The following is a 55,815-nucleotide window of genomic DNA, read 5'->3' as shown; positions in this document are numbered from 1 at the left end:
TGGCGTAGGTCGAATGCGTGTGCACCACGCCGCCGACCTCCGGCATGTGCCGGTAAACGTAGGCGTGCGCCGCGGTGTCCGAGGACGGTGACAGCGCGGGGTTGCTCCACTCGCCCTCCGCGGGCGTGCCGTAGAGGTCCGTGACAACCATGCTCCCGGGCGTGAGGTCCGCGTAGGAGACTCCGGACGGCTTGATGACCATCAGGTCATGGCCGGGGACGCGGGCGGAGACGTTGCCGGCCGTCCACACCACCAGTTCGTAGCGCGTGAGTTCGGCGTGCAGTTCGCAGACCTCGCGGCGGACCTCCGCGATGCTTTCCAGCAGGTTGCTCATGCGGACACTTCCTCTGCGACCGGGTCGGCGGGGACGGCGGGGACGGCGTTCTGCTGCGGAGCGCCCGTAGCGGCGGCAAACGAGGGCCTGGCCGCACGCTGGATCGCCTTGAGGCGGTGCATCACGCTGTTGCTGCCGCGGCCGAAATAGTCGTGCAGCGTCCGGTACTCCTGGAAGAGTTTTTCGTAGGCGGCAACATTTTCCGGAATGGGAATATAGATGCTGCCGGGCTCCGATCCCATGGCAACCGCAGCGGCACGGATATCCGCGTATTCACCTGCGGCCACGGCGGCGTGGATGGCCGACCCCAGGGCGGGCCCCTGGGTTGAGCCGATGGTGGAGAGCGGCAAGCCGGTGATATCCGCGTAGATCTGCATGAGCAGCTTGTTCTTCAGCAGGCCGCCGGCCACGATGAATTCCCTGACCGGCACTCCCGAGTCGCGGAAGGCGTCCACGATGGTGCGCGTGCCGAAGGCCGTGGCTTCCAGCAAGGCCCGGTAGGTGTCTTCGGGCCTGGTGGCGAGGGTCTGGCCCACCACTACGCCGGAGAGTTCGTGGTCCACCAGCACGGAACGGTTGCCGGAGTGCCAGTCCAGGGCAATGAGGCCGTGTTCGCCGATGGCTTGGCGGGAGGCCAGTTCCGTGAGGTATTCGTGGATGCCCAGGCCTGCCGCTTCCGCTGCCTGGTGGTACTCGGGCGGGACGCCGTTGTTCGTGAACCAGCCGAAGATGTCCCCCACTCCGCTTTGGCCAGCTTCGTAGCCCCAAAGCCCGTCGACGATTCCGGCGTCCACCACGCCGCACATGCCCGGGACTTCCCGCAGTTCGGCACCGTTCATAACGTGGCAGGTGGAGGTTCCCATGATGGCCACCAGCTGCCCGGGCTCAACTGCCTTCGCTGCGGGCGCCGTGACGTGGGCGTCCACGTTGCCCACTGCGACGGCGATGCCTTCCGGCAGTCCGGTCCAGGCGGCGGCCTCGGCCGTCAGATAGCCGGCTGCATCGCCGAGCCGGCCGATGGTGTGCGCCAGCTTGGCGCTGACGAAATCCTTGAAGTCCGGGTTCAGGGCGGACAGGAATTCCTTGGATGGGTAGCGGCCGTCCTGGTAGATCCCTTTGTAGCCGGCCGTGCAGGCGTTGCGGACGTAGTTACCGCACAGCTGCCAGACGATCCAGTCAGCCGCTTCCACCCAGCGGTCCATCGCGGCGTAGCTTTCCGGGTCCTCCTCCAGCAACTGCAGACCCTTGGCGAACTCCCATTCGGAGGAGATGAGTCCGCCGTAGCGCGGCAGCCAGTTTTCGCCGAGTTCCGCAGCCAGGGCGTTGATGCGGTCCGCCTGCGGCTGGGCGGCATGGTGGCGCCACAGCTTCACGTAGGCGTGCGGGCGGTTGGCGAATCCGGGAAGCTCGTTCAGCGGTGTGCCGTCGCCCTTGACGGGTACCATGGTGCAGGCCGTGAAGTCGGTGGCGATGCCCACCACGGCGGCCGGGTCGATCCCGGCGTCGGCGACGGCCGCGGGCACAGCCCGGCGGAGCACGTCGCGGTAGTCGTTGGGCACCTGCAGGGCCCATTCGCCCGGAAGCCGGATGCCGGCGACGCCAGCCGTGTCTTTCGGAAGCTCGCCGGTGACCACGGCATGCGGGTATTCAAAGACCCCGCTGCCCAGTTCCTTGCCGTCCCGGACCCGGACGACGACGGCCCGCCCGGAAAGCGTGCCGTAGTCCACGCCGATGACAAAGTTTTCGGTTCCGTCCACTGAGAAGTCCATCAAATCCTCCAATAGGTTCCGCAACATTGCGAACCCCCCTATTGTTAGCGCTAACAAACATGCTGTCAAGAAGCCTGGCACGTATTGCCGGAACGGAGGGCTTCGGCCCTTAGGAGAGACGGGGACGGGGTGCGGTGCTGGCGCGCACCACGAGCGCAGGTTTGACCACCAGGGCACCGCTGGCGGCATCGCCCTCGACCTGGGCGCGTATCAGGTCCATGCAGCGCTTTCCGAGTTCCTCGAAGTCCTGTCGCACGGTGGTCAGCGGCGGCATGAAGTAGGCGGATTCGGGCTGGTCGTCAAAGCCAACCACGGAGACGTCTTCCGGAACCCGGATGCCCTTCTCGCCAAACGCCCGCAGCAGCCCGAGCGCCATCTGGTCGTTGCTGACGAACACTGCGGTGGCGCTGCGCTGTTCTGCCAGCTGCTGCCCGATCCGGTACCCGCTGTCCGCACTCCAGTCCCCCTCGACCAGAAGCTCGTCGGAGAGGCCGGCTTCCGCCAACTCCTCGCGCCACCCGTCAACCCGGGCTTTGCCGTCCACCCAGTCGAGCGGTCCGGAGACATGGCCGATCCGCTCGTGGCCAAGGCTGATCAGATGGGCGACGGCCAGCCGCGCGCCGAGCTTCTGGTCGACCATCGCGCCGCTCAACCGCCCTGCTCCGGCTCCGCCGACGACGATCACCGGGAGATCCAGGTTCAGGTCCTCGAGCACCTGAAGTGTCCCGTCGTGCGGCACGATCACAATCAATCCGTCCGCGCCCTGGTCCGTCAGGTGCCGCACCGCATCGCAAATGGCCTTCGCCGCGGCCCCCTTGATCGCGGCAATGCTCACGAAATACCCTGCTTCCCTGGCGGCTTGCTGGACCCCCAGCAGGGTATTCGCCGGGCCGTATTGCCCGAGCTCGGAGGCGAGGACACCGATGGTCTGGGTGCGCCGGGTCACCAGGCTCCGGGCGGCCGTGTTGCGCCGGTAGCCGAGTTCGGCAATCGCCGCCTCGACCCGGGACTTTGTTCCCGTGCTGACATTCGGGTGGTTGTTGATCACGCGTGAGACGGTCTGGTGGGAAACCTTGGCCAGCGCTGCGACGTCTTCGAGCCGCGGCTGCCGCCGGTCATTGTTGTTCCCCATGCGAGGCCCCTTTCGCTCCGATGCCGTCCACCGGCTTGAATCAAATTGTGAAATCAAACGATAGGAGAGCACTGGGCGCCCGTTGGTCGCCCGTCCCCCGGCTCCTGTTAGCGCTAACGATAGTCCATTTGGACCCTGGTGTGACGCCCGCAGGGAACGACGCCGGGAACCGCAACGACGTGCGCGGCGGGGAGCTTACGTGGCCGGCTCGGCCGCTACCGGCGCGGCGGGCCCGGGCTCGGCCGCTACCGGCAGGGCGGGTACCGGGGCACAGCCGCAGGACGCGCGCAGGACCAGGTCCACGGGGAAGATCCTGTTCCGGGTGGGAGACACGCCGTCAAAGCCAATAAGCGCTTCGACGGCGGCCTCGGCCATGGCCTGGACGGGCTGCGCGACCGTGCTCAACGGCGGCCAGCTGAACTCCGCCTCAGCCGAGCCGTCGAAGGAGAAGACCGCCAGGTCCTCGGGGACCCGAAGCCCGGCCTCGGACACGGCGCGCAGCAGGCCGACGGCCTGCAGGTCGGAACTGACGAACACGGCGGTGGGTCGGTCCGCGGCCGCAAGCAGCCGCTGCCCGGCCCGGTAGCCGCCCTGCCGGTCGAAGTCACAGCGCAGGATGGGTCCTTCCGGGAGGCCGGCCTCCGCGAGCCCCTGCTGCCACCCGACCTCGCGGGCATCGAGATCATTGCCGGCGTTCATGCCCATGACCAGTGCGATGTTGCGGTGGCCGTGGCCCACCAGGTGCTCGACGGCACGCCGGGAGCCTTCCAGCAGCTCCACGCCGACCGAGTTGAAGCCCGGCACCTCGGTGCTGTGGTTGAGCAGCACGGCGGGGATCTCCGAATGCTCCAGCTCGGTCAGGTCGGGTTCGAACAGCACGCTGGAGAGGAAGACCCCGTCAACGCGGCGGCTCGCGAGGTTCCTGACCTGGCGGCGCTCATTGGCCGCCGATCCGCCCGAGTTCGCCAGCAGCAGGGCATAGCCGCGCGCCGCCGCGGCTTCCTCCACGGCACGGGCCAAAGTGGCGAAGAAGGGGTTGGTGGTGTCCGGGACCACCATGCCGAGCATCTCGCTGGAGCCAAGTTTCAGTGCCCTCGCCGCGGCGTTGGGACGGTACCCCAGGGCGCTGATGGCCTCGCGGACTTTCGCAGCAGTCACCGGGGAGACCCGCTTGGGGCCGCCGTTCACCACATAGCTGACGACGGCGGTGCTGACGCCCGCCAGCCTGGCCACGTCTTTTCGGGTGATCGTGGGCCTGGCGGAGGCGGGCGAGTGTGGCACAGTGACCATGCTACCGCCGGAGTTCCCCGGCAAAGCCTTCCTCATTGATTCCCTGCGCAGGCAGCCGGACGGGGGCGTCGCCGTGGTCCGGCACGGGCAACCGCTCCCCGCCGCGGAGGGCGGACTCGTGCGCCACGATCCCCGGCAGCGTGTAGCGGGCGGCTTCCCAGGCGTTGACGGGCGGGAGCGTTCCCGTGTCGACGGCCGTGGCGAAGTCGTCCACCAGGAAGTGGTGGCTGCCCTCGTGCCCGTTGTGAAGTCCGCGGAACTCGGCCGGAAGCCGGCCGGCGTCGTGCACGGCGGCCAGCCCGGAGCTGAAGGCGTCGCGCAGGGCCGGTGCGACGCCGGCCAGCGCCGGATCGTCCGCGGCGAGCGTGGCCCGGGTGGCCAGTTCGTCGCTGACATCGGTCACGGACTCCTTGTCCTGCCACACACTGACCAGGGCCAGCTGCTCGAAGCTGGCTTCGGTGCCGAAGAAACGGAAGCGGCTTTCGCGCAGGTGGGAGGGGTAGCCGACGCGGCGCATCTCATTGATGCGCATGGACCCGCCGGTTGAAAGCTCGAACAGCGCGGTGGCATTGGAGAAGTCGTTGCCGAACATGCTGACGTCCTTGTCGAACACACCGTCCCCGCGCTCGTCGGGGACGCCAATGCAGCTGACGCTGACGGCATGGCCGCCGATCGCGCCCAGCACCCCGCCGGTGGAGTGGGTCGGGTACAGCATGGGCGGGTAGCTGGCGGTGCTCTTCCAGTCCTCCCCGCCGCTGTACTGGTAGGCCTCGTAGAAGCCGAGATCCATGTCGTGGACATAGTCGCCCTCGGCGTAGAAGATGCGGCCAAAGGCGCCTTCAGCCTTGCGCTTGCGGGCATAGACGGTGGCGGGGTTGTAGTAGCTTGTCTCGCCCATCATGTAGGTCAGGCCCGTCTCCCGGACGGCCTCGATGATCCGGGCGATCTCGTCCTCGCTGATGGCCATCGGCACTGCCGAATACACATGCTTGCCCGCCCGGAGCGCCTGCAGCACCAGCGGGCCGTGCGTCCAGCGCTGGGTGAAGATCGCCACAGCGTCGAGGCCGCCGTCGAGCATGGCCTCAAAGCTGGGATAGGTCCCCGCCAGGCCGAGCCGCTTCCGGAGGGCCTCGGCCCGTTCCGGCAGGACGTCGGTGACATGGACTTCTGAAATCGCGGGATGGGCGTCGAAGAGTTTGGCGAAGGCGCCTGCGAACTGTCCGGCGCCGACGATGCCTAGTGAGAAAGTCATGCACGCAAGTTTCACACCAGTTTCTACTCGAGTCAATAGCAGACGATGAGCAGAAAGATTCCTCCCGGAAACATAAAAGAAACGCTTGCGCATAAGAAAGTTACTCGTGTAGATTCAAGCCTCAGTTGTAATCCACGTCACAGCATCCACGTAACTGCGGAGGAACCACCAATGACCACCACAACTGCCCGCGGAGCCGTTCCGGCCCGCAAGGCGCCCGGCACGGGAACGGGCAATGCTGCCCCCCGCGGCCGGCGCCGAACCCGCAGCGACCTGAGGGTCGCCCTTCTCTTCATCGCCCCGGCCTTGCTCGGCTTCGTTGCCTTCTACCTGGTGCCGAGCATCCGCGGCGTCTACCTCAGCTTCACCGAGTACAGCGTTTTGGGCGATCCCACCTGGATCGGCACCAAAAACTACACCGCGATCTTCGCGGACGATCTCTTCTGGAACGCCATGGCCGTGACGGTCCAGTACGTGGCACTGAACATCGGCTTCCAGACCGCCATCGCGCTCGGACTTGCCCTGCTGATGCACAACGTCGCCAAGTCCACGCTTATCCGCGGCGCCCTGCTGCTGCCCTTCCTGGTGGCGAACGTGATCGTCGCGCTGCTCTGGTTCTGGATGCTCGACTACCAGCTGGGCATCGTCAACGAGGTCATCAACTGGCTGGGCCTGCCGCGCATCGCCTTCTTCGGCAGCGAGCAATGGGCCATCCCCACCATCGCCGGCGTCAATGTCTGGCGGCACATGGGCTACACCGCCCTGCTGATCTTTGCCGGCCTGCAGTCCATCCCCAACCACGTGTACGAAGTCGCCTCGCTCGACGGCGCCTCCCCGACCCGGACCTTCTGGAGCATCACGATGCCGCTCCTGCGCCCGGTGCTGGTGTTGGTCCTGGTGGTCACCGTCATCGGCTCCTTCCAGGTCTTCGACACCGTGGCAGTGACCACGGGCGGCGGCCCGATCAATGCCTCCCGCGTCATCCAGATGTACATCTACCAGAAGGCCTTCGGTGAATCCGACTTCGGCTACGCCTCGGCCCTGTCCGTCATTCTCTTCGTCATTCTCGCTCTTGTGGCCTTCGTCCAGATGAAGTTCCTCAAGGGCAACGAATCGGATCTGGACTAAGGAACCCCAGCCATGACTACCCTCGCCCCTTCCCGCAAGAAGCCCGCCACCACCGCTCCCGCTCCCAGGAAGCCGGTCAACTGGCGCCGCGTCGGCGCCTGGACCCTCGTCGCCATTGCCGTCGCCGTGACGATCGCGCCATTCCTCTGGATGCTCCGCACCGCACTGTCCAGCAACGCCTCCCTGGCCTCGAACGCCAGCAACCTCCTGCCGGCCGATTTCAGCCTCGGCGCCTTCAAGCGGGTCCTGGGGCTGCAGAGCCCCGAGGAAGCAATCGCCGAGGGCGGCTCCGGCGCCGCCATCAACTTCTGGCTGTACCTGCGGAACTCCGTCATCTTCGCCACCGTCACCACCGCCGGGCAGGTCTTCTTCAGCGCGATGGCCGCCTACGCGTTCTCCCGGCTCCGCTGGCCGGGCCGGAACGTGGTGTTCGGCCTGTTCCTGGCCACCATGATGGTCCCGCCGATCTTCACCGCCCTGCCCAACTTCCTGATGATCAAGAACCTCGGCCTGCTCAATACCTTCGCCGGTCTGGCCCTGCCGTTCCTGTTCATGACCCCCTTCGCCATCTTCTTCCTGCGCCAGTTCTTCCTCTCCATGTCCCGCGAGGTGGAAGAGGCCGCCATGCTCGACGGCGCCAAGCACGTGCGGATCTTCTTCCAGATCGTGCTCCCGAACGCCGCTGCCCCCCTGGCCACCCTGGCGCTGCTGACCTTCATCGGCCAGTGGAACGAGTACTTCTGGCCGCTGCTGGTGGGCCAGGACGAAAGCGTCCGCGTCCTCACCGTGGGCCTGGGCGTCTTCAAGTCCCAGTCCCCGCAGGGCGCCCCCGACTGGTCCGGCCTGATGGCCGCCACCCTGATCGCGGCCCTGCCCGTCCTCCTGCTCTTCATCGCCTTCGGCAAGCGGGTGGTCAACTCCATCGGCTTCTCCGGCATCAAGTAACCCCGGCCCAACCCGCAGTGCCCTTCATACGCACCGCCCGTCAACAAACATTCCCCTCAAAGAAGCACTTCCATGAAAGGTCCACCATGAAGAAGACCCTCGGCGCCGTCGCTGCCGCTGCAGCCATCGCCATCTCCCTCTCCGCCTGCGGCGGGTCCGCCCCGGCCTCCACCGAGGCCAAGGGCGACATCAACTACTGGCTGTGGGACGCCAACCAGCTCCCGGCCTACCAGCAGTGCGCCGATGACTTCCACAAGGCCAACCCAGACATCAAGGTCAAGATCACCCAGCGCGGCTGGGATGACTACTGGACCACACTGACCAACGGCTTCGTCGCCGGCACCGCTCCCGACGTCTTCACCAACCACCTCTCGAAGTACCCCGAATACGCCGCGAAAAAGCAGCTGCTCTCCCTCGACGAGGCGGTGGCCAAGGACGGCATCAAGCTGGAGAGCTACACCAAGGGACTCGCCGAGCTCTGGGTGGGCCAGGACGGCAAGCGCTACGGACTGCCCAAGGACTGGGACACCGTGGGCCTCTTCTACAACACGGCCATGACGGACTCCGCCGGCCTTACCGCCGAGCAGATGGCCAACCTGGACTGGAACCCGCAGGACGGCGGCAGCTATGAGAAGGCAATCGCGCACCTGACCGTGGACAAAAACGGCGTGCGCGGCGACGAGGCAGGTTTCGACAAGAACAAGGTGGCCGTCTACGGACTCGGCCTGGCCGGCAGCGGCTCCGGGCAGGGCCAGACCGAGTGGAGCTTCCTCAGCGCCACCACCGGCTGGAGCGCCACGGACAAGAACCCCTGGGGCACCAAGTTCAACTACGACGACCCCAAGTTCCAGGAGACCATCGCCTGGTGGGCCGGACTGACCGAGAAGGGCTACATGCCCAAGCTCGAGACCACCGTCGGCGCCAGCCTGGCGGACAACTTCGGCGCCGGCAAGGCTGCCATCAACACCACGGGTGACTGGCTGATCGGCCAGTACAAGAGCTACAAGGGCGTGAAGACCGCGTTCGCCCCCACCCCGAAGGGCCCCGAAGGCAAACGCGCCAGCATGTTCAACGGCCTGGCCGATTCCGTCTGGGCCGGCACCAAGAACCCGGCAGCCTCGATCAAGTGGGTCGAATACCTCGCCTCCACCGCCTGCCAGGACGTCGTAGCCTCCAAGGGCGTCGTGTTCCCGGCTCTCACCAGCTCCTCCGACAAGGCAGCCGAAGCATTCAAGGCCAAGGGCACCGACGTCTCCGCCTTCACCACCCACGTCAAGGAAGGAACCACGTTCCTGTTCCCGATCGCGGATAAGGCAGCCAAGGTGGACGGCATCATGAAGCCGGCCATGGACGCCGTCCTCTCCGGCAAGAAGCCTGCCAGCTCCCTCACCGAAGCCAACAACCAGGTCAACGCCCTCTTCAACAAGTAAGCGTTCGAAGCCACAGCCGCCCGCCACGGCGGCGCCCGGTGCGCGGGATCCCCGAGCCGGAATCCCGCGCACCAGCACCTGACTTCCGCACTACCGAAAGCGAATCCCCATGCACCCCGTGCACCTGCGTTCTGCCGGCACCAGCGTCCTGCTGGCCTTCGACTCCGGCGAGGCCGAGATCGTCCACTGGGGCGCCGACCTCGGCGAACACCTCCCCGATCTGGCGATCCTCCGCGGGCCCGTCCCGCACTCCGCCCTCGACATCCCCGTCACCGCCGGACTGCTCCCGCAGGCCTCCTCCGGCTGGGCCGGGCGGCCGGGCCTGCGCGGGCACCGGAACGCCGACGGCGGCCCCGGCCTGGACTTCTCGCCGGCCCTGCGGGTGGTTGCCGCCCAGATGCAGGACGGCGGGCGCACGGTGGTGATCATCCACCGGGACTCCGAGGCCGGACTCGAGGTCAGTTCCGAACTCACCCTGCACCCCGGCGGCCTCCTGGAGTTGGCTCACACGCTGACCAACAGCGGCACGGCCGAATACCAGCTCGACGAACTCGCCACGGTGCTGCCGGTGCCGCGGGACGCCACAGAACTGCTCGATCTCACCGGCCGCTGGTGCCGCGAAAACCACCCGCAGCGGCACGCCGTCCAGCAGGGCACCTGGGTCCGCACCGGCCGGCACGGCCGGACCGGCCACGACTCGTCCCTGCTGGTGGCAGCCGGGACCGCCGGCTTCGCCAACCGCACAGGCCAGGTCTGGGCCACGCACCTGGGCTGGAGCGGCAACCACGAGCAGTACCTCGACAGCCTCGCGGACGGCCGGCGCATGCTCGGTGCCGCCGAGCTGCTCGGCTCCGCCGAAGTGGTGCTGCGCCCCGGCGGCAGCTACCGGACGCCGTCGCTCTATGCCGCTTACTCCGGCCGCGGCCTGGACGGCATCACCGAGGCCTTCTACCACTGGTTCCGTGCCCGGCCGCAGCATGTGGACACCACCTCCGGCCGGGTCCGCCCGGTGGTGCTGAACACCTGGGAGGCCGTCTACTTCGACCACAGCCTCGAGCCCCTGCTCGAACTCGCCGAAGCGGCCGCCGGGCTCGGCGTGGAACGCTTCGTCCTCGACGACGGCTGGTTCCGCGGCCGCCGCGACGATCACGCGGGCCTTGGCGACTGGTACGTCGACGAGGGCCTGTGGCCCGATGGCCTGACGCCGCTGATCGACGCGGTCACCGGCCACGGCATGGAATTCGGGCTCTGGGTCGAACCCGAAATGGTCAACCTGGACTCCGACGTCGCCCGCCAGCACCCGGACTGGATCGTGGGCCCGTCGCTGCTTTCCCACAAGGACGGCGGCCGGCTTCCGCACGCCTGGCGCCATCAGCACGTCCTGGACCTCGCCAACCCGGAGGCCTGGCAATACATCTACGGACGCCTCGATGCCCTGTTGCGCGAGAACAACATCGCCTACCTCAAATGGGACCAGAACCGCGACCTCACCGAGCACGGCCGCGGCGGCCGGCCGTCCGTCCACGAGCAGACGCTGGCCGCGTACCGTCTCTTCGACGCGCTCAAGGCAGCCCACCCGGACGTGGAGATTGAAAGCTGCTCCTCCGGCGGGGCCCGCGTGGACCTCGGCATCCTGCAGCGCACCGACCGGGTGTGGGCCTCGGACTGCAACGATGCCCTGGAGCGCCAGACAATCCAGCGCTGGACCCAGGCCGTCCTCCCACCCGAACTCGTCGGATCACATGTCGGCCCCACCACGAGCCACACCACGGCCCGCACCCACGACATCTCCTTCCGCGCCATCACCGCCCTCTTTGGCCATTTCGGCATGGAGTGGGACATCCGCGCAGCCACGGACGAGGAACGGGCCACGCTGCGCCGCGCCATCGCGCTCTACAAGCGCCACCGCGCACTGCTCCACTCCGGCAAGCGCGTCAACGCGGACACCGCCGAGCCCACCCTGAGCGTCCACGGTGTAGTTGCGCACGACGCCGGCGAGGCTCTGTTTGCTGCCGTGTCCCTGGCCTCCGCCCCGGCTGAGGTCCCCGGACTGGCCTCACTGCCGGGCCTTGACCCGAAGCGGAACTACCGCGTCCGGGCCGAACTGCCTACCCTTCTCGACGGTGACTACGCGCACACCTTCTCCCAGATCCGGCCGCCGGCCTGGCTGGACGACGGGGCCGTTGCCACCGGGGCCTTCCTGCAGCACGTCGGCCTGCCCCTGCCGGTCCTGAACCCGGAGCACGCCCTGCTCCTCCACGTCCAGGCCCTCTGACCGTCCGGTCCCGCCCCCTGCTTCCGGGCCGGGCACCGCACGTCCCCTCACTTTCGAAGGAACCCCATGACCAGCATCATCAGCCGCAGCGACGCCCCGGCGTCGGTGTCCGCGGTGACCAGTACGCGCCTCGCCGACGGGCGTGAACTCCTGTATTTCGACGATACTTCCCATCCCCTGCAGCGCCCGTCGAGGGACCGCCGCGACCTTCCCGAGCGTGGCCCGTCCGGGGAAATCCGGTACGACGCGCTGACCGGGGAATGGGTGGCGGTCGCCGCGCACCGGCAACACAGGACGCATCTTCCGCCGGCGGACGAGTGCCCGCTGTGCCCGAGCACCGACGCGCGGCCCTCGGAGATCCCGGCGGATTACGACGTCGCCGTGTTTGAAAACCGCTTCCCCTCGCTCGGTCCGGATCTCGCCGCCGCCCCGGCAGCGCCGGGCTGGGGTACCCGCGGGACCGCCGGCGGCCGGTGCGAGGTCGTAGCCTTCACGCCCGAGCACACCGGGACGTTCGCCGCACTCAGCACCCGGCGGGTGCGCACCGTGATCGACGCCTGGGCACACCGCACCGAGGCCCTGAGCGTGCTGCCCGGCGTCGCGCAGGTGTTCTGTTTCGAGAACCGCGGCCAGGACATCGGCGTGACACTGCACCATCCGCACGGCCAGATCTACGCCTACCCCTACGTCACACCGAGGAGCGCGGTGATGGCCGCGGCCGCCCGGCAGTTCCATGAGGCGGCGGGCGGGACGGCCACCCTGACCGGGGCGATTTTAGCGAGTGAACGTGCCGACGGCGCCCGGATGGTGCTCGAGGGCGAATTCTTCAGCGCCTACGTGCCCTTCGCGGCACGCTGGCCGCTGGAAATCCATCTGGTCCCGCACCGCCAGGTTCCGGACCTCGCCGCGCTGACCGGCGCCGAGCGTGATGAGCTCGCCGTCCTCTATCCGGACCTGCTGGGCCGCCTCGACAGGCTCTACGGCAGCCCGACGCCGTATATCAGCGCCTGGCACCAGGCCCCCCTTGACCCGGTGCTGCGCCGGTCCGGGTACCTGCACCTGCAGCTCACCTCCCCCCGGCGGGCCGCAGACAAACTCAAGTTCCTGGCCGGCTCCGAGGCCGCCATGGGCGCCTTCATCAACGACACCACTCCCGAAGAGGTCGCGGCCCGGCTCCGGGACGCCAGGACAGGAACGGCATGACCACCACCGACACCGCAGGAACGGCCCTGGCGGACACGCTGACCCGCGCCTTCGCCGGCCACTTCGGCCATGACGCCGACGGCGTGTGGCAGGCGCCGGGACGGGTCAACCTGATCGGCGAGCACACGGACTACAACGACGGCCTTGTCCTGCCGTTCGCCATCAACCGCTCCACCACCGTGGCCGTGTCGGCCCGGGCGGACCGCATGGTGCGGCTGGCCTCGGCGTTCGCGGCCGCCGACCCGGTCGAATTCGATCTCGATACCTTCGCCCCGGACCAGGCGGCCGGCTGGTCCGCGTACCCGGCCGGCGTGGCCTGGGAGCTGGAAAGGGCCGGCATCACGGTGCCGGGCTTTGACCTGTACGTGACCTCCGATGTCCCGGTCGGCGCCGGGCTGTCCTCCTCCGCCGCCCTGGAATGTGCCGTCGCGTTGGCCCTGTCCGACCTCACCGGAGCGGGCCTGGGCCGAGCCGAACTGGCGGACATCGGGCGGCGGGCCGAAAACAACGTCGTCGGCGCCCCCACCGGGATCATGGACCAGTCCGCGTCGATGCTCGGCACCCGGGATTGCGCCGTCTACCTGGACTGCCGCGACCTCAGCTCGCACCCGGTGCCGCTCGGCCTGGCGGAGTCCGGGCTTCTCTGCCTCGTGATCGACACCAAGGTCTCGCACGCCCATGCCACCGGCGGGTACGCCGAACGCCGGGCCTCCTGCGTCCGGGGCGCCCGGGTCCTGGGCGTCGGCGCCCTCCGCGACCTCGACGCCGCCGATCTGCCGCGGGCCGAGCGCATCCTCGACGACGTGACGTTCCGCCGCGTCCGGCACATCGTCACCGAGAACGAACGGGTCGCCCGGACCGCGGAACTGCTCACGACCCATGGGCCGCTGGCAATCGGAGACCTGCTGGACGCCAGCCACCGCTCCATGCGGGACGACTTCGAAATCTCCTGCCCGGAACTGAACCTGGCCGTTGACACCGCGCGCGCCAACGGGGCCATCGGGGCCCGGATGACCGGCGGCGGGTTCGGCGGCTCCGCCATCGCCCTGGTTCCAGTGGACGACGCCGATCAGGTCCGGTCCGCGGTCCTGGCCGGCTTCGCCGTCCGGGGGCTGCAGGCACCCGATGTCTTCGCTGTCCTGCCGGCAGAGGGAGCGCGCCGGCTGTGATCAGGCCGCCGGCCGGGTGGTCAGCGGCCGAAGCCGGGGCTGCGCGGCCCTCTGCTGGGTCCCGGCCATCAGTACTTCCTCAGATCCAGCGGGTCCTGGCCGTACCAGCGCTTGCGAACCAGGGCGGTGGCGGCTCCCAGAACACGCCGCAGTTCCTCCGTGCTGTTCGAGAGCGACCTCAGCACCAGCCCGGCCGTTCCCAGCACGGCGGTGGTGAGCGAGATGCCGGTATGGGCGCCGAGCCCGGCCGTGATCTCGTGGAGTTCGTCGGCAAGGGCTTGGTCCACCCGCGGGTCCACCACGATCAGCGACCCCAGATGGCTGAAGCCCTCCATGAACGCCAGGCCCGTCACATCGTCCAGGGGCGGCCGGATGAGCACGTTGTCCAGGGCCAGCAGCCCGCCCGCCTCCCCGACGGACGCCTCCGACTCGACCCGGATCTCGGTCCGCAACCGCAGCTCCTCGTACCGGAACGAGGCCCCGTCCGGCGACCACCCCGGGGTCACAATTTCGGCCATGATGAGGCTCGACGACGGCCGCACCGTCACGTGCGTATTCTGCCGGTAGCTGGCCTCCCGGTAGGCGATCACCTGATCCGGGGCGAGCTCCAGCCGAGCTCCCTCCCCGAGCCGCATCCGCATCCGCTGTTCGGCAAAGGATCCCGGAGTCCGGTAGATCTTGGTGGCCGACTGCGTGGCGAGCAGCAGCTTTGCCCCATCGGCCACCTCCACGTCAATCACGTACAGGTCAGCCCCCAGATACGCCCCGCCAGGATTGACGAGCACATAACAAACCTGCCCGCTGCCATCCAAGTAATGCGGCCGCAAAACCCTCAAAGCCCCCCGATGGAACTGGTGCGTGGCGACAGAACGTCGCCCACGCTCGGCCACCACGAGTTCGAGCTGACCCATCGGTTCCCGGGCGCTCTGGTTGGCTCCAGCGGCTTCGCCGGATTTGGGGCCGTGCCCGCTTCGCGGTGCCCGCCACGCCGCGGCCCCAAAATCCGGCCTCGCCGCCTCAGCGGTTAGCTCGCCGGGACTGACCCCGGGAGCACTCACGGCGCCAGGTCGAGCATCAGGACGTCCTGCCGCACCCAGTCGATGACGCGGTCCAGCCCTTCGTCGGTCTTGAGGTTCGTGAAGCAGAACGGCTTCTCGCCCCGGAATTCCTTGGAGTCCCGCTCCATGACGGCCAGATCCGCTCCCACGTGGGGGGCGAGGTCGGTCTTGTTGATGATGAACAGATCGGACTTGATCATGCCCTGGCCGGCCTTGCGCGGGATCTTCTCACCCTGGGCCACGTCGATGATGTAGATGGAAAAGTCCACCAGTTCGGGGCTGAACGTGGCGGAGAGATTGTCGCCGCCGGATTCCACAAAGATCACCTGCAGGTCAGGGTGCCGCTGCTTCAGTTCCTCGATGGCGGCGGTATTCATGGACGTGTCTTCGCGGATGGCGGTGTGCGGGCAGCCGCCGGTTTCGACGCCGATGATCCGGTCGACAGGCAGGATCCCGTTCGCGGCGAGAATCTTGGCGTCCTCGATGGTGTAGATGTCGTTGGTGATGGCCGCCATGGAGATCTCCCGGCTCATGTGACGGGTGAGCCGCTCCACGAGCTGGGTCTTGCCGGCGCCCACCGGGCCGCCGATGCCGATCTTGACGGGCTCAGACATATTCTTCTCCAGACATATTTCATGTGTAGCTCGGTTAACTCATGAACATGCGGGCGCGCTGGCGTTCGTGCCGCATTTGCGAAATTTCCAGCCCGGGGCTGACGGCCCCAAAGTCATCAGGCGTGAGGTGACTGACCCGCTCGATAGCGGCGGCGACGCCGTCGGCCGCCTTCCGCAGGATCCGCTGGCCGGCGTTCTGCCCCAGCGGGATCGCCCGGACGGCGTTCTGCGTCAACGACGTCGCCGCGGCGAACAGGTAAGCGGCGAGGGCCTCGGGGAGCGGTACGTTCAGGGACCGTGCGACGACGGCGAACGCCAGCGGCTGGTGCCCGGCGGCACGGCCGGAACCCACCAGCTCCCGGTACTCCGCCAGCTCTGCGGACGGAAAGATCTCGGCGCCGATCTCCAGCAGACGTCCGCCCATCTTGGTACTGGCCTCGCGCAACTGCCGGGGCAACAACTGGGCGGTCAACAACGCATCCAGTTCGGCAACCGGAACGTCCTCATAGAGGAACCGGATTGCCAGGGCGTCCGAGTACGTCAGCTGCTGCGAAATGAACGCCGCCAGCCACACCCCAAAGGACTCCTCATCGTGCACCAGCCCGCGCTCCACATACGTCTCAAACCCCAGCGAGTGAGCAAACGCCCCGGTAGGCAAAGCGGAATCCGTCAACTGCTGCAACGCCAACTGGTAATGCATCACTGGATGTCCCCAACGTCGAGGTCGCAAGCCCCGGAAGAGAAAACTAGTGCGAGTGTTCGGCATGGCGGAAGGGGACAGGCATCACGCGCTCCTGGCGGTCGTAGGGCACTCCGACGTGTTTGAGATAGTCCTCCACGGTGTGGTCGTACTGGCAGACCATCACCTCCGCCCCGTACTCCGAGGACGCGTCGAAGAACTGGGCCTGCAGGTGCCGGTTGCCCAGGGAGTGGGCCACCACCCCCATCTCGTGGATGGAGCGCGGGGCGATCACCAGGACGTCGGTGGGCAACACCGACACCACGATCATGTTGGTGGCGGCCACGTGCAGGATGTCGCCGTCACGCAGGTCCCCGGAACCGGCGGGGAGGCGGATGCCGAGTTCCTTCCCGTGGTCGGTGGTGACGCGCTGGATGCGTTTGACCAGCTGGGCGCTGGGCAGCACCACCTTTTCCCGGTGGAGCCCAAAGTAGGGGTCCGGACCGGGAGGGAGGTCGTGGGTATTGCCGAGGACCTTTTCGATGATCATGGTGGTCTCCTCTGGAAGCTTAGAAAAGGAAGTAGCGCTGCGCCATGGGCAGCACGTCTGAGGGCTCGCACGTGACGTCCTCGCCGTCGACGCTCACCTGATACGTTTCCGGGTCCACCTCGATATCAGGGGTGGCGCCGTTGTACTTGAGGTCCGCCTTGGTGAGGCTGCGGATTCCGGACACCGGCCGGATGACCTTCTCCAGTCCGAGCTCCGCCGGGACCCCGGCGTCGATGGCGGCCTGGGAGAGGAAGGTGATGGAGGACTGCTGCAGCGCCTTGCCATAGGCGGCGAACATCGGCCGCATGGTGCGCGGCTGCGGGGTGGGAATGGAGGCGTTGGCGTCACCCATGAGGGCGTAGGCGATCTGGCCGCCCTTGAGCACAAGGTCCGGCTTCACCCCGAAGAACGCGGGGTCCCAGAGCACCAGGTCGGCGAACTTGCCGACCTCCACGGAGCCGATGGAGTCGGCCATGCCCTGCGCGATGGCGGGGTTGATGGTGTATTTCGCCACGTAGCGCTTGAGCCGGAAGTTGTCGCTCTCCGCGCCGAGGCCGGAAGGGGCGCCGTGGCTGCCGGCTGCGCTATCCCCTGTGTCGTCCCTCTGGGGGTCTTTGAGGACGCCGCGCTGTTTCTTCATCTTGTCCGCCACCTGCCAGGTGCGGATGATCACCTCGCCCACCCGGCCCATGGCCTGGGAGTCCGAGGACGTGATCGCGAAGATGCCCAGGTCCTGCAGGACGTCCTCGGCGGCGATGGTCTCGGCGCGGATGCGGGAGTCCGCGAATGCCACATCCTCCGGGATGTCCGGGTTCAGATGGTGGCAGACCATGAGCATGTCCAGGTGCTCTTCGATGGTGTTGCGCGTGTACGGCAGGGTCGGGTTGGTGGACGCCGGCAGGACGTTGGGCAGCCCGGCGATCTTGATGATGTCCGGGGCGTGGCCGCCGCCGGCGCCTTCGGTGTGGAAGGTGTGGATCACGCGGCCGTCGATGGCCCGGATGGTGTCCTCCACGAAGCCGCACTCGTTCAGGGTGTCGGTGTGGATGGCCACCTGGACGTCGTACTGGTCCGCTACCTGCAGCGACATGTCGATCGAGGACGTGGTGGAGCCCCAGTCCTCATGGACTTTCAGCCCGATCGCGCCGGCGCGGATCTGCTCGGCCAGGGGTTCGACGGCCGACGCGTGGCCCTTGCCGAACAGGCCGATGTTGATGGGCAGCCCTTCGGCGGCCTGCAGCATCCGCTGGATGTGCCATTTTCCGGGGGTGACCGTGGTGGCCTTGGTGCCTTCGGCGGGACCGGAGCCGCCGCCGACCATCGTGGTCACGCCGCTGCACAGGGCGGCAGGGACCTGGTCCGGGGAGATGAAGTGGATGTGCGAGTCCACCCCGCCGGCAGTCAGGATTTTCCGCTCACCCGCAATGATCTCGGTGCTCGCCCCGATCACGATGTCCACGCCGTCGGTGATCTGCGGGTTGCCGGCCTTGCCGATCCGGAAGATGTGGCCGTCCCGGAGCGCGACGTCGGCCTTGTAGATGCCGGTGTAGTCCAGCACCACGACGTTGGTGATCACAGTGTCCGGGACTCCGCCGCCGGAACCGATACTGCCGGAACCGTCACCGTCCCGGGTCACCTGGCCGTTCTGGCCCATGCCGTCGCGGATCACCTTGCCGCCGCCGAACACCACTTCCTCGCCGTACACGGTAAGGTCCTTCTCGATCTCAAGAAACAGATCCGTGTCGGCCAGGCGGATGGCGTCGCCCGTCGTCGGGCCGTAGAGGTCCGCATACTGCCTGCGGGATAGCTCGAAACTCACTGTGCGTCACCTTCCCCTTCGGAAACGTGGTGTTCGGAAATAGGGAGTCCGGTCTTGCGGAGTGTGCCGTTGACGGCGTTGCTGAGGCCGTACACTTCCCGGCTGCCCGCGAGCTCGATCAGCCGGACAGTCCTGCTGTCCCCGGGTTCGAACCGCGCGGCCGTGCCGGCCGGGATGTCCAGCCGGCGCCCGTAGGCGGCCGTCCGGTCAAACTGCAGCGCGGAGTTGGCTTCGGCAAAGTGATAATGCGAGCCCACCTGGACGGGCCGGTCTCCGGTGTTGGTCACCGCGACGTCCACCGCCTCACGGCCGGCGTTGATGACCAGCGGCGCGGAACTGAGAACGTATTCTCCCGGAATCATCGAAGCTCCTAACGGATCGGGTCGTGAACTGTGACGAGCTTGGTGCCGTCCGGGAAGGTTGCTTCGATCTGGACGTCGTGGATCATTTCCGGCACGCCCTCCATCACGTCGTCGCGGCCAAGGATGGTGGTTCCGTAGCTCATGAGTTCCGGAACGGTCCGGCCGTCCCGGGCGCCCTCGATCAGTTCGTAGCTGATCACCGCGACGGCCTCGGGGAAGTTCAGCTTCAGTCCGCGTCCCTGGCGGCGGCGGGCGAGATCTGCCGCGACCACGATCATGAGCTTTTCCTGCTCACGGGGCAAGAGGTGCATGACGGTATCCCTTCAAGAACCGAACCGGCTGGCGGACCGCAGAAGCCGCGGTGTGACCAGAGTAGGCCGCGGAGATTTCCTGCAGGTTTCCGGGACCCGTCAGCATCTGAGGAGCTAGCCGCTGACGGCCCTATCCGGCGATCCGCCAGTGCGCCTGGAATTCGGGGTGGTCCGCATACGGCAGCGCAAGGGTGTGCAGAGAGAGCGTGGTCCATTCGATGACGTCCGGCACCCATCCGGCGTCGGCGGGTTCCTGGCTGACCAACGTGGCCAGCACGGACTGGCGTGCGGATTCAATGATGCCGATGAGCTGGCGCTTGGCCTCGCACTCACGGAGCAGGCGGCGTTCATACCACTCGCCGGAGACGGCAAGTGTGGGGTCGCCGAGCAGCTTCAGGGCGGCGGCTTCGTCTTCTCTTATGCGTGCGGTCAGGAACTCGACGATGTCCACTCACCGAGCCTATGCGCGCCGGTGCCCACAGGGCTACGGCCTGGCGTTTGCCCTTTTTCCTCAGGCCGGCACAAGCCGCGCTTGTTAGGGTGGGTGGATGAAACGACGTCTCGCCGCCCTTGCCGCTGCCGCCCTCTTGATCGGGCTTACCGGCTGTGGGCAAGTGCAGGATGCTACCGAAAAGGCCGTCAACGACGGGGCGTCACAGGCTGCGACGGCGGCCGGCAATGAAGTGAAGAAGCAGGCCTGCGCCATCGTGAAGAACGGCCTGGTCAGCGCCAAGGACAAGGAACTGCTGGGCGGTCTTGTCACCAGCGCGGAAGCCGCGGGTGCACCCGCTGAGATCACCACCCCGCTGCGCCAGATCGCCGACTCCGGCGACCAGGTTCCGGCCGAATCCGTCAAGGCCCTTCAGGACGCCTGCGCCAAGTAGCAGACCACGCTGGGAGCGGGTTGCGGCCCAGCGTGTGGAGTCCGGCGCTATGTGGCGGCGAACTGTGATCGCTCGAGCTCGCAGTTTCCGGCGGCAGGTGCCGTCTTGCATGGCATAGGTTTCGAGGCCACCACCGGGCGAACGGATAACTCGGACAATGACGGCTGAAACGGACTTGGCAAGGCGGGAACCTATTCGCGGGTTGGAAGTCCGGCCGTCAGAGCGTGGGCCAAAAGGGCCCGGGCCGTCCATCGCATGGAGTCGATGGCCTCTTCCCGACTGAGACCTCCAACGTCTGTCAGCCATGCCAGGGACTCGATCCCTATGGCACTTCGGATGGCAAGGGCCAGTTGATGAATGTCCTGATCCGTCATTTGTCCCTGCAGTGGCGCAAGCGCCTCAGCGATCCAAGCAATCGCCCGTCCCTGCCGGAGGGGAAGGCCACGTACTTCACCGCCTGCCTGCTCCAGCGAAAGCCGCAGCATGGTGCGCTGCTGGGCTTCGGTATCAACAATGATCCTGGTGAACTCGGCCACCACAGCGTCCAGCCGCTCTGCCGCACCCGGAGGCGGAGACTCCGGCAGCAGCGACATGCGTGCCGTTTCCGGGTGGGCGGCCGCCAGTAGCTCCCGCTGGCCGGGGAAATACCTGTAGGCAGTACTCCGCGCTATGCCCGCAGCCTGCGCCGCATCATCCACCGTCGGCGAAACGCCGGACGCGACCAAAGAGCGCGCCGCCCCGACCAAAGCGTCCAGCGTGCGGCGCTTCTGCCCGATCCGACCAACGTCCGCGTAAGCCCTTGACATGATCTTCATGATACATGAGTCTTGTTATGGGACAGGTGTCCCATAAGTCTTCCTACCACTCATCGAGGCGAGCACCATGGAGACGAATAAGACCGCATCAGCACTCGTCCTTCAACCCGGGGAAGGGGCCAGGCGCTGGTTCTTCGGTGGAGGGATACACACATGGAAGGCGACGGAAGACGAAACCGGCGGAGCGTTCCTCATGTTTGAGGACGAGATGGCTCTCGACAAGGTAACACCGATGCACACCCATCCGGACTCGGATGAAACCATGTACATCCTGGCCGGAGAGATCTTGATGAACATTGACGGAGAGGAGCACCGGGTCACTACGGGCGGGGTAACCATCGCACCACGCGGCGTCCCCCACGCGTTCAAAGTCCTTCAGGACGGGACCCGTGTTTTGTGCCTCCACACCCCCGGCAGCGCGCAGGCGTTCTACGACGGCGCCAGCGAACCCCTCGGCTCGAGCAATAAGCCGGGCGTTGTGGACTTTGAGCGCATTCGCGAATCAGGGCGGATAAACGGTGGCATCGAAATCGTCGGCCCTCCTCCGTTTCCCGAGAATCAGGACTGAGGACTCAATTCGCGTGCCGTGAGACATCCCCCACCGCGGCAGCCCGTCGTTCGCAGAACTCTCAGCCCTGCTGTTGATCCGAGAGGACTCGAATTCCTTCGAGATCCTCCGCCGGTGTAATTGAAGTTGCGAGATCCTCGGCAGCTCTCGAACGACTGCTCCGTCTGGCTATAAGGACCAGTGCGGCGGCACCTGTCAGCCCACAGGCCAGCCCCCGCGTCTAAGGATGGGGCCTGAGCCGTCGGACACTGTGCCTTGACTCATCGCGGAGCTGGTACGGAAGGTCAGGGGACAGCTCTGATTCACATCGACCTGATACCGGTTTAGGGCCGCCTCACATGGGGTGCCTGCCCCGGCAAACGAGGAGACAGAAAGTGGCCGCAAGCCGATCGTGCAGCGGGCGGTCAGGTCGGGTCAGCTGCAGAATTCGAGGCAAGGACGTCATTGCGGATTGCCCAACGCGCGATGGCTGCCGCTGCGCCAACGGTGGCCCAGGGAATCAGTAGCCAGGGCTGCCAGCCGAGGCCCAGGACGCTTCCCAGCAGCCAGAACACGAGGGTGGCGGGCACACCATAGCCTGCCGCCACCAGGAGAAGTAGCACGCCGACCCAGAGCGAGGTGGCGATGAGCCAACCCTTGATGAACGCGTAAGCATCGAGGACCACTCCGTGTGACCGAACTGTCGGCGGCTGCACCGCATCCCCTAATGCCATGGGTTTAGCCTACCGATGCGCAAAAAACTTTCCGGCCGTGTGCCGAGGGTGCGGCCGTCCGATAGGGGATCCTTCACCGGGCAGCTCAGTTGAATCGCGGACCGAAGGCTATGGCAACCAGATCATGGGCAGTTACGGTGGCTCCATGAGGGACAGGATGCTGCCGATCATATGCGGGACGACAGAGTTCAATGACGCCCCTCGACCACGACAAAACGGAAGGCTGGCGCCGTGCGAAAACTGATCTACGGCATGAATCTGACCCTGGACGGCTACATCGCCGCAGCCGGCGACGACATCGGCTGGAGCGCGCCGAGCGACGAACTGTTCCAGTGGTGGCTCGACCAGGAGCGGGCTAGCAGCCTGTCACTGTACGGCCGCAAGCTCTGGGAGACAATGAGCTCCTACTGGCCGACCGGCGACCAGCAGCCCAACGCCACCCCGGCGGAGATCGAGTTCGCGCGGAACTGGCGGGACACGCCAAAGGTGGTGTTCTCCTCGACGATCGACAACGTCGACTGGAACACCCGCCTGGTCACCGGCGACGCGATCGCCGAGATCACCCGGCTCAAGGCCGGCGACGGCGGCCCGATGAGCGTCGGCGGCGCAACGCTCGCCGGGGCGGCCATGCGGGCCGGGCTGATCGACGAATACGCGCTAGTCACCCATCCGGTCCTGGTGGGCGGCGGCACTCCGTTCTTCACCTCGCTGGACAGCTGGGTGAACCTGAACCTGGTGGAGACGCGGACGTTTCCCGGCGGCGTGGTCCTGACCAGGTACGAGACGAGGGGCTGAGCGCGATTCCTCCGCGCGGTCGGGGAAGTACATCCACCACCCGCGGTAGGCCGAATCTTGAATGGGACACCTCACCATTCCGAAAGCGGGCCCTGCTGCGAAGCTCCGGCTGGGCAGAAAACGAACACCAGCCGAGATGCCGTTAAGGCCGCGTTGTCGCATAGAGCAGCACGTCGCGCCGGGTGTTACCAATCTCCTGGTGGCTGCGGAGCAGGCCATCCCGCTGGAAACCAGACGCCTCGGCAACGCGAATTGAGTTGCTGTTCCACGGCTCGATGTACAGCTCGATCCGGTGCAGTGTGGGGACGGTCCAAGCGAACGCGGTCAGTGCCTTTACCGCGCTGCTGGCGATCCCGCGGCCCCGGTGCGCGGGGGCAACCGAGTAGCCGACCGAGCGGACTTTTCCACCCTCGGTCCGCTGGCCGGTGGTCCACCGACGGGTCGAGCTGAATGAACGGAACAACTCCCGGGTCCCTTGAGCGGAAAAGCCGACCCGCCAGCCCGCTATCTCGGTTGATCGCGAAGACGAGAACTGGATGTTTCTCTGCGCCCAACCAAGAACCACAGAACCGAGCCAAGTACCGGTACTGCAAGAACGATGAGGGCCCAAACGACAGTACCGCCAGTGGTATGAGTCCTATTGCGCGCAATGCTCACGAGCGCTGCAATGAACAAGATTGCGTTCAGGATCAGCAGGAATCCCATGATGCCCCAGGACGGCACCAGTGGATTTACTTCCGATGCAGAGAGCGCCAATATCATTTTTCCCCCAAGATGATGCGGCTACTGATGCTCAACCATATCGCCGGCCTTGGCACTATCTGGAAATACCAACAGCGCAACAGCCACGGCGCCGCGGCAGCCTTAAGCTCCTCGCCAACGTTCTGTAAGGGGCTCCTCAAGTGAGCTTGGAAGCGTCCCATTAGCCGGTCCCTCACCGGCCAGCTCGCTACTTACATGATTTCCTTCGAGAAAGCCGTTACGCAGGCACCTTCTGATTCCCATATGCCCTGCCCGCAAAACCGCCCGGTGAAGGTGCCCCGTGGAGACACCCAGCGATCACAGAACGCCGCCAGGAGCGTCCGACTCCACAGGCCTAGCGTTTGCCCTTTTTCCGGGATCCCTTGCCGCGGCCCTTGTCCGGGTTGGGTGCGTAGCGCTGCGCCACCTTGGGCTTCTTGGCGGCTCCTGTGCCGCGCCGGTCCGGCTTGGGCTCGCGTTTGGGTTTCTCCTGCTGCGCCGAGGGCTGGCGCGAGCTCGCCGCGGTGCGTCCGCGGACAATACCGATGAATTCCTCGATGACCTCGTCCGTGGCGTCGCTCGGCCAGGCCAGGGCGATCTCCGTGCCGGGCGCACCCGTGAGCTTCCGCGCCACGGTGTCCTTGACGTTGAAGTGCCGGGCCACGGACATCGGCAGGATCACCAGCCCGGCACCGGAGGCCACCACCTGCAGGGCCATCGCGGGTCCGCCGAGCTCCTGCACATCGAGAAACGTCTCGGCAGACAGGTCCGCCAGGTCCACTTCTTCAAATAAGGAGACCTCGTGCCCCTTCGGTGCCACCACCACCGGCTGCTCCTCGTAGAGCGGGATCACGCTGAGGCCCTCGCGTTCCACCGGGAGCCGGACGAAACTCAGGTCCGCGGTGCCGTCGCGGAGCACGGACAGCTGCGCGCCGTCGTCGGACATAAAGGAGTGCAGCGGAACATCGGGCATCCGTTCCTCCCAGCGGCGGATCCATTTGCCCGGTGTCACACCGGCCACGTACGCGAAGCGCAGCTCCCGCCCGACTGCGACGGCTGGGACGACGGCGGTTTCGTCGGGGGTCTGGGATGGTTCTTCTGCTGCGGACACATGTTCACAGTACCGCCCGGGCTGGCGCGGGGGTCCGCCGCGATGGCTGCACCGTGCTGATCCGGCGCTGATCCGGTGCTGGTGGGTACTGGATTGGTGCCCGGCGGTCATCCCTCCAGATACCCTTGGACTATGACCTCTGCAAACTCCCAGTCCATGAAACCGGCCACCGTTGCCAAGAAGCTTGGCATCTACCTGCCGGCAACACCCCAGGAGTTCCAGGATTCGACCATCACCCGCGCTGATTTTGCCGATCTCCAGGCCAACCCGCCGGAGTGGCTCGCGGAACTGCGCCGCAACGGCCCGCACCCGCGCCCCGTGGTGGCGCAGAAGCTCAACGTCTCCATCGCCGGCCTGGCCCGCGGTGGTGTTGAGGAAGCGCTGACGACGGCGGAAATCACCGCACTGCTCCAGGCTCCCCCGGCCTGGCTGGTGGCCGAGCGCGCCACCCACGCCGCCGTCCGCGCCGAGGCCCAGCGGGTCAAGGACGAGGCCGCCAAGAAGGACGCCAAGAAAGCCCGCGCCAAGGCCGAATAGCGGCACGCGCTTTCTCCCGGCCCCACTTTTCATCCCGCGGACACAGGACTACGCTCGCGGAATGGGTCGGGGCCGCCGGTCCGATCCCGTCCGTATCCCAATTCACCTGCCACCGGCGGCGTATCGGGAAGGAACAAGGCCATGGCCTTCAAGATCGGATATTTTGTCGGGAGCCTCTCGAGCAATTCCATCAACCGCACTTTGTCCAGGGCGCTGATCCGGCTTGCGCCTGCGGAACTGGAGTTCACGGAGATCCCCATCAGGGATCTGCCGTTGTACAGCCCGGATTTTGATGCCGCTTTCCCACCCGTTGGGCAGGCCCTCAAAGATGCCATCTCGGCTTCCGACGGCATCCTGTTCGTCTCGCCCGAATACAACCGGTCCATCCCCGGAGCGCTCAAAAACGCCATCGACTGGGGATCCCGGCCCTGGGGCACCAACTCCTTCGCCCGCAAGCCCACCGGGATCATCGGCGCCTCCCCCGGCGGCATTGGGACGGCCGTGATGCAGTCCTCGTTCCGCAGCGTTCTGAGCTTCCTCGACGCGCCGCAGCTGAATGCGCCGGAGGCCTACATCCGCTTCGTCCCGGAGGCGTACGGCAAGGACGGCGAGGTCAAGGACGAGGCTACGGCCGGGTTGCTTCGCCACTACATGGAGGAGTATGCCTCCTTCGTGGCGCGGGTCCTGGCCGCCAACGCGCCGGGCCATATCGGCGACGAGCACCCGGACAAGGACAAGACAAGCCGTTAGGCAGTGTCAGGGCGCGGTGGTCCGGCATCTAGTCCTGGTGCAGCTGCACGAAATTCCCGCAGCCGTCATCCAACACCACACTGGTCCCGCCGGGCCCCTCGGACGGTTCCCCCTGGAACATCACGCCCTTGGCCGCCAGACGGTCGTATTCGGCGCGCACGTCCGGCACGCCAAAGACGATCGCGGGAATCCCGGCGTCGTGCAGACCGTTCATGTAGGCCGCTCCGATCGGGTTGTCACTGGGTTCCAGCAGCAGTCCGGCGCCCCCGGCACCATCCGGATCCTTGATGATGAAGAGGTTGTGCTCCGGCATTGCCATCAGCGTTTCGAAGCCCAGCGTGCCGGTGTAGAACTCATGGGCCGAGGCTGGATCCTTGACGTGGATACTGCACATTTTCAGTCGCATGGCCCCTAGGCTACGCCGGGAGGCTCGGTGTAGGAACCGTGACGCGGCCTTCGCACCGGGGCCTGGCGCCTGGGTTTGCGTCCGCGCTGGCGCCGGGCGTTGCCCCGGCCCGGCAGGCATTGACGGCCCCGCCGCCAGGGATTCCAATGGAACTAGCGGAACAGCGCCCGCCCGGGACCGTTCCGGGGAGGTGTGCAATGACGCTTTCACTATCCGGCGCCCTCGCGGCCTGGCAGTTCCTGGCCCTCGCAATTTTGGTTGCCGGGGCAGCGTTCGCCTCGGTCTATTTTGCCCGCAAGCATCTGGCGGTCGACGACGGGCCTTCCGAAGGCGCGGACGGCGCGTTTTGGGACGCATTCGCCGGACTCGCCGTCATTGTGCCCGCCATCGTCCTGGCCTCCTCCACATGGCCCTGGGCCGGCCTGGCGCTCGGGATGTTGGCCGCGGGGGCTGCCCTGGCGGCCGTGGCTGCGGCACCCCGGCTGCTCCGCCGGCGTGAAGCCCGCCGGGCCAGCCGGGAAACCCTGCTCTTGAACGAGGCGGCCGCCGCACGGCACCGGAGCGCCCTCGCCCGGTGGCAGCGGTACGAACTGGACCCGGGGTTCTCGATCGACTATCCCGCGATGAGCGATACCCGGCAACCGGAAACCGCGGCACTGATCCGGGCGATCAAGGCCGCCGAGGGCCTCGGCGGCCGTACGGACCGCGCCTGCACCGATGCCGCCTACGCCCCGGCCGTGGAACGGCTGGAACATGCCCTGGCTGCCGCCGAACGCGCGGCCGGCGTCGGCGCCGCCGGGCCGCGTGGCCCGGACCGCGCGCACGGCTGATTCCCCGGAATTGCCGATCCGGCAGTTCGCGGCCACCTTGGAAAGGTTCCATCATGACTGACATTACGATCATCGGCAGCGGCAACATGGCACGGGCGATCGGGGCCCGGGCTGTCGCCGCCGGGCGCTCCGTCCAGATCCTGGACCGGACGCCGGAGAATGCCGCCAAGCTCGCTGCTGAACTTGGCGGCACCACCGGCTCCGGCGGCCTGAGTGAGGTTCCCGAGGGCGACATCGTCGTCCTCGCGCTGTACTTCGGCCCGGCCAAGGAAGTTGCCACGCATTTCGGCGACACGCTCAGCGGCAAGACGGTGGTGGACATCAGCAATCCGATTGACACCGAAACCTTCGACTCGCTGGTGGTCGCCCCGGGGACGTCGGCGGCGGAGGAAATCGCCGCACTTCTCCCGGGCGCACGGGTGGTGAAAGCCTTCAACACCACCTTCGCCGGCCCGCTCGGGTCCGGGGAAGCCGGTGGCCAGCCGATGGATGTCTTCATCGCCTCGGACTCCGAAGAGGCCCGCAACGAGGTTGCGGTCTTCGCCGAAGCCGCCGGGCTGCGTCCGCTCCAGGTGGGCGGACTGCGCCACGCCCGTGAACTCGAGGGCTTCATGCTGCTGGTCATGGCGCTGCAGGTTAGCCCCGCGTATCCAACCTTTAACTGGGGCACCGGCCTGAAAATTACCGACTAGGAGCAGTCCGGTCCCGACCGGCCGTCATCGGCCCTGAGCGGTGATATCTAGCGGCAATATCGACCGGTGATACCGGGCGGTGGCCCGGTTCAGCGCTACAGCTCGACCGTTCCGCTGTCGCCGACGCTCATCCGGCTGTTGGTCACCTTGGACTTGATCCACTGCAGCACGGTGGCCGCCGTGCCTCCCGGGCTGGTCCAGTACTCAGCGGAGTCCGAGTCGACGTGGAGCAGGACCACCTCAGGGGTGTCCGGCCCGTCCGGGAACCATGCCTCCACCACCTGATTCCACATGTCGTGGATCAGTTGCCGGTCAGTGACCACTTCAGCGGTCCCGGCCACCGAAACCCATTCGGTGCGCTTGCCGAAGGAGACGTTCACCGCCGGGTTGGCGTGGATGTGGGCCACCTGAGAGGTGGTCGCCGACGTGAAAAACCACATGTCGCCGTCGTCCTTGACCTCCTGGACGGCCAGCGGCCGGCTGACGAGCGCGCCTGCTTCGTTGATGGTGGTGAACATTCCGATGTGCGAATCGTTGATGATGTCCGTGACCTTGCTGATGCTTTCGGCATCCGACATGCTCTCACCTCGTTCTGGTTCCAACGGAGGAAGGTCCCCCTCCGGACAGCCTATTGGTAAGTGTGCTTACTTTCCAATGGCTGCCGGCCGGAGACCTTCCCGGGATCTTCCCTGAACCGGCAGTGGGCTCAGTGCCCGCGGGTCAGGACCTGGCCCCTGAAGAACTCGGGGCGGAGCTTGGCCATGACCAGCATGAGCACCACGCCCACCAGGATGACGCCCATGCCCAGGATGAAGACCAGCCCCACACCGCCGATCGACGACCCTGATCCGTACGCGGGATCCATGGAGTCGTAGGCGGTCTTGACGAACATGACCAGCAGGATGACGCCGCCCAGGAGTGGCGCGAGGAACTTGAAGAAGAAGGCCCTCGCTCCGCTGAACGCCTCGGCGCGGAAGAACCAGACACAGGCCAACGCGGTGATGCCGTAGTAGAAGCAGATCATCATGCCCAGGGCCGTGATGGTGTCCCACAGTGCGTTTTCCGACGTGGTCCGGGTGATGACATAGAACGCGGCGGCCGCGACGGCCGAGGCGATCGTGGCATAGCTCGGCGACTTGTATGTGGGGCTGATCTTGCCGAACTTCTGCGGCAGCGCCCGGTAATGGCCCATGGACAGCAGGGTGCGCGCCGGCGAGACAAATGTGGACTGCAGGGACGCGGCGGAACTGCTCAGGATGGCCAGGGACATCAGGATGGCGAACGGGCCCATCACCGGTCCCGCCAGGACGGCGAAGATACTGCCCTGGTTCTCCGGATTTCCGGCGCCCAGCCCCGTGTCGCCGACGCCGGCGTAGCTCAGCGTGGCCAGTGCAACCGTCATGTAGATGATCACTATGACCAGCACGGTGATGGTGGCGGCACGTCCCGGCGTTTTCTCCGGGTTCTTGGTCTCCTCGTTCATGGTCAGCGTGACGTCCCAGCCCCAGTAGATGAAGATGGACAGCGAAACGCCGGCGGCGAAGGCGGAGAAGGATCCCACGGCGAACGGGTTAAACCAGTCCGGGGAGATGGCCGTGGCGTCAAAGGCGGTTCCGTTGGCGACGTGGCTGAACGCTGAGATCGAGAACCAGGCGAGGACCAGCAACTGAAATCCCACGAGAACGTACTGGACGGTCTTGGTGGTTTCCATGCCGCGGTAGGAGATCCAGCACGCGAGGGCGATAAACACCAGCGTGGTCGCGATATTCAGCGGCAGGTTGGTGGTGAGGTCGGCGAGTTCGGGATTGCCGAAGATCTGCGCCAGCATGAGGTAGAAGAAGTCCACCGCGACGGCGGCCAGGTTCGAGAGCACGATGATGGTGGCGGCGATGAGTCCCCAGCCGCCCATCCAGCCAATCCAGGGTCCGAACGCCCGCGAGGCCCAGGTGAAGGAGGTCCCGGCGTCGGGCATGGCGTTGTTCAGCTCCCGGTAGCCGAAGGCCACCAGCAGCATGGGGACAAAGCCCACCAGGAAGATCGCCGGCAGTTGCACGCCGACCTCGGCCACGGTGGGACCCAGGGCGGCCGTGAGGGTGTATGCCGGGGCGATACAGGAAATGCCGATGACGACGGCGCCAATGAGCCCCACCGATCCGGCTTTCAGGCCCTTTTCACTCAGTCCGTGCTGCTGTTCGGTCTGCGATCCGGTGTGCTGTCCCGTCTGCGACGGCTTGGACATCGCATGGTCTGCGCTCATTGTTGTGCCTCTCGGGGGGTGTCACTCGACGCTGAATGATCGAGGTGCTTGAGTTCATAGTCGCTGGGGACCACGATCATCGGCACCGGCAGGGCGCGCAGAATGCGGCCCGCTGTGCTGCCGAGGAAGATGGACCGGCCCTTGGCAAGCCGGCTGGATCCGATCAACAGGACCTCGCCGTCTTCCCAGTCCAGGCGGTCCACGGCTTCCTCGATGCTGCGCCCGTGGGCGACGACGATTCCCGTCTTCGCCTCTACCTGGGCTTCCGTCTTGGCCTCCCCCGGGACGTCCGCTTTCGCATCCCCCGGGACGGCCGGCCCGCCGGCAGCCAGTGCGTCGGCAAGGCACTTGGCCGCATACTCCCGGGCTGCGTCGGCTGAATCGGCCGCATCGCCGTCGAGGGCCAGAAGCGACAGCACCCGCAGCGGCACGTCCCGGTTCGCCGCCATGCCCAGGGCGAATTCGAGCAGCTTCTCCGCGCCGGCCCGGGTTCCGAGCCCGCAGCTGATCCGGGTCAAGGCCTCCTGGCGGTGGTAGCCGTGCGGTGCCAGGGCCACCGGAACGGTCGAGGCGTGGAGCAGTGCACTGGCCACCGACCCGATCGTGAACCGTTTGAAGAGCCCGGTGCTGGTGGCCCCGATGATGAGCATGTCCGCGCCCAGTTCCTCGGCCGCCTCGATCAGTGCGTGCGCGTCGGAATCATGGCTGCGAATGTGGGCCTGCGCCGGGATACTGGATGGAACCAGCGCCAGGGCCTGGTCGAGCCACTCCTGGGCCTGCTCGGTGAGCAGATTTTCAAAGCCCGCCTTCGGTGCGAGGGCGTGCCCGGACTGCTGCACTTCGGGCACCACCAGCACAAGGTCCAGGCTCGCCCCCCGCCCGAGCGCCAGGGAGACGGCCAGATTGACCGCATCATGGCCCCTGGCATTGGCTGAATACCCCACTACGTAACGCATCTGGCCGCTCTCCTAACTGAACTGGACTGCATTCAACGGAAATGTTGGGATTTTCTACGAGGCGACGGACGCACGGTCCGCAGCAGCGACGATCCGGGCCGCCGTGAGCTGCCCCATCCGGACGGCGCCGTCAACATGCTGGTAGCCCTCGGCCGCAAGATCCGAGCAGGACCAGTAGATCGGCCCCACCGGCGTCAGCTGGTCCTTGCCGTAGCGGTGCAGTCCGCCCAGGTCGTAGCTGGCGGCGTAAGCCCCCCGGGTCCATTCCTCCGAACCCCAGTCGGACTCGTAGTAGACCTCGGGTTCCAGGGCCTTTTCGCCGAGGAAGGACGCAATCGACTCGAGGATGGCGCGGCGGCGGTCCTCCGCGCTGAGCTCGAACATGGCGTCGGCCTTCTCATCCGAGACAAAGCCCACCAGCGTGCCGCGCGGGTCCTCGTGGTTGGTGTTGTCGTAGACCTCCTGCACAACGGCGCCGGCGCCGAAGGCGGTTCCGGACAGGCCGTCTTCGCGCCAGAACGGGCTGCTGTAGACGGCATGGACCTTAATGACCAGGCCAAGTGACTGGTGCTGGTGCATCTGGTGCTGGCGGCGGGGCAACGGCGGGTTGAAGGACACCCGGGTGTAGAGGTTCGGCGGCACGGCCATGATGACGAAACGTGCGTTCACCGTGGCCCGGTCGGAGACAGCAGTGACACGGTAGCCACCGCTCGCGTCATCGGCCCAGTTAATGGTGCGGACCGGGCTGCCGAGGACGACGTCGTCGCCCAGTTCCGCGGCCTGCAGCAGCGAAACCTGCTGCATCCCACCGACAACCCGCTTGTCCAGGATGAAGTCCTCATCCGTGAGGTTGGTGAAGGACCCCGCCGAGGCAGCCATGAGGACGGCCTGCAGGGCGGAGAAGGCGTGGGCCGGTTTGGTCAGCATGCCGCCGGCGATGAACAGGCCGATGTTGCTGCAGGCTTCCTCATCTGTTGAGTTCTGCCGCAGCCAATGGTGGAAGGAAACGGTGTCCAGCTCGCGGGCCTTGGGGTGGGCCCACGGCTCCTCGGGAGCCATCTCCGCGGCCAGGGAGTCCAGCAGTGCCGTGAGCTTGTCCATTTCGACGGCGGTGGTTTCGCTGACCGGGAAGGAGTCACCGGTGTACAGGGTGCGCTTGCCGTCCGCGCCAATGTAGACGGATTCGCCGTCGCGGTAGCGGGAATAGGTCTGCAGTCCGAGCTCATCCAGGAGCCCCAGGAGCCCGGTCTGGTCCGGCGAGACCCACTGGCCGCCGATCTCGAGCATGGCCCCGTCAACCGTGTCGGTCCAGGTCCGGCCGCCCACGCGGTCCCGCGCCTCGAGCACCGCCACACTGAGTCCGGCCTTTTTCAGCTCGCGGGCGGCGGTCAAGCCTGACGGGCCGGCTCCTACGATGACGACGTCGCGGTCAAGTTCCAGCATGATGTTCCTCCCCGTGGCCGCTAGAGTGATGCGGACCACAAAATGAATGGCGTTCATTTAGATGATAGACCTTCCACACGCTTCGGGGAAGACCCTCCGCCTAATGAATTTCGCCCGTAAAGTAGGGGCAGAACGGACTCACCCCGAACCCGCCAGCCAAACTGAGAAGCCAAGCAGAGAAGAAAGGGCCGGAATGACGGCAGCAACCAGCGCCCCCGCCGATCCGCACGGCCCCGCCGCCGGGCCCCGCCGCCGCGCGGGACGGCCCGCCGCGGCCGTGCTGGACCAGCACGGCATCACCGTGGCGGCCCTGCAGCTGATTGGCAAGAGCGGCTACGACGGGTTCACCATGGCTGCCCTGGCGCGGACCCTCAACGTGGCTCCCTCGGCGCTGTACAACCATGTCTCGTCCAAACGGGACGTGCTGGTCCTCGTCCAGGACCACTTGACCTCGTTCGTGGACGTCACCGCCTTCGAGGCCGGGGACTGGGAACAGGCCGTGAGGGATTGGGCCTGGAGCTACCGCGACGTATTTTCCAAGCACACCCCGCTGATTCCCGTCATTGCCGTGCTGCCCGTGACCGATGCGCCCAAGACACTGGCCATGTATGAGGCCGTCAGTGCCGGTTTCAGCCGCGCAGGCTTTCCGCAGGAGCGCATTGTCCCGGCCATTGTCGCGATCGAATCGTTCATTTTTGGCTCCGCCTACGACGTCACGGCACCCGCGGACATCTTCGATTCCGGCACCATGGCCGCGTCGACACCGCATTTCACCGCCGCCGTCCAGCGCCTGGCCGAGGAAGGCCATGAGAAACCGGCCGACGTCGCTTTCCGGCTGGGACTTGAGGCACTTCTCGCCGGGCTCGGGGCGCTGCGGGCAGCCTAGCGGTCTTGCCGCGTGGTCCGCAGCTGCGGAGTTTCCCCACTTTTGACGGACCGGCGCCGCCCCACACCGGCGGGTCGGCGCAACACGCCAGAGGAAGCCTTCGAATGTGGGGAAACCGGAAAACCCCGACGCCGGCTGCCGCCGCGCGGGTTAAACAAAAGAACCCCGGTCCAAGACCGGGGTTCTTTCGATTGCGTGCGCGAGGGGGGATTTGAACCCCCACGCCCTTTCGGACACTGGCACCTGAAGCCAGCGCGTCTGCCGTTCCGCCACTCGCGCGCAACTTCTTCCACTCGGATAGGGCCGGTTTCCCGAACCGCCAACCTCGTAAAAGCAGCGAGATCAAGCATAACGGACAATTGCCGGAAAACACCAATCGAGCCCCAGAGCCCCCTGATTGGGGTCGTTTTCCGGCCACGTTTGCCCCGCCGCCGGGCGTCACGCGGGGACCCGCCGCGGCGGTCCCGGCGGCGGTGTCCGCGCACGTCAGGGCGCGGCGGGCACTCATTTTGACGTCGCCCCGGCGGCGTCCGTTGAGGCCATTCCCAGACACGCCCAGTAGTATCTGATGTAGGAGTGTCCGCTGAGCGCGGGCTCGCAAAAGTTGGAAACCGAGTTCCGGAACGAACGCTGCCCCGCAGCCACCAGGAAAGGAGAAGGACCATGGGATTGCTGGACAAAGTCGAGCGCGGCATCGAAAAGGCCGTCCGCGGAGTCTTCTCCACCGGTTCCCGCGCCCAGGTTGAGCCTGTCGAGATCGCGAGCCGCCTCCGCACCGAGGTGGACAACAAGGCCATCACGATCGCCGCGGGACGCACCCTGGCCCCTAACGTTTTTGACGTACTCCTCAGCAGCGATGACTTCCGGCGCGCCCAGGAATGGGGCACACCGCTCGCGGAGGAGCTGTGCGACGTCGTCATCAACCATGTCCGCAGCCAGGGCTACACCCTCCAGGGCCCGGTCCGGATCAGTTTCCGCCGCGATGAGGAGCACCGCGCCGGGAATTTCGACATCACCTCGCGGACCGAAAAAGCCTCCGCCCCTTCCGTCCCGGCTCAGCCGGGCATTCACGGCAACGTACCCGCGGCTCCGACACGCCAGCCTGCACAGCTTCAGCCTGTACTGGACATCGACGGCCAGCGCTATTCGCTGAACGCGCCCTCAATCGTCCTCGGACGGTCCTCCGAAGCAGACATCCTTATTGACGACACCGGCGTTTCGCGCCGCCACCTGGAAATCCGGACTGGGCCTGGTACGGCTCAGGCGATCGATCTCGGCTCCACGAACGGCAGCTACGTCAACGGCCAAAAGATCGTGGGCAGTTCGGATCTTGCTGACGGCGCCACGATCATGATGGGACGAACCAAAATCATCTTCCGCCTACTGCCCGCCCACCCAGGCGGCCGCGCATGAGCGAATTGACCATCACGGCCCTGCGTTTCGGGTTCCTCATCCTCCTGTGGGTGCTGATCTTCAGCATTGTCTCGGCCATGCGCCGCGATCTGATGATCGGCCGCAAGGCCGCCGCCGGCGCCCCCACGGCACGCCAGGTGCGCAAGAATCCTTCCCTTGCCGAACCGCCGCCGGCCCCCGTCAAACAGCAGGCCCGCCAGCTGATCGTGACCGAGGGACCGTTGAAGGGCACCACCATCGCCCTCGCGGCGAGCCCCATCCTCCTGGGCCGGGCACAGGAAGCCACCCTGGTCCTGGAGGACGACTACGCCTCGGGCCGCCATGCCCGCCTGTTCCCACAGGGCAGCCGCTGGTTCATCGAGGACCTCGGCTCCACTAATGGCACGTATCTGGCAGACCAGCAGCTGACCCGGGCACTCCCGGTGGAGCTGGGCGTCCCCGTGAGAATCGGCAAGACGGTCATCGAATTGAGGCCGTAGCCGTGGCTGCCCCGGAATTTCCCGCAGACAGGGCCGAAGGCAAGACGACTGCCCCGAAGCGGCCGCTCATCATGCGCTACGCCGCGCGGTCAGACGTCGGCCGCATCCGCGCCAAGAATGACGACTCCGCCTACGTCGGCCGGCACCTCGCCGTCGTTGCCGACGGCATGGGTGGCCATGCCGGCGGCGATGTTGCCTCCGCCGCGACCGTCCTGGACATGATCCACCTGGACCATGACGACTACGACGGCGACGCCGGCACCGTCCTCGCCGACGAAATCCAGACAGCCAACTCCCTGCTGTCCGAACTGGTCCACATGAATCCCAAGCTCGCCGGGATGGGCACCACGGTCACGGCCCTGCTCCTCGCCGAAGGAAAGCTCCACTTCGCCCACATCGGTGACTCCCGGGCCTACCGGCTGCGCGACGGCGAGTTCGAACAGGTCAGCGTCGACCACACCTTTGTGCAGCGGCTCATCGATGAGGGCAGGCTCCGCCCCGAAGAGGCCGAAACGCATCCGCACAAGAACGTCCTCATGCGCGTGCTGGGGGACGTCGATGCCAGCCCGGAGCTGGATCTTGACACACTGGCTGTCCAGGCCGGGGAACGATGGCTGCTCTGCTCGGACGGCCTGAACTATGTGGCCGGCCACGTCGTGGAGCGCACCGTCCGGGAGACGAAGGACCTGGGCGAATGCGCCGAACTGCTGGTTGAACTCACGCTGGAGGCCGGCGCCCCGGACAACGTGACCGTGGTGGTACTCGACATTGCCGAGCCGACCCGTGATGACGTCCGGACCGCCGCCGTCGACGTCGTGCCCGCGCCCGCAGCGGCCGCCGGGACGTCAGCGTCCGCGGCCCCGGCCGGAACCCTGGCCGGGCCCCCGGCCGGCAGCACCGTTGGTGCCGCCAAAACCCCCGGCGGGTCCGTAAAGAAGGACACCTCCGCCCAGGACACCGGGTCCGCCGCGCTGGCCGCCGCGGCAGGAGCCTCGGCGCCGCCGGCCGACCCGGCCCCAGGGTCCCCGGCCGACGGCACATCGCCGGCCGCCGCCGCACAGAAGGCCGCCGAGGGCAAGGAGCCCGAGACCACCACCGACCCGCATCTGGGCGAACACCTCTCGGCCGAAGTCCTGCGGGAAGAACTCTCCATGCGCCCGCATGAACTTGTCGGGGCCGCCGCCGCAGCAGCGGAATCAGGGTCCATTCCTTCCATCGCCGGACGCACCGTGGCCCGGCGCGCGGCCACGGTCCTCACGCACAAGTCCGAACAGGACCGCGAGGAGGCGGACGACTTCAGGCCCGCCGGACGGCCGCGCCGGTGGCTGACCGTATCCATTGCCGCCGCGATCGTCTCGCTGCTGGCCGTCGGACTCTGGCTCGGCTACGCCTGGACCCAGACGCGCTACTACATCGGCGAACACAATCAGCATGTGGCCATCTTCAACGGCGTCTCCCAGCGTCTCGGGCCCATCCAGCTTTCCACTCTCGAAGCGGTAACCGATATCAAGATGTCCGACCTTCCCGAATTTTCGCAGCAGCGGGTGCGCCAGACTGTGCCCGCCCGCGACCTCTACGACGCGCAGCGGATCGTCAAAAACCTGGAACGCACCGGCACGACCGCCCCGGCCGATGAATGCCTCACCCCGTCCCCCGCAGCGACGGCCGCCGGTGCCACCCCCTCCCCCGGCACCACGGCCAAGCCGGGCTCCACGGCCAAGCCGGGCTCCACGGCGTCGCCAAGTGCCACAGCCTCCACTGGAGCGGCCAAGCCGTCGCCATCCGCCACCCCGACTACGAATTGCGAGGGGGCCAAATGACACCCATCGACCCCGTGCCCAGGCCACGACGAAACGTGGAGCTTGTCCTCCTGGTCCTCGCCCTCGCCGTTGGGATTGGTGCCCAGGCACTCGTGGGAGTGGACCGGCAAAAAGCGTTCGACACCGACTTCTGGTTCCAGTCCGGACTCCTGGCGTTGGCCGCCCTCGCCTTCCATGTGGTGTTGCGGCTCCGCGCAAAATATGCCGACCCGGTAATACTTCCGCTCGTGGTCGCCCTTAACGGGCTGGGCCTGGCCATGATCCACCGGCTGGACAGGGTGGGCGAAGACACCGGCAACAACCAGCTGCGCTGGACCCTGGTGGCCATGGCGGTCGCGATCGCGGTCATTTGGTTCCTCAAGGACCACCGGATCCTGCGCCGCTTTACCTATATCTCCCTGGCCATCAGCGCCCTGCTCCTCATCCTGCCGCTGGTTCCCGGCATCTCCGCCGGAGAGGTCCTGGGTGCCAGCGTCTGGATCAAGATCGGTTCCATGACCTTCCAGCCGGGTGAAATCGCCAAGATCACGCTGGCCATCTTCTTTGCCGGCTACCTGTCGTCGAACCGGGACCTGATACTGCTGGCGGGCCGCAAGATCGGCCCGGTGCAGTTCCCGCGGTTCAAGGACATGGGCCCCATGATCACCGCCTGGCTCGTGAGCATCGGCGTGCTGGTCTTCCAGCGTGACCTCGGATCCTCGATCCTGTTCTTCGGCCTGTTCCTCGTCATGATCTACGTCGCCACGAGCCGCATCAGCTGGGTGATCATCGGCCTCGTGTTGATTGCCGTCGGCGGCTTCGTCGCTGCCCGCGTGTTCTCGCACGTGGCCCTGCGGATCGACGGCTGGCTCAACGCGTTCACCGATGAGGTCTACGGCCGGCAGTTCGGCGGCAGCCTCCAAATTGTCGAGGGCCTGTTCGGCATGGCCAACGGCGGCCTGGTCGGCACCGGCCTCGGCCAGGGCCGGCCCAACCTCGTCCCCTTCGCCAACAGCGACATGATCATCGCCTCCTTTGGCGAGGAACTGGGCCTGATCGGCGTCTTCGCGATCGTCCTGATGTACCTGCTGCTGTTCACCCGGGGCTTCCGCGCCGCGCTGGGCACCCGCGACGCGTTCGGCAAACTGCTCGCCACCGGGCTCTCCTTCGCGATCGCGCTGCAGTGCTTTGTGGTGATCGGCGGTGTGACGCGCCTGATCCCGCTGACCGGACTTACGACGCCGTTCCTCGCCGCCGGCGGGTCCTCGCTCCTGGCGAACTGGATCATTGTGGGTCTGCTGCTCATGATTTCGCACTCCGCGCGCGGCCCGGTGGATACAACGCCGCTGCCGCCCGGCCAGGAACCCGGTGCGCGCAAGAACTTCCCCGTGCTGCCTGCCAAACCGGCGCCGGATCCCCGAAACAGTCCCGACGCACCCACCGAGGCGGTGAAACAGCTGTGAACCAGGCCATCCGCAATTCATGGATTGCCGCCATCGCGATGTTCGTGCTGGTCTTCGGCGCACTGAGCTATGTGCAGGTGGTTGGCGCCGACGAGCTTAAGGCCAACGCCTGGAACAGGCGCGCCATCCTGCAGAACTACTGCAACGACCGCGGTGCGATCATTGTTGGGGGCACCCCGGTGGCAGAGTCAGTGCCCGCCACGGAGAGCTGCAAATTCCAGCGGACCTACTCCCAGCCCGAGCTCTACGCGGGCGTCACCGGCTACTTCTCCAAGAACTACGGCCTCACCGGACTCGAGAAGTCGATGAACGATGTCCTGGCCGGCAGTTCGGACCAGCAATTCCTGGACCGGGTGGGCCAGTTGTTCCTCGGCAACCAGCCCAAGGGCGCGTCCGTGGAGCTGACCCTGGACCCCAAGCTCCAGAAGCTGGCCTACGACCTCATCCCGGACGGCATTCGCGGGCACATCGTGGTCACCAACCCGAAAACCGGCGCGGTCCTGGCCATGGTGTCCAAACCGTCCTATGACCCCAACCTGATTGCCACCCAGGACCCGGCCGCCGAACAGGCCAATTACACCGAGCTGAACCAGGTCCCCGGGATCAACCTGAACCAGAACGTCTCTGGACCCACGGGCGAGCTGCTGGCACCGGGATCGGTATTCAAGCTCATTGACACCTCTGCGGCGCTGAAGTCGGGCAAGTACAACAAGGACAGCGACCTGCCCAACCCGGCCGAGATGTCCTTCCCGGGCATCGACTACAAGCTGCCCAACTACGCGGGCGGCAACTGCTACACGCGCACGACGGCGTCGTTCGCGTTTGCCCTGCAGCAGTCCTGCAACACACCGTTCGCCAGCATCGCCCTGGACCTGGGGCAGAAGGCCATCGGGGACGAGGCGGAGAAATTCGGCTTCGGCCAGGACTTCGGCGACCAGCTCAAGCTGGACAGCGCCCCAAGCTTCTTCCCGAGCGAACCGCTGGACGACGCCGGGCTGGCGCAGTCCTCAATCGGCCAGCGCGACGTCCGCGCCACACCGCTGCAGATCAACACCATGACGGCGGCGATCGCCAACGACGGAGTGCAGATGCAGCCGAACCTGATCAAGGCCGTACGCGCCCCTGACCTGCGCACGATCAGCGAACCGAAACCCCAGGCCCTGCGCACCGCCACGAGTCCGGAGATCGCACGGCAGGTCAATGAGTGGATGGTCAGCGTCGTCGACGACGGCATCGCACACCGTGCGGCCGTGCCCGGTGTCCAAGTGGCCGGCAAGACCGGTACCGCAGAACTCGGCAATGGCCTGAACAATTCTTGGTTTACCGGGTTTGCCCCGGCAAATGACCCGCAAGTGGCCGTCACCATCGTCATGGAAGGCGTAGACATCACCACTGGCGCAAATCTAACCAGTCCGAACGCGAAGAAGATTTTTGAGGCGGTGTTGAATAAGTGAGGCCTACTTCGGGAATCACCCTCGGCGGCAGATTCCAGCTGACCACGCGCATTGCGATCGGCGGCATGGGAGAAGTCTGGAAAGCCAAAGACCTGATCCTTGGCCGCATCGTCGCCATCAAGGTGCTCAAGGAGGAATACACGGGTGACCCCGGTTTCCTGCAGCGCTTCCGCGCCGAGGCACGCCATACCGCCCTCCTGAACCACGTGGGCATCGCCAACGTCTTCGATTACGGCGAGGAAGAGGGTTCCGCCTACCTGGTCATGGAACTGGTTCCGGGCCAGCCGCTGAGCAGCATCATCGAGCACGAACAGGTGCTGTCCCCGGACCGCACCCTGTCGATGATCGCCCAGACGGCGCGGGCCCTGGCCGTCGCCCACGCACAGGGCCTCGTGCACCGGGACGTCAAGCCCGGAAACCTGCTCATCACCCCCGACGGCCGGGTCAAGGTTACCGACTTCGGCATCGCCCGCCTGGCCGACCAGGTTCCGCTGACCCAGACCGGCCAGGTGATGGGCACCGCCCAGTACCTGGCACCCGAACAGGCCACGGGGCAGACTGCCACCGGAGCCTCGGACATCTACTCCCTCGGCGTGATCGGCTACGAGTGCCTCACGGGCCACCGGCCGTTCTCCGGGGAATCGCAGATCGCCATCGCGCTGGCCCAGGTCAACGATGCGCCTCCGCCGCTGCCGGACACACTGCCCAGGCCCGTCCGCGCGCTGCTGATGTCCATGCTGGCGAAGGATCCGAAGAACCGCCCGGCCGACGCCATCAAGCTGTCCGAGGCGGCCGAGGCCATCCGCAACGGTGATATCGCCGCCGCACACGCAGCCGTACCGGGCATGCTGCTTTTCGAGGCAGCCACCGGGCCCATCACGGCCCCCGTCGACGTCCCCACCGCGGCCACCAGCGTCATTGGCTCCAGCGCCGCAGAGGACAAGTCGACGTCGGCGACGTCCGCGCTGCCCGTCGTGGGCGCCGCCGGTGCAGGTGCAGCCGCGGGCCTGGCCGCAGGCGCTGCCGCAGCCAGCGGCTACGGCGCCCGCAACGCTCTCAACCGCGCCGATGCCCTGGCGGCCGAGCGAAGCTGGGTGCAGGAAGAGGAGGAAGAAGACTACGACCAGCCGGAGGAGGAGCCGAAGCGCCGCGGACGCAGCCCGTGGACGTGGCCGCTGATTGCGCTGATCCTGCTGGTGGTGTTCGCCCTGCTCGGTGTGGTCCTGAGCCAGGCCGGCAGTCTCTTCCCCTCGCAGGCTCCGGCCGCGAGCAGTGCCACGTCCAGCATCGCGAAACCGAGCAGTGCCACGCCGTCGGCGTCGTCGGCTTCCCCGACCGAGACCCCCACCCCCACGCCCAGCTCCGCGACACCCACCGAATCCACCCCGGCAGCGATCAACCTGATCCCGGATGCGTACCTGGGGCGGCCGTACAACGATGTCCGCAATGAGCTGATCGGCAAGGGGCTGCAAGTCACCGGCGTCGAGGTCGTCAACGACGCGACGCCCGGCACCGTCACCAACATCGATCCCTCCGGTGCGGTCCAGCCGGGCACCACCATCACCGTCAGCTACTCCAAGGGCCCGGAAATGGTCGAGGTCCCGTCCATCAAGGCGGGCGCCAGCGAGGCTGAAGCCCAGCAGGCCATCCAGGACGCCGGGCTGCGCTGGGCCAAGGGAGCCGACGTCGATCCCACGAACAAGAAGGAAGATCCGGGCACGTTCGTGAGCTCACAGCCTCCTTCCGGGTCCAAAGTGACCGCGGGAAGCGTCGTGACCTACCACCTCGCCAAGGCCACGGCCACATCCCCTTCACCTTCAGCTACCAAGTCCGGACCCTAAACGATCATGAGCAATACACCCCGCACTCCGTCGCACAGGGAGGAACGCCCGGCGAACACGCAGCGCGTCCTCAGCGGGCGCTATGAGCTGGGTGAGCTGATCGGCCGTGGCGGCATGGCGGATGTTTTCCGCGGCCTCGATACCCGGCTGGGACGCACCGTGGCCGTCAAGCTGCTGCGCCCGGACTTGGCCCGGGATCCGCAGTTCCAGGCCCGCTTCAAGCGCGAGGCACAGGCCGTCGCGGCACTCAACCACCCCTCGATCGTGGCTGTCTTCGACACCGGGGACCACGCGGTCCCCGGTGACCACGACGACAGCGTCCGGGTGCCCTACATCGTGATGGAGTTCGTTTCCGGTAAGACCATCCGCGACATGGTGCGGGCCAAGGACGTCACCATCGACCAGGCGATCGACTTCACCCTGGGTGTGCTGTCCGCGCTCGATTACAGCCACAAGGCCGGGATCGTGCACCGCGACATCAAGCCCGCCAACGTGATGTTTTGCCCCGATTCAAACAGCGTCAAGGTCATGGACTTCGGAATCGCCCGCGCCATTGCGGATTCGTCCGCCACCATGACACAGACGCAGGCCGTCGTCGGCACGGCGCAGTACCTGTCCCCGGAACAGGCCCGGGGCGAAGCAGTCGACGCGCGCAGCGACCTGTACTCCGCCGGTTGCCTTCTCTACGAGATGCTGACCGGCCGGCCGCCGTTCATCGGCGACAGCCCCGTCTCGGTGGCCTACCAGCACGTTCGTGAGATCCCCGAGCCCGCCAGCAGCCTCAATCCCGACGTCTCCGCCGCGCTGGACAGCGTGTTGATGAAGGCCCTGCAGAAGAACCGCGCCGACCGTTTCCAGGACGCCGCCGCCTTCCGCCGCGCCCTGCGGGCCGCGCGCAGCGGCGTTCCGGTCACGGCGCCTTCCGCCAGCGAGGCCCCCACCGACCCCACCAACGAGGTTCCCCGGCACGACCCCCTGGCGCCCACGGCAGCTTTTTCCCTGACCGGCGCCAAGTTCCTCGACGATTCCCCCGGCGGCCGGCTCCGTCCCGCCGAAGAAACACCCGACGACGAGGAAGTGCTGCAGCCGGCGGGCACCGAACTCTATGGCATTGCGGACACCGGCAGCCTGCCGCTGGCGCTGCCGGTCGAACGCGAGCACACCCCGCGCCAGAAGACGCGGCGCCGTACCTGGATCGCGACGCTCGTGGTTCTCACACTGCTGGTGCTGGCCGGCGGCGGCCTGTGGCTGTACAACCTCATGAATCAGGCCCCCCCGCAGGCGACCAAGGTTCTGGTTCCCACGGTGACGTCCCTGACGGAATCAGAGGCCCTGCAAAGGCTGTATAACGCAGGTTTCAAGCCACAGCTCCAACGGCTGCGGCACGAGAGCATTCCCAAAGGCACCGCGATTGGCACCGTGCCGACGTCGGGGAGTTCCATGGACGCCAACTCGGACATCATCCTCAACATCTCCGAGGGCCCCAGCGCGATCACCATCCCGACGGACCTGCCCGGCCGGACCGAGGCGGCAGCCCGCGATCTTCTCCACCAAACGGGGCTGGCTGGCGCCCTCACCACCAAGATGTCCAACAACCCTACGGTTCCGGTCGGCATTGTCATCACCACCAACCCGGCCCCGGGCCAGGTTGTGGCCGTGGCGGACGCGGTCGAAATCGTCGTCTCCACGGGCAAGGTGGCTGTGCCTCAGCTGATCGGGCTGCCGCTGGCGGAGGCGGAGGCGAAACTGAAGGAACAGGGCCTGGTGCTCAAGGCCACCGAAGTGGAGAACTCCCAGGTGGCTCCGGGCAAGGTGACAGGCCAGGCCGACGCCGCGGATTCGCTCGTCGAACAGGGCAAGACCATCACCGTGACCGTGGCGAAGGCACCGGCGCCGCCGCCGCCCCCGCCGTCGCCCACGCCGACGCCGACGCCGACCAAGAGCGCTGCCAAAGAGGACGCGGCCCTGGGCGGACTGTTCCCCTAACCCGGTCGGGAAAGACCGAAGGTACCGGTTACCGCCGCGCCGGAGCTTTCGGGGCCTGCCGGGTCAGTGTTTGATGAGCGGGCTCAGGTCCGCTGCCCGTTCGGCAGCACCAGCCATGCCCAGTGACTCCAGCCAGTTGCCGAGCATCTGGTAGCCGCCTTCGGTCAGGACGGATTCCGGGTGGAACTGCACGCCGCATAGTGGGGCGGTGCGGTGCTGCAGGCCCATCACCACACCGGTGCCCGTTTCCGCGGTGATCTCCAGGACCTCCGGGATGCTCTCGCGGACAGCGGCCAGCGAATGGTAGCGGGTGGCCGTGAGGGGCGAGGGGAGCCCCGCAAAGACGCTGGTTCCATGGTGTTCGACGAGGGAAGTCTTGCCGTGCATCAGTTCGGGAGCGTGCGTCACGGTTCCGCCGTAGGCCTCCGCCAGCGCCTGGTGCCCCAGGCAGACACCCAGCATGGGCTTGTCGTGGCTGCCGCACCACTTGATCAGCTCAATGCAGACACCGGCCCCGGCTGGATTCCCCGGACCGGGAGAGATAAGGACCCCGTCCCGCGCCTCGGCCATTTCGATCGCCTCGGCGAGCGTGACGTCGTCGTTGCGGACTACGGTGGTCTCCGCACCGAGCTCCTGGAGATAGCCGACCAGGGTGTAGACAAAGCTGTCGTAGTTGTCTACGACCAGGATCTTGGTTGTGCTCATGGGTGCCTTGCTGAACCAATCGTTGAATCTGTTAACTGGGTGAATTGCGCCAGCCAGGGAAAAAGGAACTGAACCATCAATACCAGTGCTCCGGCCGCCAGCACCAGCGCGGTCGCAATCCTGAGCCACAAGGGCCCGGGAAGGCGGCGGAAAAGCCAGCCATACATTCGTCAGCCTTCCCCGGCCGCGCGGGCCGCCCGGGAAATTTCAGCCGGCGGTCCAGCCGAAAGGGACTTCCACCGCTCCAGCAGGGCGTAGGCCACAAAGCGTTGGTCGGAGCCAAACCGCGGGTTGCAGCTCGTCATGATCAGGTAGCTCTCCGTGGGCGCGGCGCCCGGCCGCATCGGCACCGGCAACAGCACATCGGTCCGCGAGGGGAGGACTGTCTGGCTGTTCCGGAACACGTAGACATAGTAGCCCTCACGGGTCTGGACGTAGATCCGGTCCCCAGGCACCAGGGCGTCGATATGGTCCAGGACGGCGCCGTGGGTCTGCCGGTGCCCTGCCACGGCGAAGTTTCCCGCAGCCCCTGGCATGGCCGTGCCCTGATAATGCCCGATGCCCAGGGTGTCCAACACCGCCGGAGTGGTTCCCTGAACGATGGGTCGCGTGTAGCCGGCGAACCGCCTTGCGCTGCCGGGCGTCGGAGGCCACATTCATCCACCACAACTGCCAGGCCACAAAGAGCAGGACAATGACGCCCCCGGTCGGAGCAGCTCGCCCGCGACGTGGATGGCGCGCAGGAGCAGCCCGCGGCGGCTGCGAGCCGTCCGGTCGGATTCCTGCTCCAACTCCAGCGCTGCGGGTTCTCCTCCAAGACGGTTGCGGGGGTCCACGGCGTGGCCGGAACTACAGCTAGAATTGTGCGACACAAGAATTCAAGCTCGACCAAGAGCACGTTGGCCGGCGGGGGCTCGCTTCCTGCAGGATACCAAGCCACGTTGGCCGCTCTTGTTCCAGCCCGCCGAGGAGGATCAGTGCCCGAGTCGAAGCCGCGTAAAAGGACTGCCCGTGTGGCCCCGCAGACTTCTGCCGCGGAGGCCTACAAGCCCAATCCGGTCTGGTTCAAGCCCGTCATGTTTGGCCTGATGATCGTTGGCCTGCTGTGGATCATCACGTTCTACATCACCGAGGGCGCCTTCCCGGTTCAGGCTTGGGGCTCGTTGAACATCGTCGCCGGCTTCGGAATCGCGATCATCGGCTTCCTGATGACCACACGCTGGCGTTCCTGACACCAGGCCCGCGCGGCGCACATCCCTGACGGGCCGGTACACACAGTGTGCCGGCCCGCCGCCGTTAACCCACAGCACTAATCCCGGCCCAGCGAAGGAATCCAGATGACCCCGGCAGTAAACGGCTCGACCATTGGCGACGACGGACTGGCGCGGCCTGTGTGGGCCTCCGTGGATCCCATGCTGCGGGAGTATTACGACTCCGAGTGGGGCATGCCCGTCCGGGACGAACAGGGCCTCTACGAACGCATCAGCCTCGAAGGATTCCAGGCGGGGCTTTCATGGGCGACAATCCTGCGCAAGCGGCCCGCTTTCCGCGCGGCGTTCAAGGACTTCGATCCGGAACTGGTGGCACGCTTCACGGACGCCGATGTGGAGCGGCTCATGCTCGATGCCGGGATCGTCCGGAACCGGCTGAAGATCCAGGCGACCATCACCAATGCCCGCGCTACTCTGGCGTTGAGGGACGACGGCGGCCTGGTTGACTTCGTATGGGCGTTCCAGCCGGACGCCACACCCCGACCTAACTCCCTGGATGAGGTCCCCACCACTTCGGCCGAGTCCATCGCGCTCTCCAAGGCGCTGCGCAGGAAGGGCTTCGCCTTCGTAGGGCCCACCACGATGTTCGCACTCATGGAGGCCATCGGAATGGTGGACACCCATCTGCTGGATAGCCACCGGCGCGGGTCATCGGGCGTCTGGCCGCAGTGACCCGTCGATGACCCCGCGAGGTCCCGCTTAGTTATCCACAGCTGTGCACAAGCCTGGGGAAACTTATCCACATTGTTCATAAGTTTCCGGGTCTTCATGCGGTTCAGCCGGGTTCCGCGGCCACAGCGGGGCGCAAAGCGACTGATGAGATCCCCGGCCGGTCCTGAATTACACAGCTGTAAGTTATTAACAGTGTGGATTTCCTGTGGACAAGTTCCCTGATCCCGGCAACAGACCGCGGATGGCACCGGGGCCCCGCCGCACGGCCGGCTCACGGCAGCCTCGGGGCCGCCTCGGGCCGGCTGGCCGCCCGGCATGGTGGTCCGTCCCGACACCAGCTGCAACGGACGAGTTATCCACTTAATAACAGGCCACTACCCACAAGTTATCCACAGCTGGGGATAACAGCCGGTGCATATGAGCCGCAACCCCCTCTGCCGGGCCATGAGCCGGGTTAAATCCCGCGGATGCTCAGACCATCAAGTTGTTAACACTGTGAATAACCCTGTTGAAACACACACCGCGGCCGTCCCACGGCCCGTCGTGACCGGCCGCCGCCGCGTGCGGGGCCTGTGGGGGCGACGGCACTGGGAGTGCGGCGTGGTGACGCGGCGCTGTCCGGAGGTCCTGAGGCGCCGGTCCCTGGCGTGCCCGTGGCACCGTTCTGTGGAGTTCTCCCTGGAGTTCCCGCGGTGCAGGGCCGGAACGGGGCTGGATCAGGGCAGGTGCCGCCCGGCGCCAGGCAACAGGGCCTGGGGGCAAAGTTGTCCACTTACTCACAGGGCAACCCACAGAAGTTATCCACAGGTGTGGAGATCTGATTGGCAGCATCGCCTGCAAGCTGGATAATCGCCAGCCCGGGCGGCCAGAGCCGGGTCGTCACAGTGAACTACACGCTTGTAAGTTATTAACAATGTGGATAACCGCTGTGGAAAACTCTCGGATCCGCACCTGTGAATTCAGGTGCGGGGGATCGGCCCGGGGGTACAGGGGAAAAGGTCCACAAGGGAAACAGCCAAGGAACCCCAGCGAGAGAAGCACTGGGAAAGAGTGAAGGGGCGGGGCGTTCAATTGCGGCCGATTGCGGCCGGCGACTTCGGCAGGAGCGGGCTAAGCGCCGGCGCCGGCCATCCGCACGACGGACACGGCGGTCACCAAGGCCAGGACCACGGCGAGGCCGATGGCCTGCAGCAGGGTCTGCCGCGGGCCGCGGGGGGTGTAGGCAATCACGGCGGCACTCAGGGCGCCGGTGACGAGGCCCCCGAGATGGGCCTGCCAGGCGATCTGCGGGACCATGAAGCCGATGACGCCGTTGATGGCAATCAGGACCAGGAGCTGGCGGACTTCGCCGCCGCGCTGGCGCTGGACTACCAGCAGAGCGCCGAACAGGCCGAAGATGGCGCCGGAGGCGCCGACGAGGCCCACCGGGCCGTTCACCGGATACACCGGGGTCAGCAGGAGGAAGCCGACGGAGCCGCCGACGGCCGAGAGCAGGTAGATGGCCAGGAAGCGGGCGTGGCCCAGCAGCGGCTCAAGGATCTGGCCGAATATCCACAGCGTGTACATGTTCAGGACGATGTGGAGCAGGAATCCCTGCGAGTGCAGGAACGCCGAAGTGAGCATCCGCCACGGTTCAACGCCGGTCAGGGCGGGAGCGTAGGCCAGTTGCTGGTAAATCCCGTCGTTGGGGACTGTCCACTGCAGCGCATAGACAAGGGCACACAGCGCGATGATCACGTAAGTGACGACGGGTTTGCCGGCGGTCGCGGCGCCGCCGTAGACGGTCCTGACGGCCGGCGTCGTGCGCTTGGTTTCGTTGACACAGTCAACGCATTGGAATCCGACGGCGGCCGCCCGCTGGCAGTCGGGGCACGCAGGGCGCCCGCACCGCTGGCAACGCACATAGGCGGGCCGGTCCGGGTGCCTGGGGCATACCGGGACCTCTGCGGACGGCTCTGCCGCCGGAATTCCGTAGCTCATGGTGGTGGGTTAGAGCTTTTCGATGTCAATGCTGTTGATGGTGACATCCTCGACGGGGCGGTCGCCCATGCCGGTGCGGACGCCTTCGATCGCGTCGACGACCTTCTTGGATTCATCATCGGCGACCTCACCGAAGATGCTGTGCTTGCCCTGCAGCCAGCCGGTGGGGATGGTGGTGATGAAGAACTGCGAACCGTTGGTGCCGCGGCCCATCTGGACGCCGGCGTTGGCCATGGCCAGCTTGTACGGCTCGTTGAAAGTCAGTTCCGGGTGGATCTCATCGTCGAACTTGTAGCCCGGTCCACCGGTGCCGCGGCCCAGGGGATCGCCGGCCTGGATCATGAAGTCCTTGATGATGCGGTGGAAGATGGTGCCGTTGTAGAGCGGCGTGCCGGTCTTGTCCTCGCCCGTTTCCGGGTGGGTCCAGGCTTTCTCACCGGTGGCCAGCCCGACGAAGTTGTCGACGGTCTTCGGCGCGTGGTTGCCAAAGAGGTTGACGACGATGTCGCCGAGGCTCGTGTGGATAGTGGCTTTTGCGGTTGCGTTGGCAGTCATAGGGCCCATTCTTCCATGACGGCTCCGCCCGCATAGGGCCGCAGAGTCAGTTCCGCGCTGGGTGAAATCCACTGGAAATCGGCCTGAAGAATAGCCGGTGCGTTCCTAGACACGTAGGCTAACTGCAGAACCGTCACATTAATCGGGAGGTAGTTGTGAAGAAAACGGATCGTATTGCCCGTGACCTGGAGCAGTCAGTGAGCACCGGAGTAGACAGCGCCAAGGATTGGGCGGCCCCGCGGGTTGAGGCTGCCGTGAACTGGGCTGTTCCCCGCCTGCAGCACGGACTGGACACCGCCTCTCCCAAGATCCAAGAGGGCCTCAAGTCCGCGGCCCACAATCTGGCCGGCGGCGTTGCCACTGTTACTCCCCGTCTTCAGGATGGCCTGGCCCAGCTGGCGCCGAGGATCCACGATGCCGCGGACAGCGCGACCCCGCGCCTGCACGAAGCCGTGGACAAGGCAGCCCCGGTCATCGCCAATGCACGCGACCGGGTTGTTGTCGAGTACCTGCCCAGGCTTTCCGACCAGATCGGGCAGGCTTCCGTGGCCGTCCACCGCACGTTGGAAAACGCCCCGGCCCACGTGGACGCCGTCGCACAGAAGCTTGTTGATTCCGGTGTTGTCACCGGCGTCCAGACGCAGGCTCAGGCCGTCAAGGGACACGCCAAGAAGGCAGGCAAGAACGCCAGCAAGCACATCAAGGCGGCTGCCACCGAGGTCACCAAGACGGCTAATGCCAAGCTCGCCAAGCAGCAGAAGCCCAAGCACCGCGGCCTGCTGATCTTCGGCATCATCGCTGCCGCCGTTGCAGCCGGTGTCGCCGCCTGGCGGGCGTCCAGGCCGGTGGAGGACCCTTGGAAGGTACCGACGCCGGTAAAGCCCGCCCCCACGGCCGCCCCGGCCGGCGAGGCCGGCGAATCGCTGAAGGACGCCGCCGACAAGGCCGGTTCCGCGACTGTAGCGGCAGCGGACTCCGCGGCTGAGGCATCCAAGCAGGTTTCCGATTCCGCAACCACCGCGGCGGACAAAGCCACGGAAACGGCCAAGGACGCCGCCGGCAACGCCGCTGACGCCGCCGACAAGGTTGCCCCCGACGCCAAAACGGCCGTACGCAACATCGCGGCCAGCCTGAACAACGGCACAGACAAGCCCGGCAAGTAGAACCTGGCCGGCACAGGCCGGCTGAGTCGAGACCCTGCGTCGGGCAGTCCGGCTGCCGGCAGGTGTCCTGCACTCTCCCAAGGAGGGATTCCGCCACAGTGCGGGATCCCTCCTTTTGTTTGACTCGGCCTCCGCAGGCACGTCACAGTCCGGCTTCAAACGCCAGGCTAGATGCTAAATTTGTGGTGATGTCACCCCATAGATCACCCCAGGATGCCTTGCTCCTTGCTCCGCCGCCGGCTGTGTCTATCGTCATCCCGGCGTACAACGAGGAAAGCGTCATCCGGCAGTGTCTGATCGCCGCGGTCTACCAGTCGGTGCCCGCCCACGAAATCATTGTGGTGGACAACCTGTCCAAGGACCGCACGGCGGAAATCGTGCGGCAGATGCAGCTGGAGTATCCGGAGAGCCCGATCATCCTGCTCAGCCAAAACCGCGATCAGGGGCTCATTCCCACACGCAACTTCGGCCTTGACCACGCCACGGGCGATATCCTCGGCCGGATCGACGCCGATTCCGTGCTGGAACCGGACTGGGTGGAGCAGGTGCAGAAAGCCTTCGCCGACGAGTCTGTGCACGCTGCGACCGGTCCGGTGGTCTATTACGACATGCCCATGCGCCGGTTCGGGCTCAAGGCCGACGACAAAATGCGCCAACTGATGCTCAGGCTTGCCAAGCACCAGTATCACTTCCTCTTCGGGTCCAACATGGCAATGCGCCGCTCGGCCTGGGAGACCATCCGCACAGAAGCCTGCCGCGACGAGCGGGACGAGATGCACGAGGACATCGATCTGTCGCTGCACCTGGCCGACCACGAGCTCCGGATCCAGTACTGGCCGCAGATGATCTCGGGCATGTCGGCCCGGCGGCTGGAGGACTCGCCGCGGGATTACCGCTACTACGTGACGCGCTTTGACCGCACCTACAAGGCCCACAACGTCAAGAAGATGGCACTGAAGGCGCCCATGGTGGTCTTCTTCTCGGTCTACTTCCCGGCGAAACTGCTCCGTGCCATCCACACGGTCAACGTTCCCCAGCCGGCCCGCCGCGGCGGCCAATGACGGCGGCCACGCGGCCGCCGGGAGATGCGGCCGCCGGGAGCGGCCTAGTCGGTGCCGAGCTCCGCCAGCCGCTCTGCACCGGCTCCCTCGCCCGTTCTCCGGGCGGAGCGTGAGCCTCGCTGCCCCAGGACCACGACGGCGAGCCCCACCAGGATCATCGCCAGCCCCACGTAGGTCCCGGCCGGCAGCGTCTCGTCCAGGAAGGCTGCGGCCAGGAGCGCCGCTCCGGGGATTTCCAGCAGGATGATCATGGACACCAGCAGCGGGCTCATGGTCGCCAGCAGATAGTTGAACGCGGTGTGCCCCACCAGCTGTGCGCACACGGTAATGGCGAGGATCCCCAGCCAGCCGGTGGCTTCGAACCCTGCCAGCGGCTGTCCGGCCAGCAGCGCCATCCCCGCCACAATCGCGGCGCACATGCCGTAGCACAGGGTCGTATAGACGCCGGTGCCCATGCTCTGCCGCGCCTTGCCTCCGGCGAGCGTGTAGATGCCCGCCAGGGCGCCGCCGGCGACGGCCAGGAGATCGCCCACAAGCGCCTCGGGCGAGGAGCCCATATCAAAACCGGTGATTGTCACGACACCGCCGAAAGCGAGCCCCAGCCCTACCAGGACCGGCCAGCGGAGCCGGACTCCCCGGAAGAGCTGGAAGATCGCGATCCAGCCTGACTGAAGGCACACCAGCGCCGTCGCCGCCGCGACCGACGTCAGCTGCAGGGAGGTAATGAAGCACGCGAAGTGCAAGGCCAGGGCGACGGCAGCGGCGAGCGACCAGCGGAACTCGGCTCCGGTCACCTTTCCGAACTGACGGGGGTTGCGGACCACAACCGGACCGGCCATCACGACTGCTCCAATGGCGTTGCGCCAGAAAGCGATGGCGAGGGCACTGACCGACGTGGCGCCCAGCGTGGCGGCAATGAGTGGCCCCGACGAGGCCACACCCAGCACGCCTACGGCCGCAAGTAAGAAGTTCACGCTCCAACACTAATGGGACGGACAGCAGGGGCCATTACGGCCGCTGCTCCTTGACGGGTGCATACCGCGGTGCCAACCTTAAGGCGCGGTCTCACGTTCCGGTCTCGCCATCATCGAAGAAGGAGACCATCATGGCGTCAATGATCCGCAAGAGCCTGGACAATCCCGAAGAGACGCGCCCCGTTGCCGAGGGCATGGGTCAGGTGGATCTCGTCAACCTCGAGGCCGGCCCGGTTGGACGGGCCACCTTCCTTCCGGGCTGGAAGTGGTCAGACCACGTCAAGCCGATCGCCAAAACTGACAGCTGCATGGCCAGCCATACCGGCTACACGATTTCCGGCCGCATCAAAGTCGTCATGGACGACGGCGAAGAACTCGAATTCGGGCCCGGCGACTTCGGTGTGATTCCGCCGGGCCACGACGCCTGGGTGCTCGGCGACGAGCCCTACGTGTATATCGACTGGCAAGGGATGGCGGACTACGCCAAGCCGAAGGAGTGAGTGGGGAAGGCATGAAAAAAGCCCCGGACAACGTTTCCGCTGTCCGGGGCTTTTCCTATGGTGGAGGCACGGGGACTCGAACCCCGAACCCCCTGCTTGCAAAGCAGGTGCGCTACCAATTGCGCCATGCCCCCATAAGAAGCAACCCGACAATCATACCCTAGGTCCGGAGAGCTGATTTCCAGCTTCCATCCCCGGGTTCCGGGCTAGTCAACCGTATCGGTTGAATTGCTCCAGATCACTTTCCGGGCTTCGGATTCCTGCACTTTCCTGTAGAGGAGGATGCCTGCGACCGTGGCTGCGATAACCAGCAACTTCTTCACATGCACCCCGTTCCGGTTCTGTCATGGACGAACCTTCACTAACCTCTGCCAGAACCAGTACAGGTTCCGTGGGCGTACCAGGACTTGAACCTGGGACCTCTTCGTTATCAGCGAAGCGCTCTAACCGCCTGAGCTATACGCCCCGATGCCTCATCGGGCCGAGATATGACTGTACAGCACATCCCGGCCCGATCTCAAATCGAGGCCCTTTTCCGCGGGAATCCGCGGAAAAGTACGGGAATTAGTCGTCCGTCAGGGTCACGCCGATGCCGCCGACGAGCGTCGCGGCAATGTTGTAGAGCACCGCCGAAAGCATCGACAACGCCGTCAGCAGCACCACATTGATCACGGCGATGATGGTGGCGAATGACGCCACCTGACCCAGGGATGCCACCTTCTTCAATTCGAAGCCGCCGCCTTCGGAGCCGGCGAGGGTCCCGAGCAGGCTGTCCACCTGGTCAAAGATCCCGGTCAGGTCCAGGACGGTCCAGAGCACGATCGCCGCCACGACGGTGACAATTCCCAGCGCCACGGAGAGCAGGAAGGCCATTTTCAGCACGGACCAGGGGTCCACCTTGCTGACCAGCAGCCTGGCACGGCGCACCTTGGCCTTGGGAGCGGGCTTGATCAGCCCGGCAGTGCCTTGCCCGCCGGACTGGGCGGGGCGCTGCCCCGGGACGGCGGGGCGCTGCCCCGGGACGGCGGGGCGCTGGCCGGGGACCGTGGGGCGCTGGCCGGGTGCGGCGGGCCGCTGGCCCGTTCCCGTGGCTGCGCCGGACACGCCGGGACGCTGCTGCGGACGCGAGGGGGCGCCTACGCGCGGTGCGGCGGCGGGCTGCCGCACTCCGCTCGGCACGCCGCTGCTCGGCTTGGGATATGAGTCGGAATTACTCACTCGTTACCTCCGGTATTGTCTTCGTCCAGCTCGGCATTGCCTGATGACTCATCTGACTCCGGGGCCGGTACTGATTCTGCCGCTGCGGACTCCTCATGCAGTCCGCCATCTTCAGCCAACGTTACGTCATCGGGCGTGGATGCCCGATTTTCGGTCACGTCTCCGGCATTTTCGCCGGTGTCTTCACCGGCATCCTGACCTTCGGCCGGTTCCTCGACTTCGAGCCCGCGTTCGCTGTTGCGCGCAACGGCGATGATGCGGTCGTTCCTGTCCGGCTTGGCAAAGATCACGCCCATGGTGTCGCGGCCCTTGGCCGGCACGCCGCTGACCGACGAGCGGACCACCTTGCCGCCTTCCATGACCACCAGGACTTCGTCTTCCTCGTTGACAATGAGGGCCCCGACGAGGTGGCCGCGTTCTTCCTGGTACTTGCCCACCTTGATGCCAAGGCCGCCGCGGCCCTGGAGGCGGTATTCCTCCACTGCGGTCCGCTTGGCGAAGCCGCCTTCGGTGACAATGAAGACAAACGAACCGTCCTGCACGACGTCGGCCGCCAGCAGTTCGTCGTCCTCGCGGAACTTCATGCCGGTCACGCCCGAGGTGGCACGGCCCATCGGGCGCAGCGCATCGTCCGTCGCGGTGAAGCGGACGGACTGGCCCTTGCGGGAGACCAGCATGAGGTCATCGGTCTCGGACACCAGCTGGGCCGAGACAAGCTCATCGCCGTCGCGCAGGTTGATGGCGATGACGCCGGCGGACCGGTTGGTGTCGTAGTCCTCCAGACGGGTCTTTTTGACGAGGCCGCGTTTGGTGGCGAGCACCAGGTACGGGGCGTGCTGGTAGTCGCGCAGGTCCAGCACCTGGGCGATGTGCTCGTCCGGCTGGAACGCCATCAGGTTTGCCACGTGCTGGCCCTTGGCGTCGCGGCCGGCTTCCACGAGCTCGTACGCCTTGGCGCGGTAGACCCGACCCAGGTTGGTGAAGAAGAGCAGCCAGTGGTGGGTGGTGGTGACGAAGAAGTGTTCGACGACGTCGTCGCCGCGCAGCTGCGCGCCCTTGATGCCCTTGCCGCCGCGCTGCTGCGAGCGGTAGTTGTCGCTGCGGGTGCGCTTGACGTAGCCGCCGCGGGTAATGGTGACGACCATTTCCTCCTCGGGGATCAGATCCTCGATGGACATGTCGCCGTCGTAGCCCAGCAGGACCTTGGTGCGGCGGTCATCGCCGTGCTTGGCCACGATCTCCGAGAGTTCGGTGCTGATGATCTCGCGCTGGCGCTCCTCCGAGGCCAGGATCGAGTTGTATTCGACGATCAGGGCCTCAAGTTCGGCGTGCTTGTCCTGGATCTTCTGGCGCTCCAGTGCAGCGAGCCGGCGCAGCTGCATGTCCAGGATGGCCCGGGCCTGCACGTCGTCGATGTCCAACAGCTCCATCAGCCCGTCGCGGGCCGCTTCGGTGGTGGTGGACGCACGGATCAGGGCAATGACCTCATCGAGCGCATCCAGCGCCTTGAGAAGGGCCCGGAGGATGTGCGCTTCCTCCTCCGCCTTCCGCAGCCGGTACCGGGTGCGGCGGGCAAT

Annotated in this window: 56 protein-coding genes, 3 tRNA genes and 1 pseudogene (2 of these 60 running past the window's edge); 26 read left to right on the top strand and 34 right to left on the bottom strand. The window is 66.4% G+C overall.

Features of this window, described 5'->3' with window-relative positions; all coding sequences use genetic code 11:
* The 5 genes from AC1DRO_RS12035 to AC1DRO_RS12015 all read right to left on the bottom strand — a co-directional run.
* Positions 1-334, bottom strand: partial view of an L-ribulose-5-phosphate 4-epimerase gene (locus tag AC1DRO_RS12035; protein ID WP_476950973.1) — the start only. It extends 347 nt beyond the left edge of the window; the window shows 334 of its 681 coding nt (coding positions 1-334); it begins with the start codon at positions 332-334; the stop codon falls past the left edge of the window.
* Complete coding sequence (araB, locus tag AC1DRO_RS12030) at positions 331-2,103, bottom strand: ribulokinase (RefSeq protein ID WP_476950972.1); 1,773 nt, start codon at positions 2,101-2,103, stop codon at positions 331-333. Before araB ends, AC1DRO_RS12035 begins: the two co-directional genes overlap by 4 nt.
* Positions 2,104-2,212: 109 nt before the next feature.
* On the bottom strand, positions 2,213-3,235 hold the full coding sequence (locus AC1DRO_RS12025; protein WP_476950971.1) for a LacI family DNA-binding transcriptional regulator: 1,023 nt from the start codon (positions 3,233-3,235) through the stop codon (positions 2,213-2,215).
* Positions 3,236-3,430: 195 nt separating this feature from the next.
* On the bottom strand, positions 3,431-4,525 hold the full coding sequence (locus AC1DRO_RS12020) for a LacI family DNA-binding transcriptional regulator (RefSeq protein ID WP_476950970.1): 1,095 nt from the start codon (positions 4,523-4,525) through the stop codon (positions 3,431-3,433).
* A gap of 1 nt (position 4,526) precedes the next feature.
* On the bottom strand, positions 4,527-5,777 hold the full coding sequence (locus tag AC1DRO_RS12015; protein ID WP_476950969.1) for a Gfo/Idh/MocA family protein: 1,251 nt from the start codon (positions 5,775-5,777) through the stop codon (positions 4,527-4,529).
* A gap of 171 nt (positions 5,778-5,948) precedes the next feature.
* Here AC1DRO_RS12015 and AC1DRO_RS12010 point away from each other — a divergent pair, with 171 nt between their 5' ends.
* The 6 genes from AC1DRO_RS12010 to galK all read left to right on the top strand — a co-directional run bounded on the left by AC1DRO_RS12010 (position 5,949) and on the right by galK (position 13,927).
* Positions 5,949-6,905 carry a carbohydrate ABC transporter permease gene (locus tag AC1DRO_RS12010; protein WP_476950968.1) on the top strand — a complete coding sequence of 319 codons (957 nt, stop codon included), beginning with the start codon at positions 5,949-5,951 and terminating at the stop codon, positions 6,903-6,905.
* A gap of 12 nt (positions 6,906-6,917) precedes the next feature.
* Positions 6,918-7,850 carry a carbohydrate ABC transporter permease gene (locus AC1DRO_RS12005; RefSeq protein WP_476950967.1) on the top strand — a complete coding sequence of 311 codons (933 nt, stop codon included), beginning with the start codon at positions 6,918-6,920 and terminating at the stop codon, positions 7,848-7,850.
* An 86-nt stretch (positions 7,851-7,936) separates the two neighbouring features.
* Positions 7,937-9,280 carry an ABC transporter substrate-binding protein gene (locus tag AC1DRO_RS12000; RefSeq protein ID WP_476950966.1) on the top strand — a complete coding sequence of 448 codons (1,344 nt, stop codon included), beginning with the start codon at positions 7,937-7,939 and terminating at the stop codon, positions 9,278-9,280.
* Positions 9,281-9,389: 109 nt separating this feature from the next.
* Positions 9,390-11,555, top strand: a complete 2,166-nt coding sequence (locus AC1DRO_RS11995) for an alpha-galactosidase (RefSeq protein ID WP_476950965.1) — start codon at positions 9,390-9,392, stop codon at positions 11,553-11,555.
* Positions 11,556-11,621: 66 nt separating this feature from the next.
* Positions 11,622-12,758: a galactose-1-phosphate uridylyltransferase gene (gene galT / locus AC1DRO_RS11990; RefSeq protein WP_476942765.1), complete on the top strand. Its 1,137-nt coding sequence runs from the start codon at positions 11,622-11,624 to the stop codon at positions 12,756-12,758.
* Positions 12,755-13,927: a galactokinase gene (gene galK / locus AC1DRO_RS11985; RefSeq protein WP_476950964.1), complete on the top strand. Its 1,173-nt coding sequence runs from the start codon at positions 12,755-12,757 to the stop codon at positions 13,925-13,927. Before galT ends, galK begins: the two co-directional genes overlap by 4 nt.
* 68 nt (positions 13,928-13,995) lie before the next feature.
* Here the strand turns inward: galK and AC1DRO_RS11980 are convergent, their stop codons facing one another.
* The 8 genes from AC1DRO_RS11980 to AC1DRO_RS11945 all read right to left on the bottom strand — a co-directional run bounded on the left by AC1DRO_RS11980 (position 13,996) and on the right by AC1DRO_RS11945 (position 19,771).
* Positions 13,996-14,712, bottom strand: coding sequence for an urease accessory protein UreD (locus AC1DRO_RS11980; protein ID WP_476950963.1), 717 nt, complete (start codon positions 14,710-14,712; stop codon positions 13,996-13,998).
* Positions 14,713-14,981: 269 nt separating this feature from the next.
* Positions 14,982-15,599 carry an urease accessory protein UreG gene (ureG, locus tag AC1DRO_RS11975; protein ID WP_476950962.1) on the bottom strand — a complete coding sequence of 206 codons (618 nt, stop codon included), beginning with the start codon at positions 15,597-15,599 and terminating at the stop codon, positions 14,982-14,984.
* 34 nt (positions 15,600-15,633) lie between these two features.
* Positions 15,634-16,299: an urease accessory protein UreF gene (locus tag AC1DRO_RS11970; RefSeq protein WP_476950961.1), complete on the bottom strand. Its 666-nt coding sequence runs from the start codon at positions 16,297-16,299 to the stop codon at positions 15,634-15,636.
* Positions 16,300-16,345: 46 nt separating this feature from the next.
* The gene (gene ureE, locus AC1DRO_RS11965) at positions 16,346-16,828 is read right to left on the bottom strand and encodes an urease accessory protein UreE (protein WP_476950960.1); all 483 of its coding nucleotides are present in this window, start codon (positions 16,826-16,828) and stop codon (positions 16,346-16,348) included.
* A gap of 19 nt (positions 16,829-16,847) precedes the next feature.
* A complete protein-coding gene (gene ureC / locus AC1DRO_RS11960) occupies positions 16,848-18,647 on the bottom strand; it encodes an urease subunit alpha (RefSeq protein WP_476950959.1) in 1,800 nt (599 codons plus the stop codon).
* Entirely contained in the window at positions 18,644-19,009 is a 366-nt protein-coding gene (locus tag AC1DRO_RS11955; protein WP_476950958.1) for an urease subunit beta, read from the bottom strand. Before AC1DRO_RS11955 ends, ureC begins: the two co-directional genes overlap by 4 nt.
* A gap of 8 nt (positions 19,010-19,017) precedes the next feature.
* The gene (locus AC1DRO_RS11950; protein ID WP_028278210.1) at positions 19,018-19,320 is read right to left on the bottom strand and encodes an urease subunit gamma; all 303 of its coding nucleotides are present in this window, start codon (positions 19,318-19,320) and stop codon (positions 19,018-19,020) included.
* Positions 19,321-19,450: 130 nt separating this feature from the next.
* The gene (locus tag AC1DRO_RS11945) at positions 19,451-19,771 is read right to left on the bottom strand and encodes a DUF6221 family protein (protein WP_028278211.1); all 321 of its coding nucleotides are present in this window, start codon (positions 19,769-19,771) and stop codon (positions 19,451-19,453) included.
* A 97-nt stretch (positions 19,772-19,868) separates the two neighbouring features.
* Between AC1DRO_RS11945 and AC1DRO_RS11940 the strand changes: the two genes are divergently transcribed.
* A complete protein-coding gene (locus tag AC1DRO_RS11940) occupies positions 19,869-20,204 on the top strand; it encodes a hypothetical protein (RefSeq protein ID WP_476950957.1) in 336 nt (111 codons plus the stop codon).
* Between the two features lie 191 nt (positions 20,205-20,395).
* On the opposite strand, the gene AC1DRO_RS11935 is transcribed toward AC1DRO_RS11940, so the two are convergent.
* Entirely contained in the window at positions 20,396-21,019 is a 624-nt protein-coding gene (locus AC1DRO_RS11935; protein WP_459383499.1) for a TetR/AcrR family transcriptional regulator, read from the bottom strand.
* 67 nt (positions 21,020-21,086) lie between these two features.
* Here AC1DRO_RS11935 and AC1DRO_RS11930 point away from each other — a divergent pair, with 67 nt between their 5' ends.
* Positions 21,087-21,587 (top strand): cupin domain-containing protein, encoded by a 501-nt coding sequence (locus AC1DRO_RS11930; protein WP_028278214.1) that lies wholly within the window; start codon positions 21,087-21,089, stop codon positions 21,585-21,587.
* A gap of 404 nt (positions 21,588-21,991) precedes the next feature.
* Here AC1DRO_RS11930 and AC1DRO_RS11925 read toward each other — a convergent pair whose 3' ends face one another.
* Positions 21,992-22,300, bottom strand: coding sequence for a hypothetical protein (locus tag AC1DRO_RS11925; RefSeq protein ID WP_476950956.1), 309 nt, complete (start codon positions 22,298-22,300; stop codon positions 21,992-21,994).
* Positions 22,301-22,531: 231 nt separating this feature from the next.
* Between AC1DRO_RS11925 and AC1DRO_RS11920 the strand changes: the two genes are divergently transcribed.
* Positions 22,532-23,095 (top strand): dihydrofolate reductase family protein, encoded by a 564-nt coding sequence (locus AC1DRO_RS11920; RefSeq protein ID WP_476950955.1) that lies wholly within the window; start codon positions 22,532-22,534, stop codon positions 23,093-23,095.
* Between the two features lie 142 nt (positions 23,096-23,237).
* Here AC1DRO_RS11920 and AC1DRO_RS11915 read toward each other — a convergent pair whose 3' ends face one another.
* The 3 genes from AC1DRO_RS11915 to AC1DRO_RS11905 form a co-directional block, all read right to left on the bottom strand.
* On the bottom strand, positions 23,238-23,558 hold the full coding sequence (locus AC1DRO_RS11915) for a GNAT family N-acetyltransferase (RefSeq protein WP_476950954.1): 321 nt from the start codon (positions 23,556-23,558) through the stop codon (positions 23,238-23,240).
* Between the two features lie 41 nt (positions 23,559-23,599).
* Positions 23,600-23,800, bottom strand: a complete 201-nt coding sequence (locus AC1DRO_RS11910; RefSeq protein WP_476951027.1) for a PLD nuclease N-terminal domain-containing protein — start codon at positions 23,798-23,800, stop codon at positions 23,600-23,602.
* A gap of 391 nt (positions 23,801-24,191) precedes the next feature.
* Complete coding sequence (locus AC1DRO_RS11905) at positions 24,192-24,947, bottom strand: LysR family substrate-binding domain-containing protein (RefSeq protein ID WP_374208301.1); 756 nt, start codon at positions 24,945-24,947, stop codon at positions 24,192-24,194.
* A 132-nt stretch (positions 24,948-25,079) separates the two neighbouring features.
* Here AC1DRO_RS11905 and AC1DRO_RS11900 point away from each other — a divergent pair, with 132 nt between their 5' ends.
* Entirely contained in the window at positions 25,080-25,484 is a 405-nt protein-coding gene (locus tag AC1DRO_RS11900) for a DUF5997 family protein (protein ID WP_018775636.1), read from the top strand.
* A 141-nt stretch (positions 25,485-25,625) separates the two neighbouring features.
* On the top strand, positions 25,626-26,234 hold the full coding sequence (locus AC1DRO_RS11895) for an NADPH-dependent FMN reductase (protein WP_476950953.1): 609 nt from the start codon (positions 25,626-25,628) through the stop codon (positions 26,232-26,234).
* 28 nt (positions 26,235-26,262) lie between these two features.
* On the opposite strand, the gene AC1DRO_RS11890 is transcribed toward AC1DRO_RS11895, so the two are convergent.
* A complete protein-coding gene (locus AC1DRO_RS11890; protein ID WP_223914848.1) occupies positions 26,263-26,640 on the bottom strand; it encodes a VOC family protein in 378 nt (125 codons plus the stop codon).
* A 197-nt stretch (positions 26,641-26,837) separates the two neighbouring features.
* Here AC1DRO_RS11890 and AC1DRO_RS11885 point away from each other — a divergent pair, with 197 nt between their 5' ends.
* Positions 26,838-27,470 carry a hypothetical protein gene (locus AC1DRO_RS11885; protein WP_476950952.1) on the top strand — a complete coding sequence of 211 codons (633 nt, stop codon included), beginning with the start codon at positions 26,838-26,840 and terminating at the stop codon, positions 27,468-27,470.
* A 53-nt stretch (positions 27,471-27,523) separates the two neighbouring features.
* On the top strand, positions 27,524-28,162 hold the full coding sequence (locus AC1DRO_RS11880) for an NADPH-dependent F420 reductase (protein ID WP_476950951.1): 639 nt from the start codon (positions 27,524-27,526) through the stop codon (positions 28,160-28,162).
* Positions 28,163-28,257: 95 nt separating this feature from the next.
* On the opposite strand, the gene AC1DRO_RS11875 is transcribed toward AC1DRO_RS11880, so the two are convergent.
* From AC1DRO_RS11875 to AC1DRO_RS11860, 4 genes are all read right to left on the bottom strand, one after another.
* Positions 28,258-28,740 carry a pyridoxamine 5'-phosphate oxidase family protein gene (locus AC1DRO_RS11875; protein WP_476950950.1) on the bottom strand — a complete coding sequence of 161 codons (483 nt, stop codon included), beginning with the start codon at positions 28,738-28,740 and terminating at the stop codon, positions 28,258-28,260.
* A 128-nt stretch (positions 28,741-28,868) separates the two neighbouring features.
* A complete protein-coding gene (locus tag AC1DRO_RS11870) occupies positions 28,869-30,401 on the bottom strand; it encodes an APC family permease (RefSeq protein WP_476951026.1) in 1,533 nt (510 codons plus the stop codon).
* Between the two features lie 14 nt (positions 30,402-30,415).
* The gene (locus tag AC1DRO_RS11865) at positions 30,416-31,375 is read right to left on the bottom strand and encodes a universal stress protein (RefSeq protein WP_476950949.1); all 960 of its coding nucleotides are present in this window, start codon (positions 31,373-31,375) and stop codon (positions 30,416-30,418) included.
* Positions 31,376-31,429: 54 nt separating this feature from the next.
* Positions 31,430-32,818: a flavin monoamine oxidase family protein gene (locus AC1DRO_RS11860; protein WP_476951025.1), complete on the bottom strand. Its 1,389-nt coding sequence runs from the start codon at positions 32,816-32,818 to the stop codon at positions 31,430-31,432.
* Positions 32,819-33,011: 193 nt separating this feature from the next.
* On the opposite strand from AC1DRO_RS11860, the gene AC1DRO_RS11855 reads away from it, so the two are divergent.
* Positions 33,012-33,704, top strand: a complete 693-nt coding sequence (locus AC1DRO_RS11855) for a TetR/AcrR family transcriptional regulator (protein ID WP_476950948.1) — start codon at positions 33,012-33,014, stop codon at positions 33,702-33,704.
* Positions 33,705-33,900: 196 nt separating this feature from the next.
* On the opposite strand, the gene AC1DRO_RS11850 is transcribed toward AC1DRO_RS11855, so the two are convergent.
* Positions 33,901-33,983: transfer RNA gene (locus tag AC1DRO_RS11850), tRNA-Leu, on the bottom strand.
* A 384-nt stretch (positions 33,984-34,367) separates the two neighbouring features.
* On the opposite strand from AC1DRO_RS11850, the gene AC1DRO_RS11845 reads away from it, so the two are divergent.
* Genes AC1DRO_RS11845 through pknB form a run of 7 tightly spaced genes read left to right on the top strand, consistent with a single transcriptional unit; the run spans position 34,368 to position 44,139 of the window.
* Positions 34,368-35,117, top strand: coding sequence for an FhaA domain-containing protein (locus AC1DRO_RS11845; protein WP_476950947.1), 750 nt, complete (start codon positions 34,368-34,370; stop codon positions 35,115-35,117).
* Positions 35,114-35,596, top strand: a complete 483-nt coding sequence (locus AC1DRO_RS11840; protein ID WP_018775647.1) for an FHA domain-containing protein FhaB/FipA — start codon at positions 35,114-35,116, stop codon at positions 35,594-35,596. Before AC1DRO_RS11845 ends, AC1DRO_RS11840 begins: the two co-directional genes overlap by 4 nt.
* Before the next feature lie 2 nt (positions 35,597-35,598).
* Positions 35,599-37,416 carry a PP2C family protein-serine/threonine phosphatase gene (locus AC1DRO_RS11835; protein WP_476950946.1) on the top strand — a complete coding sequence of 606 codons (1,818 nt, stop codon included), beginning with the start codon at positions 35,599-35,601 and terminating at the stop codon, positions 37,414-37,416.
* Positions 37,413-38,858 carry an FtsW/RodA/SpoVE family cell cycle protein gene (locus tag AC1DRO_RS11830; RefSeq protein ID WP_476950945.1) on the top strand — a complete coding sequence of 482 codons (1,446 nt, stop codon included), beginning with the start codon at positions 37,413-37,415 and terminating at the stop codon, positions 38,856-38,858. Before AC1DRO_RS11835 ends, AC1DRO_RS11830 begins: the two co-directional genes overlap by 4 nt.
* Positions 38,855-40,312 (top strand): peptidoglycan D,D-transpeptidase FtsI family protein, encoded by a 1,458-nt coding sequence (locus tag AC1DRO_RS11825; protein WP_243178167.1) that lies wholly within the window; start codon positions 38,855-38,857, stop codon positions 40,310-40,312. Before AC1DRO_RS11830 ends, AC1DRO_RS11825 begins: the two co-directional genes overlap by 4 nt.
* A complete protein-coding gene (locus AC1DRO_RS11820; RefSeq protein ID WP_476950944.1) occupies positions 40,309-42,153 on the top strand; it encodes a protein kinase domain-containing protein in 1,845 nt (614 codons plus the stop codon). Before AC1DRO_RS11825 ends, AC1DRO_RS11820 begins: the two co-directional genes overlap by 4 nt.
* A gap of 6 nt (positions 42,154-42,159) precedes the next feature.
* On the top strand, positions 42,160-44,139 hold the full coding sequence (gene pknB, locus AC1DRO_RS11815; protein WP_476950943.1) for a Stk1 family PASTA domain-containing Ser/Thr kinase: 1,980 nt from the start codon (positions 42,160-42,162) through the stop codon (positions 44,137-44,139).
* A gap of 63 nt (positions 44,140-44,202) precedes the next feature.
* Here pknB and AC1DRO_RS11810 read toward each other — a convergent pair whose 3' ends face one another.
* Complete coding sequence (locus AC1DRO_RS11810; RefSeq protein WP_028278232.1) at positions 44,203-44,844, bottom strand: anthranilate synthase component II; 642 nt, start codon at positions 44,842-44,844, stop codon at positions 44,203-44,205.
* A 170-nt stretch (positions 44,845-45,014) separates the two neighbouring features.
* A pseudogene (locus tag AC1DRO_RS11805) lies at positions 45,015-45,641 on the bottom strand (sortase domain-containing protein).
* Positions 45,642-45,821: 180 nt separating this feature from the next.
* On the opposite strand from AC1DRO_RS11805, the gene AC1DRO_RS11800 reads away from it, so the two are divergent.
* Positions 45,822-46,076: a cell division protein CrgA gene (locus tag AC1DRO_RS11800; protein ID WP_476950942.1), complete on the top strand. Its 255-nt coding sequence runs from the start codon at positions 45,822-45,824 to the stop codon at positions 46,074-46,076.
* Between the two features lie 105 nt (positions 46,077-46,181).
* Positions 46,182-46,787, top strand: a complete 606-nt coding sequence (locus AC1DRO_RS11795; RefSeq protein ID WP_476950941.1) for a DNA-3-methyladenine glycosylase I — start codon at positions 46,182-46,184, stop codon at positions 46,785-46,787.
* Between the two features lie 1,110 nt (positions 46,788-47,897).
* Here AC1DRO_RS11795 and AC1DRO_RS11790 read toward each other — a convergent pair.
* Both AC1DRO_RS11790 and AC1DRO_RS11785 read right to left on the bottom strand, forming a co-directional pair.
* Entirely contained in the window at positions 47,898-48,767 is an 870-nt protein-coding gene (locus AC1DRO_RS11790) for a rhomboid family intramembrane serine protease (protein WP_476950940.1), read from the bottom strand.
* A gap of 9 nt (positions 48,768-48,776) precedes the next feature.
* Positions 48,777-49,322: a peptidylprolyl isomerase gene (locus AC1DRO_RS11785; protein WP_026538031.1), complete on the bottom strand. Its 546-nt coding sequence runs from the start codon at positions 49,320-49,322 to the stop codon at positions 48,777-48,779.
* 155 nt (positions 49,323-49,477) lie between these two features.
* Between AC1DRO_RS11785 and AC1DRO_RS11780 the strand changes: the two genes are divergently transcribed.
* Together AC1DRO_RS11780 and AC1DRO_RS11775 are read left to right on the top strand one after the other, a co-directional pair.
* Positions 49,478-50,485: a hypothetical protein gene (locus AC1DRO_RS11780; RefSeq protein WP_476950939.1), complete on the top strand. Its 1,008-nt coding sequence runs from the start codon at positions 49,478-49,480 to the stop codon at positions 50,483-50,485.
* A gap of 188 nt (positions 50,486-50,673) precedes the next feature.
* A complete protein-coding gene (locus tag AC1DRO_RS11775) occupies positions 50,674-51,546 on the top strand; it encodes a glycosyltransferase family 2 protein (protein ID WP_476950938.1) in 873 nt (290 codons plus the stop codon).
* Positions 51,547-51,590: 44 nt separating this feature from the next.
* On the opposite strand, the gene AC1DRO_RS11770 is transcribed toward AC1DRO_RS11775, so the two are convergent.
* Entirely contained in the window at positions 51,591-52,520 is a 930-nt protein-coding gene (locus AC1DRO_RS11770) for a DMT family transporter (RefSeq protein ID WP_476950937.1), read from the bottom strand.
* Positions 52,521-52,651: 131 nt separating this feature from the next.
* Here AC1DRO_RS11770 and AC1DRO_RS11765 point away from each other — a divergent pair, with 131 nt between their 5' ends.
* Positions 52,652-53,020, top strand: a complete 369-nt coding sequence (locus tag AC1DRO_RS11765) for a cupin domain-containing protein (RefSeq protein WP_028275348.1) — start codon at positions 52,652-52,654, stop codon at positions 53,018-53,020.
* Positions 53,021-53,078: 58 nt separating this feature from the next.
* On the opposite strand, the gene AC1DRO_RS11760 is transcribed toward AC1DRO_RS11765, so the two are convergent.
* The 5 genes from AC1DRO_RS11760 to gyrA form a co-directional block, all read right to left on the bottom strand.
* Positions 53,079-53,154: transfer RNA gene (locus AC1DRO_RS11760), tRNA-Ala, on the bottom strand.
* A gap of 72 nt (positions 53,155-53,226) precedes the next feature.
* A complete protein-coding gene (locus AC1DRO_RS11755; RefSeq protein WP_476950936.1) occupies positions 53,227-53,343 on the bottom strand; it encodes a DLW-39 family protein in 117 nt (38 codons plus the stop codon).
* Positions 53,344-53,412: 69 nt separating this feature from the next.
* Positions 53,413-53,486 (bottom strand) — tRNA-Ile (locus tag AC1DRO_RS11750).
* A gap of 98 nt (positions 53,487-53,584) precedes the next feature.
* Positions 53,585-54,238, bottom strand: a complete 654-nt coding sequence (locus AC1DRO_RS11745) for a DUF3566 domain-containing protein (protein WP_476950935.1) — start codon at positions 54,236-54,238, stop codon at positions 53,585-53,587.
* A protein-coding gene (gyrA, locus tag AC1DRO_RS11740; RefSeq protein WP_476950934.1) for a DNA gyrase subunit A crosses the window boundary here: on the bottom strand, positions 54,235-55,815 show its 3' portion. It continues 1,158 nt past the right edge of the window; only the last 1,581 of its 2,739 coding nucleotides appear in the window; its start codon lies off the right edge, out of view — the gene reads right to left on this strand; the stop codon is at positions 54,235-54,237. The genes AC1DRO_RS11745 and gyrA overlap by 4 nt, the downstream gene beginning before the upstream one ends.

Source organism: Arthrobacter sp. P4_F11 (assembly GCF_056401395.1).
Note: the sequence above shows the minus strand (reverse complement) of the source record. Positions and strands in the feature narration are given on the sequence as shown.

Bases quoted from the DNA above. Each gene is read 5' to 3' on its own strand.
- araB (WP_476950972.1), bottom strand. From the start codon at position 2,103: ATGGACTTCTCAGTGGACGGAACCGAAAACTTTGTCATCGGCGTGGAC.
- AC1DRO_RS12025 (WP_476950971.1), bottom strand. From the start codon at position 3,235: ATGGGGAACAACAATGACCGGCGGCAGCCGCGGCTCGAAGACGTCGCA.
- AC1DRO_RS12020 (WP_476950970.1), bottom strand. From the start codon at position 4,525: ATGGTCACTGTGCCACACTCGCCCGCCTCCGCCAGGCCCACGATCACC.
- AC1DRO_RS12015 (WP_476950969.1), bottom strand. From the start codon at position 5,777: ATGACTTTCTCACTAGGCATCGTCGGCGCCGGACAGTTCGCAGGCGCC.
- AC1DRO_RS12010 (WP_476950968.1), top strand. From the start codon at position 5,949: ATGACCACCACAACTGCCCGCGGAGCCGTTCCGGCCCGCAAGGCGCCC.
- AC1DRO_RS12005 (WP_476950967.1), top strand. From the start codon at position 6,918: ATGACTACCCTCGCCCCTTCCCGCAAGAAGCCCGCCACCACCGCTCCC.
- AC1DRO_RS12000 (WP_476950966.1), top strand. From the start codon at position 7,937: ATGAAGAAGACCCTCGGCGCCGTCGCTGCCGCTGCAGCCATCGCCATC.
- AC1DRO_RS11995 (WP_476950965.1), top strand. From the start codon at position 9,390: ATGCACCCCGTGCACCTGCGTTCTGCCGGCACCAGCGTCCTGCTGGCC.
- galT (WP_476942765.1), top strand. From the start codon at position 11,622: ATGACCAGCATCATCAGCCGCAGCGACGCCCCGGCGTCGGTGTCCGCG.
- galK (WP_476950964.1), top strand. From the start codon at position 12,755: ATGACCACCACCGACACCGCAGGAACGGCCCTGGCGGACACGCTGACC.
- ureG (WP_476950962.1), bottom strand. From the start codon at position 15,599: ATGTCTGAGCCCGTCAAGATCGGCATCGGCGGCCCGGTGGGCGCCGGC.
- AC1DRO_RS11970 (WP_476950961.1), bottom strand. From the start codon at position 16,299: ATGCATTACCAGTTGGCGTTGCAGCAGTTGACGGATTCCGCTTTGCCT.
- ureE (WP_476950960.1), bottom strand. From the start codon at position 16,828: ATGATCATCGAAAAGGTCCTCGGCAATACCCACGACCTCCCTCCCGGT.
- AC1DRO_RS11955 (WP_476950958.1), bottom strand. From the start codon at position 19,009: ATGATTCCGGGAGAATACGTTCTCAGTTCCGCGCCGCTGGTCATCAAC.
- AC1DRO_RS11950 (WP_028278210.1), bottom strand. From the start codon at position 19,320: ATGCACCTCTTGCCCCGTGAGCAGGAAAAGCTCATGATCGTGGTCGCG.
- AC1DRO_RS11940 (WP_476950957.1), top strand. From the start codon at position 19,869: ATGAAACGACGTCTCGCCGCCCTTGCCGCTGCCGCCCTCTTGATCGGG.
- AC1DRO_RS11935 (WP_459383499.1), bottom strand. From the start codon at position 21,019: ATGAAGATCATGTCAAGGGCTTACGCGGACGTTGGTCGGATCGGGCAG.
- AC1DRO_RS11930 (WP_028278214.1), top strand. From the start codon at position 21,087: ATGGAGACGAATAAGACCGCATCAGCACTCGTCCTTCAACCCGGGGAA.
- AC1DRO_RS11925 (WP_476950956.1), bottom strand. From the start codon at position 22,300: ATGGCATTAGGGGATGCGGTGCAGCCGCCGACAGTTCGGTCACACGGA.
- AC1DRO_RS11910 (WP_476951027.1), bottom strand. From the start codon at position 23,800: ATGGGATTCCTGCTGATCCTGAACGCAATCTTGTTCATTGCAGCGCTC.
- AC1DRO_RS11900 (WP_018775636.1), top strand. From the start codon at position 25,080: ATGACCTCTGCAAACTCCCAGTCCATGAAACCGGCCACCGTTGCCAAG.
- AC1DRO_RS11895 (WP_476950953.1), top strand. From the start codon at position 25,626: ATGGCCTTCAAGATCGGATATTTTGTCGGGAGCCTCTCGAGCAATTCC.
- AC1DRO_RS11890 (WP_223914848.1), bottom strand. From the start codon at position 26,640: ATGCGACTGAAAATGTGCAGTATCCACGTCAAGGATCCAGCCTCGGCC.
- AC1DRO_RS11885 (WP_476950952.1), top strand. From the start codon at position 26,838: ATGACGCTTTCACTATCCGGCGCCCTCGCGGCCTGGCAGTTCCTGGCC.
- AC1DRO_RS11880 (WP_476950951.1), top strand. From the start codon at position 27,524: ATGACTGACATTACGATCATCGGCAGCGGCAACATGGCACGGGCGATC.
- AC1DRO_RS11875 (WP_476950950.1), bottom strand. From the start codon at position 28,740: ATGTCGGATGCCGAAAGCATCAGCAAGGTCACGGACATCATCAACGAT.
- AC1DRO_RS11870 (WP_476951026.1), bottom strand. From the start codon at position 30,401: ATGTCCAAGCCGTCGCAGACGGGACAGCACACCGGATCGCAGACCGAA.
- AC1DRO_RS11865 (WP_476950949.1), bottom strand. From the start codon at position 31,375: ATGCGTTACGTAGTGGGGTATTCAGCCAATGCCAGGGGCCATGATGCG.
- AC1DRO_RS11860 (WP_476951025.1), bottom strand. From the start codon at position 32,818: ATGCTGGAACTTGACCGCGACGTCGTCATCGTAGGAGCCGGCCCGTCA.
- AC1DRO_RS11855 (WP_476950948.1), top strand. From the start codon at position 33,012: ATGACGGCAGCAACCAGCGCCCCCGCCGATCCGCACGGCCCCGCCGCC.
- AC1DRO_RS11845 (WP_476950947.1), top strand. From the start codon at position 34,368: ATGGGATTGCTGGACAAAGTCGAGCGCGGCATCGAAAAGGCCGTCCGC.
- AC1DRO_RS11840 (WP_018775647.1), top strand. From the start codon at position 35,114: ATGAGCGAATTGACCATCACGGCCCTGCGTTTCGGGTTCCTCATCCTC.
- AC1DRO_RS11830 (WP_476950945.1), top strand. From the start codon at position 37,413: ATGACACCCATCGACCCCGTGCCCAGGCCACGACGAAACGTGGAGCTT.
- pknB (WP_476950943.1), top strand. From the start codon at position 42,160: ATGAGCAATACACCCCGCACTCCGTCGCACAGGGAGGAACGCCCGGCG.
- AC1DRO_RS11810 (WP_028278232.1), bottom strand. From the start codon at position 44,844: ATGAGCACAACCAAGATCCTGGTCGTAGACAACTACGACAGCTTTGTC.
- AC1DRO_RS11795 (WP_476950941.1), top strand. From the start codon at position 46,182: ATGACCCCGGCAGTAAACGGCTCGACCATTGGCGACGACGGACTGGCG.
- AC1DRO_RS11790 (WP_476950940.1), bottom strand. From the start codon at position 48,767: ATGAGCTACGGAATTCCGGCGGCAGAGCCGTCCGCAGAGGTCCCGGTA.
- AC1DRO_RS11785 (WP_026538031.1), bottom strand. From the start codon at position 49,322: ATGACTGCCAACGCAACCGCAAAAGCCACTATCCACACGAGCCTCGGC.
- AC1DRO_RS11775 (WP_476950938.1), top strand. From the start codon at position 50,674: ATGTCACCCCATAGATCACCCCAGGATGCCTTGCTCCTTGCTCCGCCG.
- AC1DRO_RS11765 (WP_028275348.1), top strand. From the start codon at position 52,652: ATGGCGTCAATGATCCGCAAGAGCCTGGACAATCCCGAAGAGACGCGC.